At 49.2% G+C, this 57,671-nt stretch carries 50 protein-coding genes and 2 riboswitches (1 of these 52 only partly in view); of the genes, 21 read left to right on the plus strand and 29 right to left on the minus strand.

Translation table 11 applies throughout. The features are described from left to right. A protein-coding gene (gene ggt / locus ACO0K4_RS06460) for a gamma-glutamyltransferase (protein WP_422955795.1) crosses the window boundary here: on the plus strand, positions 1-1,284 show its 3' portion. The gene continues 522 nt to the left of window position 1, outside the view; the window shows 1,284 of its 1,806 coding nt (coding positions 523-1,806); its start codon lies beyond the left edge, outside the window; the stop codon is at positions 1,282-1,284. A gap of 160 nt (positions 1,285-1,444) precedes the next feature. Beyond that, entirely contained in the window at positions 1,445-2,242 is a 798-nt protein-coding gene (locus ACO0K4_RS06465) for an MBL fold metallo-hydrolase (protein WP_422955796.1), read from the plus strand. 306 nt (positions 2,243-2,548) lie between these two features. Here the strand turns inward: ACO0K4_RS06465 and hpf are convergent, their stop codons facing one another. The 7 genes from hpf to ACO0K4_RS06500 form a co-directional block, all read right to left on the minus strand. After that, positions 2,549-2,893: a ribosome hibernation-promoting factor, HPF/YfiA family gene (hpf, locus tag ACO0K4_RS06470; RefSeq protein ID WP_262835086.1), complete on the minus strand. Its 345-nt coding sequence runs from the start codon at positions 2,891-2,893 to the stop codon at positions 2,549-2,551. 133 nt (positions 2,894-3,026) lie between these two features. Beyond that, positions 3,027-4,517, minus strand: coding sequence for an RNA polymerase factor sigma-54 (locus ACO0K4_RS06475; RefSeq protein ID WP_422955872.1), 1,491 nt, complete (start codon positions 4,515-4,517; stop codon positions 3,027-3,029). 17 nt (positions 4,518-4,534) lie between these two features. Then, a complete protein-coding gene (gene lptB / locus ACO0K4_RS06480) occupies positions 4,535-5,275 on the minus strand; it encodes an LPS export ABC transporter ATP-binding protein (protein ID WP_422955797.1) in 741 nt (246 codons plus the stop codon). Position 5,276: 1 nt separating this feature from the next. Next, a complete protein-coding gene (gene lptA, locus ACO0K4_RS06485) occupies positions 5,277-5,855 on the minus strand; it encodes a lipopolysaccharide transport periplasmic protein LptA (RefSeq protein ID WP_422955798.1) in 579 nt (192 codons plus the stop codon). Between the two features lie 19 nt (positions 5,856-5,874). After that, positions 5,875-6,528, minus strand: coding sequence for an LPS export ABC transporter periplasmic protein LptC (lptC, locus tag ACO0K4_RS06490; protein WP_422955799.1), 654 nt, complete (start codon positions 6,526-6,528; stop codon positions 5,875-5,877). Next, a complete protein-coding gene (locus ACO0K4_RS06495) occupies positions 6,525-7,070 on the minus strand; it encodes a KdsC family phosphatase (RefSeq protein ID WP_422955800.1) in 546 nt (181 codons plus the stop codon). The genes lptC and ACO0K4_RS06495 overlap by 4 nt, the downstream gene beginning before the upstream one ends. Further along, positions 7,070-8,095, minus strand: a complete 1,026-nt coding sequence (locus ACO0K4_RS06500; RefSeq protein WP_422955801.1) for a KpsF/GutQ family sugar-phosphate isomerase — start codon at positions 8,093-8,095, stop codon at positions 7,070-7,072. The genes ACO0K4_RS06495 and ACO0K4_RS06500 overlap by 1 nt, the downstream gene beginning before the upstream one ends. 119 nt (positions 8,096-8,214) lie before the next feature. On the opposite strand from ACO0K4_RS06500, the gene ACO0K4_RS06505 reads away from it, so the two are divergent. Continuing rightward, the gene (locus ACO0K4_RS06505) at positions 8,215-10,197 is read left to right on the plus strand and encodes a monovalent cation:proton antiporter-2 (CPA2) family protein (RefSeq protein WP_422955802.1); all 1,983 of its coding nucleotides are present in this window, start codon (positions 8,215-8,217) and stop codon (positions 10,195-10,197) included. Between the two features lie 199 nt (positions 10,198-10,396). Beyond that, positions 10,397-10,939 (plus strand): adenine phosphoribosyltransferase, encoded by a 543-nt coding sequence (locus tag ACO0K4_RS06510; protein ID WP_422955803.1) that lies wholly within the window; start codon positions 10,397-10,399, stop codon positions 10,937-10,939. A gap of 82 nt (positions 10,940-11,021) precedes the next feature. Here ACO0K4_RS06510 and ACO0K4_RS06515 read toward each other — a convergent pair whose 3' ends face one another. Further along, on the minus strand, positions 11,022-12,137 hold the full coding sequence (locus ACO0K4_RS06515; protein ID WP_422955804.1) for an alkane 1-monooxygenase: 1,116 nt from the start codon (positions 12,135-12,137) through the stop codon (positions 11,022-11,024). 183 nt (positions 12,138-12,320) lie between these two features. Then, a riboswitch (S-adenosyl-L-homocysteine riboswitch) is annotated at positions 12,321-12,399 on the plus strand. Positions 12,400-12,440: 41 nt separating this feature from the next. On the opposite strand from ACO0K4_RS06515, the gene ahcY reads away from it, so the two are divergent. The 3 genes from ahcY to metF all read left to right on the plus strand — a co-directional run bounded on the left by ahcY (position 12,441) and on the right by metF (position 15,151). Beyond that, positions 12,441-13,880: an adenosylhomocysteinase gene (gene ahcY, locus ACO0K4_RS06520; RefSeq protein ID WP_422955873.1), complete on the plus strand. Its 1,440-nt coding sequence runs from the start codon at positions 12,441-12,443 to the stop codon at positions 13,878-13,880. Positions 13,881-13,982: 102 nt separating this feature from the next. Continuing rightward, positions 13,983-14,324: a phage holin family protein gene (locus tag ACO0K4_RS06525; RefSeq protein WP_422955805.1), complete on the plus strand. Its 342-nt coding sequence runs from the start codon at positions 13,983-13,985 to the stop codon at positions 14,322-14,324. Then, entirely contained in the window at positions 14,324-15,151 is an 828-nt protein-coding gene (gene metF / locus ACO0K4_RS06530; RefSeq protein ID WP_422955806.1) for a methylenetetrahydrofolate reductase [NAD(P)H], read from the plus strand. The genes ACO0K4_RS06525 and metF overlap by 1 nt, the downstream gene beginning before the upstream one ends. Before the next feature lie 268 nt (positions 15,152-15,419). Here the strand turns inward: metF and ACO0K4_RS06535 are convergent, their stop codons facing one another. Both ACO0K4_RS06535 and ACO0K4_RS06540 read right to left on the minus strand, forming a co-directional pair. Then, a complete protein-coding gene (locus tag ACO0K4_RS06535; RefSeq protein WP_422955807.1) occupies positions 15,420-18,233 on the minus strand; it encodes a M16 family metallopeptidase in 2,814 nt (937 codons plus the stop codon). Between the two features lie 451 nt (positions 18,234-18,684). Further along, positions 18,685-19,296 (minus strand): hypothetical protein, encoded by a 612-nt coding sequence (locus ACO0K4_RS06540; protein ID WP_422955808.1) that lies wholly within the window; start codon positions 19,294-19,296, stop codon positions 18,685-18,687. A gap of 246 nt (positions 19,297-19,542) precedes the next feature. Between ACO0K4_RS06540 and ACO0K4_RS06545 the strand changes: the two genes are divergently transcribed. Then, positions 19,543-20,805: an SEL1-like repeat protein gene (locus ACO0K4_RS06545; RefSeq protein WP_422955809.1), complete on the plus strand. Its 1,263-nt coding sequence runs from the start codon at positions 19,543-19,545 to the stop codon at positions 20,803-20,805. 514 nt (positions 20,806-21,319) lie between these two features. On the opposite strand, the gene ACO0K4_RS06550 is transcribed toward ACO0K4_RS06545, so the two are convergent. Further along, the gene (locus ACO0K4_RS06550; RefSeq protein WP_422955810.1) at positions 21,320-22,672 is read right to left on the minus strand and encodes an NAD(P)/FAD-dependent oxidoreductase; all 1,353 of its coding nucleotides are present in this window, start codon (positions 22,670-22,672) and stop codon (positions 21,320-21,322) included. A 400-nt stretch (positions 22,673-23,072) separates the two neighbouring features. Here ACO0K4_RS06550 and dusB point away from each other — a divergent pair, with 400 nt between their 5' ends. The 9 genes from dusB (at position 23,073) to ACO0K4_RS06595 (ending at position 30,767) form a co-directional block, all read left to right on the plus strand. Next, positions 23,073-24,083 (plus strand): tRNA dihydrouridine synthase DusB, encoded by a 1,011-nt coding sequence (gene dusB / locus ACO0K4_RS06555; RefSeq protein ID WP_422955811.1) that lies wholly within the window; start codon positions 23,073-23,075, stop codon positions 24,081-24,083. Positions 24,084-24,195: 112 nt separating this feature from the next. Next, a complete protein-coding gene (locus ACO0K4_RS06560; RefSeq protein WP_322120168.1) occupies positions 24,196-24,429 on the plus strand; it encodes a helix-turn-helix domain-containing protein in 234 nt (77 codons plus the stop codon). Between the two features lie 126 nt (positions 24,430-24,555). Further along, entirely contained in the window at positions 24,556-26,121 is a 1,566-nt protein-coding gene (purH, locus tag ACO0K4_RS06565; RefSeq protein WP_422955812.1) for a bifunctional phosphoribosylaminoimidazolecarboxamide formyltransferase/IMP cyclohydrolase, read from the plus strand. An 87-nt stretch (positions 26,122-26,208) separates the two neighbouring features. Then, entirely contained in the window at positions 26,209-26,751 is a 543-nt protein-coding gene (gene ruvC / locus ACO0K4_RS06570) for a crossover junction endodeoxyribonuclease RuvC (protein ID WP_422955813.1), read from the plus strand. 103 nt (positions 26,752-26,854) lie between these two features. Beyond that, positions 26,855-27,436 (plus strand): Holliday junction branch migration protein RuvA, encoded by a 582-nt coding sequence (gene ruvA / locus ACO0K4_RS06575; protein ID WP_422955814.1) that lies wholly within the window; start codon positions 26,855-26,857, stop codon positions 27,434-27,436. 6 nt (positions 27,437-27,442) lie between these two features. Beyond that, positions 27,443-28,525: a Holliday junction branch migration DNA helicase RuvB gene (gene ruvB / locus ACO0K4_RS06580; protein WP_422955815.1), complete on the plus strand. Its 1,083-nt coding sequence runs from the start codon at positions 27,443-27,445 to the stop codon at positions 28,523-28,525. Positions 28,526-28,540: 15 nt separating this feature from the next. Beyond that, positions 28,541-28,999: a YaiI/YqxD family protein gene (locus tag ACO0K4_RS06585; protein WP_422955816.1), complete on the plus strand. Its 459-nt coding sequence runs from the start codon at positions 28,541-28,543 to the stop codon at positions 28,997-28,999. A 228-nt stretch (positions 29,000-29,227) separates the two neighbouring features. After that, complete coding sequence (locus tag ACO0K4_RS06590) at positions 29,228-30,058, plus strand: 2-keto-4-pentenoate hydratase (protein WP_422955817.1); 831 nt, start codon at positions 29,228-29,230, stop codon at positions 30,056-30,058. Between the two features lie 37 nt (positions 30,059-30,095). Next, positions 30,096-30,767 (plus strand): glutathione S-transferase, encoded by a 672-nt coding sequence (locus ACO0K4_RS06595; RefSeq protein WP_422955818.1) that lies wholly within the window; start codon positions 30,096-30,098, stop codon positions 30,765-30,767. A gap of 120 nt (positions 30,768-30,887) precedes the next feature. Here ACO0K4_RS06595 and ACO0K4_RS06600 read toward each other — a convergent pair whose 3' ends face one another. Together ACO0K4_RS06600 and ACO0K4_RS06605 are read right to left on the minus strand one after the other, a co-directional pair. After that, complete coding sequence (locus ACO0K4_RS06600; protein WP_422955819.1) at positions 30,888-31,940, minus strand: porin; 1,053 nt, start codon at positions 31,938-31,940, stop codon at positions 30,888-30,890. Positions 31,941-32,315: 375 nt separating this feature from the next. Then, complete coding sequence (locus ACO0K4_RS06605) at positions 32,316-33,377, minus strand: porin (protein WP_422955820.1); 1,062 nt, start codon at positions 33,375-33,377, stop codon at positions 32,316-32,318. A 344-nt stretch (positions 33,378-33,721) separates the two neighbouring features. On the opposite strand from ACO0K4_RS06605, the gene coq7 reads away from it, so the two are divergent. Further along, positions 33,722-34,348 carry a 2-polyprenyl-3-methyl-6-methoxy-1,4-benzoquinone monooxygenase gene (gene coq7 / locus ACO0K4_RS06610; RefSeq protein WP_422955821.1) on the plus strand — a complete coding sequence of 209 codons (627 nt, stop codon included), beginning with the start codon at positions 33,722-33,724 and terminating at the stop codon, positions 34,346-34,348. Between the two features lie 108 nt (positions 34,349-34,456). On the opposite strand, the gene ACO0K4_RS06615 is transcribed toward coq7, so the two are convergent. From ACO0K4_RS06615 to ACO0K4_RS06650, 8 genes are all read right to left on the minus strand, one after another. Beyond that, positions 34,457-35,734, minus strand: coding sequence for a putative Na+/H+ antiporter (locus tag ACO0K4_RS06615; protein ID WP_422955822.1), 1,278 nt, complete (start codon positions 35,732-35,734; stop codon positions 34,457-34,459). A 475-nt stretch (positions 35,735-36,209) separates the two neighbouring features. Continuing rightward, positions 36,210-38,507 (minus strand): UvrD-helicase domain-containing protein, encoded by a 2,298-nt coding sequence (locus ACO0K4_RS06620; protein WP_422955823.1) that lies wholly within the window; start codon positions 38,505-38,507, stop codon positions 36,210-36,212. Positions 38,508-38,740: 233 nt separating this feature from the next. Further along, the gene (thiE, locus tag ACO0K4_RS06625; protein WP_422955824.1) at positions 38,741-39,361 is read right to left on the minus strand and encodes a thiamine phosphate synthase; all 621 of its coding nucleotides are present in this window, start codon (positions 39,359-39,361) and stop codon (positions 38,741-38,743) included. 106 nt (positions 39,362-39,467) lie between these two features. Then, positions 39,468-40,316, minus strand: a complete 849-nt coding sequence (thiD, locus tag ACO0K4_RS06630) for a bifunctional hydroxymethylpyrimidine kinase/phosphomethylpyrimidine kinase (RefSeq protein WP_422955825.1) — start codon at positions 40,314-40,316, stop codon at positions 39,468-39,470. Further along, positions 40,316-41,113: a thiazole synthase gene (locus ACO0K4_RS06635; RefSeq protein ID WP_422955826.1), complete on the minus strand. Its 798-nt coding sequence runs from the start codon at positions 41,111-41,113 to the stop codon at positions 40,316-40,318. The genes thiD and ACO0K4_RS06635 overlap by 1 nt, the downstream gene beginning before the upstream one ends. Positions 41,114-41,191: 78 nt before the next feature. Further along, complete coding sequence (thiS, locus tag ACO0K4_RS06640) at positions 41,192-41,395, minus strand: sulfur carrier protein ThiS (protein ID WP_422955827.1); 204 nt, start codon at positions 41,393-41,395, stop codon at positions 41,192-41,194. Between the two features lie 9 nt (positions 41,396-41,404). Continuing rightward, positions 41,405-43,318, minus strand: coding sequence for a phosphomethylpyrimidine synthase ThiC (gene thiC / locus ACO0K4_RS06645; RefSeq protein WP_422955828.1), 1,914 nt, complete (start codon positions 43,316-43,318; stop codon positions 41,405-41,407). 66 nt (positions 43,319-43,384) lie between these two features. Then, a riboswitch (TPP riboswitch) is annotated at positions 43,385-43,487 on the minus strand. A 288-nt stretch (positions 43,488-43,775) separates the two neighbouring features. Beyond that, a complete protein-coding gene (locus ACO0K4_RS06650; RefSeq protein ID WP_422955829.1) occupies positions 43,776-45,845 on the minus strand; it encodes a diguanylate cyclase in 2,070 nt (689 codons plus the stop codon). A 307-nt stretch (positions 45,846-46,152) separates the two neighbouring features. Between ACO0K4_RS06650 and ACO0K4_RS06655 the strand changes: the two genes are divergently transcribed. From ACO0K4_RS06655 to ACO0K4_RS06665, 3 genes are all read left to right on the plus strand, one after another. Then, positions 46,153-49,167 (plus strand): valine--tRNA ligase, encoded by a 3,015-nt coding sequence (locus ACO0K4_RS06655; RefSeq protein ID WP_422955830.1) that lies wholly within the window; start codon positions 46,153-46,155, stop codon positions 49,165-49,167. Between the two features lie 297 nt (positions 49,168-49,464). Beyond that, positions 49,465-49,908 (plus strand): DUF2147 domain-containing protein, encoded by a 444-nt coding sequence (locus tag ACO0K4_RS06660; RefSeq protein ID WP_422955831.1) that lies wholly within the window; start codon positions 49,465-49,467, stop codon positions 49,906-49,908. A 133-nt stretch (positions 49,909-50,041) separates the two neighbouring features. Further along, entirely contained in the window at positions 50,042-50,290 is a 249-nt protein-coding gene (locus tag ACO0K4_RS06665; protein ID WP_422955832.1) for a YdcH family protein, read from the plus strand. A 72-nt stretch (positions 50,291-50,362) separates the two neighbouring features. Here ACO0K4_RS06665 and ACO0K4_RS06670 read toward each other — a convergent pair whose 3' ends face one another. The 8 genes from ACO0K4_RS06670 to ACO0K4_RS06705 all read right to left on the minus strand — a co-directional run bounded on the left by ACO0K4_RS06670 (position 50,363) and on the right by ACO0K4_RS06705 (position 57,664). Then, complete coding sequence (locus ACO0K4_RS06670) at positions 50,363-50,884, minus strand: hypothetical protein (protein ID WP_422955833.1); 522 nt, start codon at positions 50,882-50,884, stop codon at positions 50,363-50,365. Positions 50,885-50,902: 18 nt separating this feature from the next. After that, on the minus strand, positions 50,903-51,733 hold the full coding sequence (locus ACO0K4_RS06675) for a DUF3025 domain-containing protein (protein ID WP_422955834.1): 831 nt from the start codon (positions 51,731-51,733) through the stop codon (positions 50,903-50,905). A 103-nt stretch (positions 51,734-51,836) separates the two neighbouring features. Beyond that, positions 51,837-52,946: a dihydroorotase gene (pyrC, locus tag ACO0K4_RS06680; protein WP_422955835.1), complete on the minus strand. Its 1,110-nt coding sequence runs from the start codon at positions 52,944-52,946 to the stop codon at positions 51,837-51,839. A gap of 321 nt (positions 52,947-53,267) precedes the next feature. Beyond that, positions 53,268-53,993 carry an amino acid ABC transporter ATP-binding protein gene (locus tag ACO0K4_RS06685; protein ID WP_422955836.1) on the minus strand — a complete coding sequence of 242 codons (726 nt, stop codon included), beginning with the start codon at positions 53,991-53,993 and terminating at the stop codon, positions 53,268-53,270. Between the two features lie 88 nt (positions 53,994-54,081). After that, on the minus strand, positions 54,082-54,774 hold the full coding sequence (locus ACO0K4_RS06690; RefSeq protein WP_422955837.1) for an amino acid ABC transporter permease: 693 nt from the start codon (positions 54,772-54,774) through the stop codon (positions 54,082-54,084). Positions 54,775-54,776: 2 nt separating this feature from the next. Further along, the gene (locus ACO0K4_RS06695; protein WP_422955838.1) at positions 54,777-55,529 is read right to left on the minus strand and encodes an amino acid ABC transporter permease; all 753 of its coding nucleotides are present in this window, start codon (positions 55,527-55,529) and stop codon (positions 54,777-54,779) included. Between the two features lie 120 nt (positions 55,530-55,649). Then, positions 55,650-56,597, minus strand: a complete 948-nt coding sequence (locus ACO0K4_RS06700; protein WP_422955839.1) for an amino acid ABC transporter substrate-binding protein — start codon at positions 56,595-56,597, stop codon at positions 55,650-55,652. A 170-nt stretch (positions 56,598-56,767) separates the two neighbouring features. Further along, positions 56,768-57,664, minus strand: coding sequence for an amino acid ABC transporter substrate-binding protein (locus tag ACO0K4_RS06705; RefSeq protein ID WP_422955840.1), 897 nt, complete (start codon positions 57,662-57,664; stop codon positions 56,768-56,770). Between the last annotated feature and the right edge of the window lie 7 nt (positions 57,665-57,671).

Genomic DNA, 57,671 nt, shown 5'->3' on the forward strand with positions numbered 1-57,671 from the left:
GCAGGCCTCAGTCTCGCACTGAATAAATTCGGCACAATGACACTATCTGACGTCATCGCACCAGCAATCCAGCTAGCGGAGCAAGGCTTTGAAGTCAGTCCTCATCTGGCCAGTATTCTGGACGCAGAGCGTGATCACTTAGGCGCGTGGGAGTCGAGTAAAGCGATTTTTTTCAAAAATGGACGCCCCTTGCGCGTCGGAGAAAAGTTAGTTCAAAAGGATTTAGCCAACTCACTAAAACTCATTGCGAAAGACGGCCCTCAAGCTTTTTACCAGGGCAGTATTGCAAAAAAAATTGCTGCTGAAATGGCAAAACATCAAGGCATCATTGGCATTGACGATCTCAATAACTATAAGGTCATTGAGCGCGAACCGGTCAAAGGCAATTATCGTGGCTATCAGGTCATGTCGATGCCACCACCCAGCTCAGGCGGCATCCACATCATACAGATGCTCAATATGCTGGAGCACTTCCCGATCAAGGAACAAGCGAGTAATAGTGCGCAGAATTTACATCTGATGACCGAGGTCATGAAGCTGGCTTATGCCGACAGATCCGAATATCTCGGCGATCCTGATTTTTTTAAAGTACCCGTAAAAGCACTAACCTCAACGACGTATGCCGACGAGCTCGTTAAAAAAATCAACGCCGATCATGCCACACCATCTGTGCAAATAAAGCCTGGCAATATAGCCCCTTACGAGAGCGATCAGACCACGCATTTTGCGACCGCCGATCAGCATGGCAATGTAGTTGCCACGACTTACACCTTAAATCTGAATTTTGGCAGTGGTATCGTCGCAGCAGGTACCGGCATTACTTTGAACAATGAAATGGATGATTTTTCAGTGAAGGCCGGAACACCGAATGCATTCGGCCTCATCGGTGGCGATGCAAATGCCGTCGCCGCCTATAAGCGTCCGCTTAGCTCAATGTCCCCGACAATTATCCTGAAGGACGGGAAGCCATTCATGACAACCGGCAGTCCTGGAGGCAGCCGTATTATCACGACGACCCTGCAAACTATTTTGAACGTTATTGACCATGGCATGAACGTCGCGCAAGCGACCATTACACCGCGAATTCATCATCAGTGGATGCCCGATCAGATGCGTGCAGAGCGGGGTATCAGCGTGGATACCTTACGTATCTTAGAACTCAAAGGTCACAATCTAAAAATCTCTCCGGCCATGGGCAGGACCCAAATCATACAAATCGGTACCGATGGCTTCGACGGCTACTCCGATCCGCGCAATCCAGACGGCAAAACCTTAGGCTATTAAATTTTCATTGAAGCGTCCTCAGTCACAAGCAGCCAGCCGTCGCCGTCATTTGCAAGCGCTTGATATGAATCAAGCGCTTTACTGATCTAACGCAATTCCAGCGCGCCCTCGCTCACTACAATTGCCCGATGGAAAATATCTATTCCCTCTGGAGATCGCAGTGCCCATAGAATTATATAAAGACGCTCATCACATCTGTCTGATGTTCAATGATCTCGTCAAGGATGCAGGCGATAGCGCGGTACAGGCGAACCAATTTTTGATTGTGTCAGAAGGACAAGGTGCCCTGCTTGATCCGTCTGGCAATATTACTTACAACAGCTTGGTATTAGCGATGCAACGCTATTTACCCAAGAAAAACCTCAAATACCTTTTTGCATCACATCAGGATCCGGACATCATCGGGGCTCTGGATAAGTGGTTATTCAGTACGGAATGCCAGCTCTATGTATCGCAGCTATGGTCGCGTTTTGTACCGCATTTTTGCAATCTGAACCGCTCAGACGGCAGAATTGTCGGCATACCGGACGAAGGTATGCCTGTCTCTATGGGTGTTACGACCATTCATGCTGTTCCCGCACATTTCTTGCATGCCGAAGGTAACTTTCAGTTCTACGATAGCCGTTCCAAAATCCTGTTCTCAGGTGACATGGGCGCGTCGATGGTCGATGCACATGACGTCAGTCAGCCCATCACGACAAAGGAAGTTTTTTTAGATCAGTTGCCAGCCATGCGAGGGTTTCATCAACGCTATATGGTGTCAAATAAAGTCTGCCGTTTGTGGGCAAATATGGTCAGAAACATGGATATTGCGATGATGGTACCTCAGCACGGACGGTATTTTATCGGGCGAGAAGCGATTCATGCTTTTCTGGACTGGATAGAGAACCTGCCATGCGGGATCGATTTATTTACCCAGGAACACTATCGGTTTCACGGGCAAAAGTTAGCTCTATAAACAATCTGTAACTAAGTCAGGACTGACGCAAAAATCAAGATCGCTCACCACAGAGAAGCCAGGACACAAAGGAAAGGCAGGAATAAGCGATTTCATGAAATATCGATTAAAGAGTTTTTAGAAATCCCCAAAACGAATCCGCAAGCAGGCTGCGGCTGTTGGCACGAAAAGCCCCTGGAAGCCGTATCCAGCCTGCGGGTTCGATATCGATGGTAATAAGCCACTGTTCGTTTGGTGTACCCAACGAAAAAGGACGCTTGAAGCGTCCTTTTTTTTGTACCGGCTACGAACACCGGACTTGATGACTTACACCGACGCCGGGTCTGGCAGGTGCTTGATGGCGTCGTGCTGATGATCTTGAATTTTGTCTTTGTGTTTGATGACTTGTCTGTCCAGTTTATCGATGAGGAGGTCGATCGCAGCGTAGAGGTCGTGCGCCAGGCTTTCTACGTGGATATCTTTACCACTGATGTGCAGATTAATGTCTGCTTTATGCCGTTTTTCCTTTTCCCGGAGCTTGTCTACCGTCAGGATGACGGCGATATCAATGACTTGATCGAAGTGTCGCCTGATGCGCTCAAGCTTGTTTTGTACATGTTCACGTATTGCAGGAGTTACTTCGAGGTGATGTCCACTGATGGTGAGATTCATACTACGCTCCTATGGTGATGTTACTTGCTATAAATTTCTTCAGCATTTGCTCTGATGCATCGAGCTAAATTATATATAGCAATACAAAACGTAATTTCAAGGCTTAGTTACAAGACTAAATTACAGGTGTTCATTACAAGGATTTGCGCAGGCTTACTGGAGGAATTTTTAGGGCTTCACGGTATTTGGCAACAGTACGTCGCGCAATGACCATGCCTTGTTCACCCAGCATGTCTGCAATTTTGCTATCAGAGAGTGGGCTTTTCTGGTCTTCTGCTCCTATCAACTGCTTGATGAGTGCACGTATCGCGGTGGAAGATGCTTCCCCCCCCGTTTCCGTCGCGACATGGCTACCGAAGAAATATTTCAACTCAAACATACCATGCGGGGTAAGCATGTATTTCTGGGTCGTTACACGAGAAATAGTACTCTCGTGTAAACCTAGTGTATCAGCAATTTCGCGCAAAACAAGAGGGCGCATCGCAACCGCACCGTGAGTGAAAAAATTACGTTGTCTTTCAACTATCGCTTGTGCAACGCGCAAGATGGTGTCGAAGCGTTGCCGCATGTTTTTGATCAGCCAGCGCGCTTCCTGCAACTGCGATCCCATCGTTCCGTCACCGCGATTTTGCTTCATGATGTTGGCATACATACTATTAACGCGGAGCTTGGGCATGACATCCTGATTCAGCAAAACCTGCCAGCCATTTGCTGACTTTCTGACGATCACATCGGGGACCACATAGTCTGATGACGCCGCTGCAAAATCCGCACCTGGCTTAGGATTACACTGGCGAATCACTACCTGCGCCTCGCGCAAATCTTCATCATCGCAGTTGAGAATTTTTTTCAGTTTGTTGAAATCTCGCTGCGCAAACAAGATGATGTGTTCTTCAACAATCTTCAGCGCCAGACGACGTGTCACGAATGGAATCTTAGGTAAGCGTTTGATCTGCAAGGCTAGACATTCCGACGGCGTACGCGCACCAACCCCGGCGGGATCAAAGCTTTGCAGCATCGTTAATGCGAAAGATAATTCCTCTGGTTCTACACACAATTCAAGCGGCAAACTCGCATGGATTTCATCCAAGGTCTCCATCAGATAACCACTGAGATCCAGCGCATCAATCATCAGCTCAATTAAGGCACGATCACGCGGCTCACGAATATTCAGGCGCATCTGTTCCAGCAAATGATCGCGCAAACTGGTTTGCGCAGCTTCTAATTGCGGACGTCCATCCTCTTCCTCTGAAGACTTACTGCCTAGCGGTACATCATCAAAACTCCACTCTTCTTCGTTGGCGCTGGTGCTGTCCGCGGATGAAGCAACTTCCGCATTGTCACCGCTATCAGCAACCGGAGCGGCGGTCTCGGCACCGACTTCCTGTACTGCAAATTCAGATTCTGAATTATTGCTGGTGGTGCTAATCGCGCCATCGGCCAGCAATCGCACTGCATTATCCATGGGGTCATCAACCCGCTCCAGCATGGGATTATCAGTCAACAGGTTTTCCAGTTCCTGATGTAGTTCCAGCGTGGATAACTGCAAAAGACGAATTGATTGCTGCAATTGCGGCGTCAGCGCCAGGTGTTGTGAGGTACGTAGTTGCAGGCTTTGTTTCATCATCATCTCGCTTCCCGCTACATGCGGAAATGCTCTCCCAGATAAACCCTGCGTACGGATTCGTTCGTGATGATGTCTTCCGGTTTGCCACTCGCCAGCACTGCACCTTGATTGATGATGTAGGCGTGATCGCAAATACCTAGAGTTTCGCGCACATTATGATCGGTGATCAGCACACCGATACCGCGCTCTTTCAGGAAGCGTACGATACGCTGAATCTCGATCACAGCAATCGGATCAACACCTGCAAAGGGTTCATCCAGCAACACAAAGCGCGGATTCGTTGCCAGTGCCCGGGCAATTTCTACCCGGCGACGTTCACCGCCAGATAAAGAAAGCGCCTGATTTTCACGTATGCCCTCGATCTGCAAATCGGCCAGCAAGGTATCCAGGCGTTTCTCAATTTCGGCTGAATTCAGAAACTTGCCATGTTCATCCTTTTGCAACTCCAGCACGGCACGGATATTGTCCTCGACTGTCAGCTTACGAAATACCGATGCCTCTTGTGGCAAATACGATAAGCCGAGAACGGCACGTTGATGAATCGGCAAATGGGAGATGTCTACACCGTCCACATTGATTTCACCGGCATCAGAGGGAACCAGTCCAACGATCATATAAAACGATGTCGTTTTGCCCGCACCGTTCGGCCCCAGCAGACCGACAACGTCACCACTCTTTACTTCAAGCGACACATCGCGCACTACCTGGCGCGCACCGTAACGCTTTTGCAAACCCTTGATCAATAAAGTGCTCATCTTATTCTTTGGTTTGCTTATCGGCTTTAGGTTCTAAAATCAAAGTAACACGACCGCCACCGGGAACTTGTTTTCCAGACGTGCTGTTGGTCGCAACAAAGACATCATTAATACTGTCGTAGGAAAGATATTCCCCCTCCTGCTCCTGGGTTACATTTTTACCGTCAAGATAGCGGATCTTCGCCTTGGAAATGAATTTCACCAGCTCAGACCTGTCGTCGTATTCAACTCTGTCGGCATAGCCGTCGACCCATAAATCAGGGCCACCGTCGCGCTTTTGACGGAACGACACACGACCGCCAGCATTGGCATACAGAACCGATGTCTGGTGTCCGTCAGCCGCCTCTGTCACAACGGCACGATCAGCCTTTACCAGCAAAGTGCCGCGGACCAGAATGACTTCGCCAAGCAGTGTTGAGGTACTCTTTTTTCCGTCTGAAGTCAGGTGTTCTGCGCTGATTGCTGTCTTCTTCAAGCTGTCAGCCTTTTCCGCAAATGCCGCAGGCGACACAGTGAAGATGCCGATCGCCAGCATGAAACAATGACTCAGACATTTCATTTCTTTATATTGAAAGCGCATTATTTGCTCTCCGTCGTAATTAGTTAGTAGATGTCCGCTTGGGATGTGGACGATCGATGAGCATGTGAACTTTGCTGAGCAACTGCACTTCCTGTGTCGCATTGTTCGCAATCATGCCTATCGCATGCGTCTCTGATCTTTCTGTGTACAAGGCGACGGCTTTATCGGTCTTCATCGTATTCACATCCGGCAGCAGTAACAGATATTCGGTTTGCAAGCGCATGAATTTTGCCGTCGCACTATCGGGGCGTTCCATATTCACGTTGCCGTACAAATGAATTTCATCACTCTCTCTCGGCGGCTGTTGTGATGCTTGCCCTTGTGCGTTTTTTTGTTCAACAACTGCCTTATCTGCCCGGATTGTGACCGGGGTTTTGTCTTCATCAAAACTGTTGATACGCGGCTGTTGAATTTCAAAATTATCGTAACGAGGATGATGCGTCAACCGGTCACCTGCGACGTGGAAATTTGCCTGCCCATTGTTCGATAATTTAATGAAATTAAATTTCTCTACATAGTAGTCAGGCTCACTCCGGGCCGAGGAACGCGAATTGCCCTCATCATCATTTCGCCGCAACACCTCTAATACCCAAAAACTGCCAAGCGCAATCATTGCCAGCACAGCAACCGCCAGCCAGATACGAAAACGGTCTAAGGAAAATGCATATTTCATGTGAGATAAGTCGCCAGTGCTGAATCGTATTTATCTTGTGCGCGTAAAATGAAATCGCAAATTTCACGCGCCGCGCCGGCACCGCCAGTCGCTTTTGTCACATGGTGAACCCTGGTTCTGACCTCGTCATGCCCGTTCGGCACACTGGCAGCGAAGCCAACTCTCGTCAGCACGGGCAAATCGATGACATCGTCACCAATAAAACCACAGTGCTCCGGTGACAAATTCAATTCAGAAATCAACTCCAGAAACGCCGTCTTTTTGTCGTGTATGCCTTGCTTAACATGCGTGATCCCCAGATCAGCAGCACGCCTCGCGACGATGGCGGACTGTCGTGCACTGATGATCGCGGTGTGGATTCCCGCCTGTTGCAATAACTTGATGCCCTGCCCATCAAGGACATTAAAGGTCTTCATGACTTCACCTTCAGGGCTAAAATGCAGGCTACCATCAGTCAAAATACCGTCGACATCAAAAATCATCAGCTTTACTACCGACGCTCTGGCAACCGCATTTTCTGTGGAATGTCGTGCGTGATTCATCAAATCACCTTGGCCCGGGTCAGATCGTGGATATGCAAGGCGCCAACCAATTTGCCACTCTCATCGGCAACCAATAATTGATTAATTCTATGTGTTTCCATGACTTCGACCGCTTCGACGGCCAGTTGTTCGGCGCGAATACTGCGCGGATTTTTATGCATGACATCAGCAATGCTGATTTTTGAAAAATCCTGCACAGTCTCCATCAAACGACGCAAGTCACCGTCGGTAAACACGCCGACAACCCGCTGATCCTGATCGACCACAGCCGTCATCGCCATGCCTTTTTTTGTAATCTCCAGCAATGCTGTTGTTAATCTGGTATCCGGTGCTACTTGAGGAATGGCATCTCCTGTACGCATCACATCACGCACATGTGTCAGTAGTCGCCGGCCTAAAGCACCGCCGGGATGAGAGCGGGCAAAATCCTCTTCTCGGAAACCGCGCGCATCCAGTACCGCGACCGCCAGAGCATCGCCAAGCGCCAGAGTGACCGTCGTACTGGCTGTCGGCGCCAGGTTCAGGGGACAGGCTTCTTTCGCGACCCAGACATTCAGGTGCACATCAGCGAGATTCGCCAGACTGGAGGCCGGATTACCCGTCATCGTGATCAGTTTAACGCCCAGGCGCTTGATGATGGGCAAAATCGACATCAATTCAGACGCCTCGCCCGAATACGAAATACCGATAAAAACATCTTGTGGCGTGATCATACCCAGATCGCCGTGAGCAGCTTCTGCCGGATGCACGAACAAGGCGGGCGTACCGGTAGACGCAAAAGTGGCGGCGATCTTACGCGCAATATGGCCAGATTTACCGATACCAGAGACCACCACACGCCCCTGACAATGCAGCAGCAGTTGTGTTGCCATAGCGAAAGCAGCACCATGATCATCAGACAGTCTGGCCTGCATTGCCTGTATCGCATCGGCTTCAATTTGCAGGGTTTCGCAGGCCAGTTGCAATGCCCGGCTTGTTGCCGCTTCTGGAGCGACGGGGGAGGAAATAAGCTTAGAAGTACTCATTCCCAAAGTATAAACGAAATTGAGTAAGCAAAAACTCTGCCAGTTAATTGAGTCCAGATAAAGTTGCTGGAAGGTGAATATTGTTCGTTTTTTTGAACAACTAAGCAATAATAGTCACTATGAATGCACTAGATATCACACTACTTTTGCTGGCAGCGTCCGTTCTCGGCGTCGTTGCTTTCCGCATGTTGCAATTACCACCCATGTTGGGTTATCTGGTGGTCGGCATCCTCATCGGTCCGTTTGGACTGGGTCTGGCACAAAATAGCAAAACCACAGAAGAACTGGCTGAGTTCGGCGTAGTGTTTTTGATGTTTTCTATCGGATTGGAATTTTCTCTGTCCAAACTGATGTCGATGCGCAATACCGTATTTGGACTGGGTCTGGCGCAGGTCGTTCTCACTATCGCAGCAAGTATCGGTTTTGGTCTGGCAGCGAGCTACTGGTTACCGCATTATTTTCACATTGGCTGGGAAGCGGCATTTGCGCTGGGTGGCGCCCTGGCGATGTCATCGACCGCCATTGTGTCCAAAATGCTCACAGAAAAACTGGAGCTGGAAAGCCCTCATGGCAGAAAAATCATCAGCGTCCTTCTATTTCAAGATCTGGCTGTTGTTCCGCTGTTAATTCTGGTACCGGCTCTGGCATCGAAATCAGGCGACCTGATCGAAACCCTTGCATGGGCCAGTGGCAAAGCCGCACTGATCCTGTTTCTACTACTGTATCTGGGTCAAAAAATCATCCGTAGCTGGTTCAGTGTCGTGGTGAAGCGCCGTTCGCAAGAGTTATTCATGCTGAATCTCTTGCTGATTACACTGGGTGCGGCCTGGCTGACTGAGCACGCAGGACTCTCAATGGCGCTCGGTGCCTTCGTCGCCGGGATGCTGATCTCGGAGACAGAATACAAACATCAGGTCGAGGAAGATATCAAACCTTTCCGCGATGTTTTACTTGGCCTGTTTTTTATTACCATCGGCATGTTGCTGAACCTGCGCCTGGTATCAGAGCATCTGGGGCTGGTCAGCGTGCTTCTCATCGGTCCGGTGCTACTTAAATTTGCCTTAATCGCCGGGCTGGCGAGGTTATTTGGCGGCACGACCAGTGTGGCACTCCGGACCGGCCTGGGTCTTGCACAAGCGGGCGAGTTTGGTTTCGTCCTGTTAAATCAGGCGGGTGGTCTGCATATGATTGATCCGCTGCTGGTTCAGCTGATCCTCGCCTCCATGGTGCTGTCAATGCTGGCCTCGCCCTTCATTCTGGCGAAATCTGATGCCATCGTCATGAAACTCTCTGCCAATGAATGGATGATGCAGTCACTGGCACTGACCCAGATCGCCTCACGCAGCATGAGCACAAAAAAACATGTGATCATTGCCGGCTTCGGCCGTAGCGGTCAGAGTCTGGCGCGCTTATTGGCAGAAGAAAAATTTGATTACCATGCACTCGATCTTGATCCTGATCGCATCCGCGAAGCGCAGGCCGCAGGTGCCAACGTGTCTTATGGTGATGCCGGGCGACGCGAGAGTCTGGTCGCCGCAGGTATCAAGCGGGCAGCGGCCTTAGTGGTGACCTATACCGATACACAGTCCGCATTAAAAATCCTGCACCTGGTACAAGAACTCAACCCTAGCCTGCCAGTGATCGTTCGTAGCCATGATGATACGGATCTGAATAAATTACGCGATGCTGGCGCGACGGAAGTCGTACCCGAATTAATGGAAGGCAGTCTGATGCTGGCATCCCATGCTCTGGTGCAGCTTGGCGTGCCGCTACGCCGTGTAGTGCATCGAGTTCAGGCCGCCAGGGATGAGCGCTACGAATCCCTGCGCGGATTTTTCCACGGTGCCAGCGATCTGGCGGATGGTCCGGAAAACATGCAAATCCGTTTGCATACCGTGTTCCTGACTGAACGCGCCAAGGCCATCGGCAAAACCCTCAACGAATTAGAGCTGGCGAATCTGGATGTGGACGTCTCTGCCGTCAGACGCGGCACCAATCGCCTAGATCAAAGCAGGGAAATCATCCTGCAGGAAGCCGATGTCGTTGTCGTAAGGGGTACGGCAGAAGCAGTCGCAAGAGCCGAGCTGAGGCTGTTAAAATAGCGAGTTATTTTTTAGAAGCCCCGACCCGGAGCTTCTTATGACTAACTACAACTGACAGAATTGATGCAAAACTGTCCGCGAGCAGAAGTAAGGCCAACGGATAGTTTTATAAAAATTCCGTCTAAACGATTGACACCCTGATCAACCATATCAGGGTGAATCAATTCAATATGATCAATACCTTCAAGGACAAGCTGTAATGTTCAATCCATCCGACTACATTAAAGAACATATCCGCACTGTGGAGAACTGGCCGCAACAAGGCGTTATGTTCCGTGACATCACGCCATTGCTACAAAATCCCAAAGTGTTCCGTGTCCTGATCGATATGTTTGTCCATCGCTATATGGATGCCAAACTCGATGTCGTCGCAGGCCTCGATGCGCGCGGATTCATCATTGGTTCCGTGGTCGCTTACGAACTCAATCTCGGTTTTGTCCCCATCCGAAAAAAGGGCAAGTTACCGTTTCATACGGTCTCTGAACAATATGAACTGGAATATGGCAGTGCAACGGTAGAGCTGCACTCTGACGCCTGCAAAGCAGGTGATCGCGTCGTCCTCATTGACGATCTGATCGCCACAGGTGGCACCATGATGGCCGGCAGAAAATTGCTGGAGCGCTTGGGCGCAACAGTCGTCGAAGGCGCCGTTATCGTCGACTTGCCAGAGCTGGGTGGCTCAAAATTGATTAAAGAAAGTGGCTTGCCGGTTTATACGGTTTGCGATTTTGACGGTCATTAGACGTTATCGCTAAGATGATATTGAGATAAGTAAGAGCAAATAAAAAGAGCAAATTCCTTCAGGAACTTGCTCTTTTTTTCTACTACTCGACCACAGGCTCTTGTGCCTGCCGCACATGAACAGGAATACGCGGATGAATAATCCGAAACCACAACGGCGGGCAAAAAGACAGCATCACCATTGCGGCATAGCCACCGGGCAATTGCGGCGCATCTTCAAAATGCCGCAATTCTTGGTAACACCGGGACGCATACGCATGATGATCAGAATGCCGTGCCAGATTCATCAAAAACCAATTCATCAGCCGGTAGCTCGAATTCCATGAGTGCTCTGGCCGGACGCGTTCATAACCGCTCCCGGTGCGCTGCCTGGTCAGTCCATAATGCTCAACATAATTAATTGCCTCCAGCTCGCAAAAAGCTACTATCGACTGGCCGATAAAAAATACCACGCCCATCCAGCCAAAGAAGACAAAAGCAACCAGCGCAAACAACACCGAGATCATCGACCATAACAATACCTCGTTACGCCACCAAGGCAATTCGCGCTTCCTGAGCCGTTTTGCCTCCAGCAGCCAGGCATTACGCGTGTTGTGCCACACTGCCTGAGGGATAAACGCGTAGACGGTCTGGCCCAGTTTCGCAGAGGATGCATCCAGCGGGGTCGAGACATTAACATGATGTCCATACACGTGTTCGATCTTAAAACCGCCATAGCACACTGAAGATAGCAAGACACCGCCCACCCATTGCTCTAGCCGGGTCGGCTTGTGTATCAACTCATGCGCCACCGTAATCGCCAGCGTGCCAGAGACAGCACCGACAGACAGAATCCAGCCCGCCTGCCCTATCCAGTTAAAATTCGCCGTCGTAAATACATGCAACCCCCACCACAGCGACAAAAGCTGCACAGGCAAAGCCGCGAGTGCAATCCAACGGTAAAGGCGAATCGTCCGCACATTCTCAGCGGGTTGGGAAGTATCTTTACCGACCAGATAGTCAATTGCCGTCACAATGCCATACATCACAAAGACAGGCCAAAACGCGAACAAATTCGGCATTTGACTTGCCTGACCGAAACGCAGGGCATCAAACAGGGACAGCGGAATGGTCAGAATTAAAAGAAAACGTAAAGGCCATAACCAGCGCGCAACAAATGTGGCGCCAGGCGGATTCAGCATAGGACTAGTGTGGGACATCGACGTACCTTCACATTCGGAAATAGAAATGACACGTATCAATATAGCACCAAAACTTCGTTGATTTTTGCTGATTCATTTGCTTACCTGCTTGACACCAAGTCGCCAGGATGACCCGCTAACAACGCATGTGCCATGAATTAAAGTGCTGAGTTTCAGCCTGCTTTTGCGCTATAATCGCACCAATCCGAGGAGCGTTGCGACGAAATCAAGCTATTTCGCCAGGCTCGGATGATCAACACTGCAACTGCGCTCACGTTACTTTTTTCACTGAGAAAGGAGGGCGTGATGAGCGCCACTGCCATGACTACCGCTACTACCACAGCATCAACCACAACTGCCGCAACAACTTCCCAGGATTTTTTCGTCGCCGATATCAGCTTGGCCAGCTGGGGTCGTAAAGAAATCCAGATCGCAGAAACAGAAATGCCAGGTCTGATGGCAATTCGTGAAGAATTCGCTGCCAGTCAACCATTAAAAGGCGCCCGCATTACTGGCTCCTTGCACATGACAATCCAGACTGCGGTACTGATCGAAACGCTGAACGCACTCGGCGCACAAGTACGCTGGGCTTCTTGCAATATCTACTCCACGCAAGATCATGCTGCCGCGGCAATCGCTGCGGGCGGCACGCCGGTATTCGCATTTAAAGGCGAAAATCTGGATGAATACTGGGATTTCACACACCGTATTTTTGAATGGACCGACGGTGGCTATTCCAACATGATTTTGGATGACGGTGGCGACGCAACATTGTTGCTGCACCTCGGCACACGTGCAGAGAAAGATCTTTCTGTTCTGGCAAACCCAGGCTCAGAAGAAGAAATCTGCCTCTTCAACGCGATCAAATCTCACCTCAAGACTGACCCGACCTGGTACTCCAAACGTCTGGCTTCGATCAAAGGCGTGACCGAAGAAACAACGACAGGCGTGCATCGTTTGTACCAGATGCACAAAGAAGGCAAACTCGCCTTCCCAGCCATCAACGTCAACGATTCCGTCACCAAATCCAAGTTCGACAATCTATATGGCTGCCGTGAATCTTTAGTCGATGGCATCAAGCGCGCAACCGACGTCATGATCGCCGGCAAAGTGGCGGTCATCGCCGGCTATGGTGACGTAGGTAAAGGTTCAGCACAAGCAATGCGCGCCCTGTCTGCACAAGTCTGGGTAACCGAGATCGATCCTATCTGCGCACTGCAGGCAGCAATGGAAGGCTATCGCGTTGTGACCATGGAATATGCCGCGGAACACGGCGACATTTTCGTGACGACAACAGGCAATTACCACGTCATCAGCCATGCCCACATGCTGAAGATGAAAGACCAGGCAATCGTCTGCAACATCGGTCACTTCGATAATGAAATCGATGTCGCTGCATTGAAGCAATACACCTGGGAAAACATCAAGCCACAAGTCGATCATGTGATCTTCCCTGACGGCAAACGCATCATCCTGCTGGCAGAAGGTCGCCTGGTCAATCTGGGTTGCGGTACCGGTCACCCATCCTATGTGATGAGCTCGTCTTTCGCGAATCAGACCATCGCGCAAATCGAACTATTCATCAACAATGACAAGTACCCGGTCGGCGTCTACACCTTGCCAAAACATCTGGACGAAAAAGTCGCTCGCCTGCAATTGAAAAAACTCAATGCACAGTTAAGCGTACTGACAGATGAGCAAGCAGCGTATATCGGCGTCAGCAAAAATGGCCCTTACAAGCCAGAGCAATATCGTTATTAATCTCTAGTATTACGTTGGACGCAGCCCCTCCCTCAATTTGTTGAGGAGGGGTTTTACACTGCGGTATTATGTGCATCTCACATCATCTCAACTGGAGAATTCATGCGTCTGCTAGCCACCTGGATCATTAACGGCCTTGCCTTACTCGCCCTGCCCTACCTCATGCATTCTGTGTCCATCGACAGCTTCGCGACCGCTCTGGTTGTCGCGTTGGTGCTGGGTTTTGTGAATACCATCATCCGCCCTATCCTCGTGATTCTGACACTCCCGGTCACAGTTATTTCGATGGGACTCTTCATCTTCGTGATCAACGGCCTGATGTTTTGGGCAGTCGCTAACATGGTCAACGGATTTCATGTCGCCGGATTCTGGGCCGCCGTCGGTGGTGCTTTGCTGTATAGCGTGATCTCCTGGACGCTCTCAACTTTACTTCTGCAAAAATAATGTCTTCCCATAATTTCAGTATTGAATTTTTCCCGCCAAAAACTGCGGAAGGCGCAGAAAAATTGCGCGTCACCCGTGCCAAACTCGCCGAACTGCAACCAAAGTATTTCTCAGTCACCTTCGGTGCTGGTGGTACCACACAGCAAGGAACGCTGGACACCGTCGTCGAGATCCGCAAAGAAGGTTATGCCGCGGCACCGCACCTGTCCTGCGTCGGCGGCACACGTGAATCGATCCGTGACATCCTCAAGCAATATCAGGCGCACGACATACACCGCCTGGTCGCCTTGCGCGGGGACCTGCCCAGCGGTTACGGCGCAGCGGGCGAATTTCGCTATGCAAATGAACTGGTCGAATTTATCCGCGCCGAAACCGGTGACTGGTTCCATATCGAAGTCGCCGCCTATCCGGAAATGCATCCGCAAGCACGCTCACCACAAGACGACTTGCACAGCTTCGTACGTAAAATGAATGCCGGTGCCAATGCGGCTATCACCCAATATTTTTATAACGCTGACGCCTATTTTCAGTTCGTCGAACTTGCTCAAAAAGCAGGCGTCACCGCCCCTATCGTGGCTGGCATCATGCCCATCACCAACAGCAGTCAATTAATGCGTTTCTCAGAAATGTGCGGCGCAGAGATTCCGCGTTGGGTTCGCTTAAAACTAGCTAGCTTCGGTGACGACACCGCGTCCATCAAAGCCTTTGGTTTGGATGTCGTCACACAGCTCTGCGAACGACTACTGGCAGGTGGCGCACCGGGGCTGCATTTCTACTCACTGAACCAAGCTGCGGCGACCACGGCCATCTGGCAAAGACTGGTGTAATTTGTTGACTTAGTTTGCTCAGGTTTTTAAGCTCCAAAACAGAATCCGCAATCAGGATGCGGCTTTTCAAGCACTTTCGTGCCAGAACCCGCATGTACATTGCGTGACTGCTTTTGAAACTGACGTCAATCTGACGTCAAACTGATATAAGATCGATGAGAATAAAAAAGGCAGAACCCATTGCTGAGTTCTGCCTTTTTATCGTTCTGCTTGCAACAAGAATGGGGCATGCATCGACATCTGCCCGCCCCCACTCGCTAGCACATAATTACTTCGCTGCAGCGTCCTTCGCCACTTTCGCAAAATCACCGGCACTGATGACGGAGACATTCGCTGGCTTCAGATTCTGACGCAAAGCGTCATTGACTTGCGCCAGTGTCAGCGCGGCGACTTTGGCTTCCAGGTCTTTATCGAACGCCATAGTGCGGTCAATCGTCAGATAACTCGCCAGACGACGTGCCAGTGACGGATCCTGAGTGCGCACGACTTCTGCCGATTGCTTCCAGCCTTTTTTGGCTTCGGCTAATTCATCTTCGGTGAAGCCATCGCTGATCGCTTTTTGAATCTCTTCACGCAGTGCTGCTTCGACTTTGGCCGTGTTTTGCGGCGCGCTGATCGCGTAGGCTAACCACAGTGCTGCCGGATCAAGTGCCGGTGCGCTGAATTGGGAACCGACGCCGTAGGAGAGGCCTTCTTTCTGACGGATGCGGTCAGCCAGACGGCTGCGCAATGCGCCACCACCCAGCATATGATTCGCGATCAACAAAGCAGGATACACATCAGCACTATCTTTCATCACCAATGGATGGATCGCCAGCATGAAGCTATTCGCTTTGTCCGGAGTCTCCAGCGCGACCTTGGCACCGGCAACCGGTTTCATCACACCTGGAATACGGACATAGGCTTGCTGTGATTTCCATGCGTCAAACAATTTACCTAACTGCGCCTTTAATGCGGCCGGATCAAAATCCCCCACTGCGGACAAGGTCGCATTATTCGCGCCGTAGAATGCGGCGTGAAAGGCTTTGACGTCCTCTACCTTAACGGCTTTGGTCTCGGCCAGCTGCTCTTGCAAGGTACCTACATGGCGCACATGACCAACCGGTGTCGCATCGATCAGGCGTGACATGCTGTTAGAGGCTTGTGGTTGTGGCTCAGGAATATTTTGCTCGGCACGATTGATGGCTTCCAATTGCTTCTCCTGGAATTCTTTCGCAGGGAAGGAAGGTTTCTTCAAGACCTCGCCCAGCAAATCCAGCGTCGCAGGCAAGTTCTCACGCGTGGTCGTGATGGAGGCACTGAGTCCTTCTGCGTTGCCATTGATGCTGACCTGTGCTTTGAGCTTATCAAATGCGTCTTTGATTTCTTCGCGCGTCATGCGATCCGTACCGCTCATCAACATACTGGCGGCAAACTGACCTGTCTGCGCTTTACCACGCAAACTTTCATCCGCACCAAAACGTAATTGCATGACGACACTGACGGTGGCACCTTTGGTTTTTTTCGACAGCAATGCTGCCTTCATACCGCCAGGCAGAGTGAAGCGTTGTGTACGGGCTTCAATATTTGCCGGACTTGGATCGAAGGCCTCACCTTGGGCGACGACAGCGCGGCCAGCATAATCTTTGACCATCGCCAGCACATCAGGTTTGCCCGGAACTTCCGTGCGATCTGCCGTATCTGTCGGGATAAAACGGCCCAGGGTACGGTTTGTCGGTTTCAGATATTTGATTGCGGCGGCTTGTACGGCAGCGGCATCTACTTTTTCCATCTGGTCACGTTGTAAGAAGAACAGACGCCAGTCGCCTGCTGCCATGGATTCTGTCAACGCGATTGTCAGGCGCGCCGTATCTGCGGTAGCGAGTTCGATGGTCTTATTGATCTGCTGTTTTGCACGTGCGACTTCGGCGTCGGTGATCGGTTGTGATTTCAGATCTTCCAGCACTTTCAGCATGGCGTCCTGGGTCTGATCCAGGTTGCCGTCTTTAGCGACAACGGCACCGAAGATACGAAAGCCCGGCTCCAGATTGCTGACAGCTTCGTAATCCACTTTCGTTGCGAGCTTAGTTTCGACCAAGGCTTTATGCAGGCGGCCACTTGGTGCATCGACCAAAATGCGCCCCAGAATATTCAGCGCGACGGCATCAGGATGACCTGACGGTGCAACGTGATAACCGGCACCGACGAATTGCGTACCACCGCTGCGACGTACCGTCACTGAGCGCTCACCATCTTGCGTCGGCTCTGCGGTGTAGGTCGGTTGAATCACGCGATTTGGTTTTGGAATACGGCCAAATAATTCGTTCACTTGCTTCAGAATTTTCGCTTCGTCAAAACGACCGGCAACCATCAATACAGCATTGTCCGGCTGATAGTAATTTTTGTAGAATGCACGCAGACGAGGAATGTTGACCTGCTCGATATCCGAACGCGCACCAATCGTCGATTTGCCATAGTTGTGCCAGTCGTAGGCAACAGCTTGAATACGCTCGGTCGTGACGCCAATAGGGTCGCTCTCGCCCATCTCGAATTCATTACGTACAACCGTCATTTCGCCTTTATTGGTCTTCGGATTCCACAGATCGTTTTGATCAATGGCCGCGTTCACCATGCGGTCAGCTTCCATCGCCAGCATCTGACGCAGATTGTCTTCGTTCGCCGGGAAAGTTGCGTAGTAGTTAGTGCGGTCATACCAGGTCGTACCGTTGAATTGGGCGCCGGTAGAATTCAAAATCTCGACAGGTGTACGTGTGCCTTTTTTCACGCCAAAATTCGCACTTGGCTTGAACAGCAAATGTTCCAGCAAATGCGCCATCCCGGTTTCGCCATAATTTTCGTGACGCGAGCCAACCATATAAATAATATTGGTCGTCAGGGTCGGCTTACTCGCATCGGGAAATAGCAATACGCGCATGCCATTGGCAAGGCGATACTCAGTCAGACCTTCGACTGAAGTGACTTTCACGGCAGCGGCCACGGGGCCTGTCTTCATTTGTGGAGCAGCTTCAACAGGTGTCGCGGCATACCCTAAACCAGGGGACAAGATGCCAGCGCTAAGCATGAGTACAGTAAGCAATTTCACGAAATATTTTCCTTTAAAAAGAACTGAAGTTGCAAAATAGGCTATAACGCTTTTTTTTGCAATCAAGATTGTTGCTGAAGATAAATTGCGATGAATAATTTTGTTTTCAACCAGATTCAGCAAATAAAGTTGGCGTTCTTCATGGGTAGTCAATTGATTGAAGCAAATGATCTTTGCTTTTTCGCTGGCAGTTACCGCCTCTTTTTAGAGTAAATTTTCTGCTGAAGACGACCTTGCTTGGAAAGGGTCTAAGACAGAAAGTTCCGTCGCTCGCGGATGGGATAATTAATTCGTGGCATAGGCTGACTGATGAAGCCGGACTAAATAAAAACGACCACCGGAATAAAGTAGTCGTTATTGGGTAGTCATTGCCTTGTAATCGGACACAACAATGAGCAGATAAGCGAACAGACGAGTAAGTCAACACACACGTCTACTCACCAGCAACCACTTATTCTGTAAAACTCAGATTCCTTGGACCGTAGACTGGAAGCCCTGAGCGGAAGGATGGCATATCTAATGTTCTTTTCGGATCTGACGGAGGTACTGGCTTCGCCGTCAGTTTAATGTCTTTGACCCAGATTTTTCCGGGGGACCCTAAACCTATGCCGATTTCAAAATGATTGTCGTAATGTGAATCGACTTTATCAGGGAAATAACTCGTTAAAGTCATCTCTTGCCAGCCTTTTCCGTCAGGGATGGTCTTGTCTGTCATCTGTAAATAACGGGACATTCCCATATGCCGTATCCAGATTTTATTTTTCTCTGCACCGACGGCGCGCACCATCATTTTGAATTCGATGAGCTTACCTTGCCACTCCGTTGCATCAATATCCTGAGTAATTGCCAGCGACTCGTCAGTGGGCTGTGTTTTGCTGGCGATGAGCAGAACGGGATGATCCGTACTGCCCTCGGCGGTATCTATACCAATCTCGTATTGATCACCCTGCGGCCCCCATAACTGCCAGCCAGCGGGCGCACCTGCTTTAACCGCCCCGGCAAAAGAAACATTCACCGCAAGTGCTACCACCAGGGCTCCCACTACTATTTTCCAATGCCGCATGATCATGCTCCGAATATGATTGATAACGTGGCGAAGTGTAAAAGGAATCACTTGTTTGAGCATATGGTTTGCGATAAGTGAAGCAGATTCTTTGATGGACAGAGGTTTTGATGCGATGAGATACTGAAAAGTATAGTACTTGTAAAACCTTATACAGGCTGCCCTTATTGTAGTTCCTGTATTCTTGATTTAATTTAGTTAGCCTATCTTTTTGATGAGCCGATGATTGAAATGATGATACTTTTTATGACCTATACGAAAAATTTATTTAAGCACATCATATTACTCTTGGTATTCACCTGTTACTCAGGATGGAATCATGCTGAAGAATTTCGTGATTCAACAGAAAGCGAGATCAGAGAAGCGCAGACGTTGATAGAAAATCAGGCATTTGACAAAGCTTTTAGGATATTTAAAAAACTTGCTCAACGTGGTGACTCACATGCTGAATATAACTTGGGAGTCATGTATTTCAAGGGATTAGGTATACCCCAAAATTATGAGCAAGCATTAATCTGGTATCAGAAGGCGGCATTCAGAAAAATAACGGAAGCAAAAGTTCAACTGGCCTGGATGTATGCCAAAGGGCTAGGAGTTCGCCAGGATAATCAACAAGCAATGTCTTATTACCGGGAAGCTGCGATTGATGGAAATATAATTGCACAAAGTGCTCTTGCCGAAATGTATGCCAGCGTGCAAGACGACACAAAAAATGCTCAACAAGCATTTTATTGGCATCAGTCAGCGGCTCAAAAAGGGAACGCATTTTCGCAATATAAGCTCGGACAAATATACCGCACCGGGGACGGTACAGAAATCAACTTATTACAAGCAGCTTATTGGTTTGAGCGTGCCGCAAATCAAAGTAATGCTGATGCCCAATTTCATTTAGGAATGCAATATGCGAGTGGAAAAGGTGTCATTCAGAATCATCAAACAGCTGCATTTTGGTTAAAAAAGGCTGCAGATCAAGGGAGTGAGGCTGCTAAAATTCAGCTAGGCATGATGGCCTATGCAGGTATTGGTATGGAGAAAAATCTGACTGAAGCCTTTCTGGTTAATCAAGGCGAAGCTCAGCAAGGCAATCCTGTGGCGCAATACAATCTCGGCTTGATGTATGCAAATGGTGAAGGAATTCAAAAGAATTTAGAGAGCGCCATATATTGGTATGAACAATCTGCGAAACAAGGTAATACCGGTGCTCAATACAATCTAGCACTCCTGTTAATGCGGGAGGACACTATAAACCGCAGTCCTGCAAGAGGTATCTACTGGTTAGAACAAGCGGCAAGTAGCGGAAATCAGTTGGCGCAATTTAACCTCGGAGCCATCTATGCGAACGGTGAGGACACAGCACAGAATTATCTATTAGCGTATCAATGGTTTGCATTAGCTGAGAAGAATGGTCATCCGACGGCAGGTAAATTCAAAGAAAAAATCGCAAAAAAACTTTCAAAAAAAGAATTAGCTATAGTGTCTTCAACGGATCACTCACCCCAAAAAATGTAGTTTAAAGGTATCTGTGTAATCGTATTTTATCTTGTACATGCAAGATTTCTTGAGATGCTCTGCTAAAAAAACAAACTGACTTTGGTGAAGATAACGCTCCAATATTCTATTTTTTTTGATGGAATTTTTTAAAAAATTTGGGCTAAAACTAATGCTAGAGAGCAGTCCGTTAACATTGCAGCATAAGCCGGTATGAAACAATCAACTGCAATGATATGGCTCGGGTGCTGTTTTTTTAAAAGTTCCAAAAGGGAATTTCTAAAAAACCCTTAATCCATATTTCGTAACCCTGCTTACTCCTGCCTTTTCTCTTTGTCTCCTTATCTCTGTGGTGAGAGGTCTTGTTTTTTTTCGTCATTCCTAATGATGTGGTTTTTTAATTTAGAGTTTTTTAGGAGTCAAAAAAGAATCCGCAGCATTCATGCGCCTTAACAAGCATTTTCATGCCAGCAGGCGCATAAATAGTGCGGATTCTATGTTTGATTTCTAAAATCAGATCTTCACTACTACCAGACTAATGTAATTTAATCCGCGGATTGCGAACGCGGTCGATGGTCTCTGCCCAGGTTGACAACCATGTATGGAACAAACCATTCACCGCTACCTGATGGTGCTTGTGTAGTGACCAGTACATCCATTTGGCGATGGTGCCTTCGATGAATACTGAGCCACTGGCAAGCGCACCCATCAGGCTGCCTACTGTACTGTAATTGCCGAGTGACACCAGCGATCCATGATCTTTGTAAGTAAATTCTTTCAAAGATTTGCCCTGCAACATCCGCGCCAGAGAATCTGCCAGCATGCTGGCCTGCTGATGGGCCGATTGTGCACGCGGCGGCACTGCTGGCTGCCCCTCTCCTTGCGGGCAGGCGCAACAATCGCCTAAAGCAAAAATCGATGCGTCATGCGTGGTTTGCAAATGCCGGTTCACTACTAGCTGGTTGATACGATTACTTTCTAATCCATCGAGATCTTTTAAAAATTCTGGCGCTTTGATTCCGGCCGCCCAGACAACGATGCCACTGGGAATGAATTTACCACTAGACATACTGACGCCTTCTTTGCTGACTTCGACGACTTTTTCATTCGTATGAATTTCGACAGCAATACTACGCAATTCTTTCGCGACAGCGGCGGATAAACGCTCGGGTAACATTTGCAGCAGGCGTGGTGCGGCATCCACGATCACGATCTTGAGATCTTTTTCAGGATGGAAATTGACCAGGCCATAACTAGACAGAATTTTGGTGGTCATATGCAACTCAGCCGCCAGCTCAACACCAGTTGCGCCACCGCCAATAATTGTCACCGTGAAGCGCCCTTCACCGACAGCTTGCGCTTGGGTCTGGGCACGCAGGCAGCAGTTGATCAGCTTCTGATGGAAGCGCTCGGCGGCCGCGAGCGAATCAAGCATGATGCAATTCTCACGCGCTCCTGGCGTGCCAAAATCATTCGTCTGGCTACCGAGTGCAATCACCAGCGTGTCATAAGCAATCGCCTGGCGCGGCAATAATTCGCTGCCGTCTTCATCATGGGTTGCCGTCAGATAAATTTCTTTTTTATCGCGAGACAAAGCATCCATGCGTCCCAACCGGAATTCAAAATAATTCGAGCGTGCCAGAGCGAAATATTCACGCTCATCCGCATGGCTATCCAGGGTTCCGGCAGCGACCTGATGCAGCAGAGGCTTCCACAAATGCGTGCGACTGGCATCAACCAGTGTGATCACAGCTTTCTTTTTCTTACCAAGTTTTTTCCCCAGTCTGACAGCGAGCTCTAAACCACCGGCGCCACCGCCAACGATGGTAATTCTGTGTAGGCTCTCTTCCTTTTCATGTTGCTGACTACTTTGCAAACGATTACTCACGATCACTCCTTCAAGTTTAAAACGCATTTTTCCCTTGACCAGTCAGGAGCGCCATGACGAAGCATATGGCGCGGAGAAACTGATCAGTGGAGAGATACGCTCTAGGACCCATGGGCAAACGTCGTCTGCGAACAGACTCTAAATGCGGGATCAGAGAGAAGCAACGACAATATACACAAACTCGGATCGAGATTGGTTTCCCGGCAACACAAGCCGCCGAATTTGAATGCCATGTCGAAAAATAAGCTATTGGTGAATGCGTGTAAATAGATAAAAATATTCTGCTCGACAGACCATTAAATTGCTAATTATTTAGGCACAATTCAGGTAAAATACGCATCCTTGTCGTCTCCAACGCCGACTGCCTTGTCTAACCCATCCGTCATTTTCAGTTCACGCTATGCAAATCGGTCCTTACCAATTGCGGAATAATCTTTTTGTCGCGCCGATGGCAGGTGTGACAGACAGACCATTTCGTCAATTATGCAAAGAGTTGGGGGCAGGTTATGCCGTGTCAGAAATGGCCGCGTCAAATCCCAAACTATGGGATACCGAAAAATCCTCGCGACGCACCAATCACGAAGGCGAAATGGAACCGAAAGCAGTCCAGATCGCCGGAGCAGATCCGAAGATGCTCGCAGATTGCGCCAGACATAATGTGGACCGAGGTGCGCAGATCATCGACATCAACATGGGTTGTCCGGTAAAAAAGGTGTGTAACGCCTGGTGCGGCTCGGCCCTGTTACAGAACGAAAAACTCGTCGCAGAGATTCTTGACGCGGTAGTCAAAGCAGTGGACGTGCCTGTAACGCTGAAATTCCGCACAGGCTGGGATCGTGCCAACAAAAATGCTTTAAATATCGCCCGTATCGCCGAATCGGCAGGGATAGCAATGCTGACCTTGCACGGACGCACGCGCGCCGATGGTTACAAGGGGGATGCTGAGTACGAGACGATTACCGCCGTCAAAGCAGCGGTAAGTATTCCAGTCGTCGCGAATGGCGATATCACGACACCTGAAAAAGCTAAATACGTTTTACAAGTCACCGGTGCTGACGCGATCATGATCGGGCGTGCTGCGCAAGGTCGCCCCTGGATCTTTCGCGAAATAGAGCACTTCCTCAAAACAGGGACTTATTTGCCGTCACCGCTGGTATCCGAGGTCAGCCGTTTGATGGATGAACATTTGCGTGCTCATTACGCTTTCTACGGTGAATTCATGGGAGTGCGAACGGCGCGCAAGCATATAGGTTGGTATGTACAAGATTTAGTTGGCGGAGAAGAATTTCGTCAAGAAATGAATGTGCTGACCTCATGCGAAGACCAGTTAGATGCAGTAAAAATGTTTTTTGATCGTCAGACCAGCGAGCGGTTACAATACCGCCCCTCCGAAGAAAAGTTGGCAGCGTAGTTAATTTTTACGGTTTTCATCTTCGTCAAAAGCGAAAGAGACACCGTAAAAATTTAGGAAAAACGTATTCAACAAGAATAAGTCAAACAAGCACTGATAGAAAATTAAAAGCATGAGCAAAGATAGCATCCAAGAAGCCGTTCACAAAAATCTGGAAAAATACTTCCGTGATCTGGGCGAACAACCTGCCTCCAATATATACGACATGGTCGTATTGGCAGTAGAAAAACCCATGTTAGAAATGGTCATGACCCGAGCGGAAAGCAATCAGTCGCAAGCAGCAGATATGCTGGGCATCAACCGCAATACTTTACGTAAAAAATTACAGCAACATGGTTTGCTGTAATCTGCTGTAACGCTTCAATATGGGGCGCAGTCACGACTTGCGCCCCATCTGAGTAGTCTGGTGCAATACCTGATCTGTTATTCGATACCAAATTCTTTCACTTCACAAGCTCCTAAGCTTCTTATCATGATCAAACAAGCTCTCATCTCCGTCTCCGACAAGACCGGCATTCTTGAGTTCGCACGTGCGCTGTCCGGCATGGGTGTCAAGTTATTGTCCACGGGTGGCACGGCAAAACTATTGGCTGACAACGGTTTGTCAGTGACCGAGGTTGCTGACTACACCGGTTTCCCTGAAATGCTGGATGGTCGTGTAAAGACTTTACATCCGAAAGTCCATGGTGGCATTCTGGCGCGCCGTGATTTTCCTGAGCATGTAGCGGCGTTAGAGAAGCATGGTATTCCGACCATCGATATGGTCGTCGTGAATCTGTACCCGTTCCAGCAAACCGTTGCCAAAGGCGAATGCTCGTTGGAAGACGCGATTGAAAATATTGATATCGGCGGCCCGACGATGTTGCGCTCATCTGCCAAGAATCATAAAGACGTTGTGGTGATCGTTGATCCTAGCGACTACCAGGTTGTACTGGATGAAATGACCGCAAATCAAAACGTCGTCAGCTACGATACTAAATTCACATTAGCGAAAAAAGTGTTTGCTCATACAGCACAATACGATGGTGCGATCACCAATTATCTGACTAGCCTCGGCGAAGATAAAGCGCATGCGACTCGCAGCAGCTATCCACAAACGCTGAACTTGCATTTCGAAAAAGTACAAGAAATGCGTTACGGCGAAAACCCGCATCAGTCCGCTGCGTTTTACCGTGATCTGATTAGCTTGGATGGGTCACTGGCGAATTACACGCAATTGCAAGGCAAAGAACTGTCGTACAACAACATCGCCGATGCTGATGCCGCTTGGGAATGCGTCAAATCCTTCGCAGAATCTGCCTGTGTGATCGTCAAACATGCAAACCCGTGTGGTGTTGCCTTAGGTGCGACTCCATTTGAAGCCTATAGCAAAGCTCTGCAAACAGACCCGACTTCGGCATTCGGCGGCATTATCGCCTTCAACCGCGAACTCGATGGCAAAGCTGCTGAGATCGTTGCAAAACAATTTGTTGAAGTACTGATCGCACCGTCATTCACTGCCGAAGCCAAACAAATTTTTGCGGCCAAACAAAACGTGCGTTTGCTGGAAATTTCTTTGGGCAAGGGCATCAATACTTACGATCTGAAACGTGTTGGCGGTGGCTTGCTGGTGCAAGCACCGGATTCTAAAAACGTTAGCCCTGAAGAATTACGGGTAGTCTCAAAACTGCAACCCACACCACAACAAATGGCCGACATGATGTTTGCATGGCGCGTTGCCAAATTTGTGAAATCGAATGCGATCGTCTTCTGTGGCAATGGCATGACACTCGGTGTTGGCGCGGGCCAGATGAGCCGCATTGATTCTGCCCGTATCGCATCGATCAAAGCACAAAACGCTGGCTTGACGCTGACAGGATCAGCCGTCGCATCAGACGCGTTTTTCCCATTCCGTGATGGCCTTGATGTGGTGGTTGATGCAGGCGCCACCTGCGTAATTCATCCGGGTGGCTCTATGCGCGATCAGGAAGTCATTGATGCTGCGGACGAACGCGGTGTTGTCATGATTTATACCGGGACGCGTCATTTCCGTCATTAATACTGCATTCATGCATCCCTTCAAAAATCATCCCGTGCATGTCGTCACCACGGCGTTGTCAAGCGATCGATTTTTGGAGGTGCGGCAATGAAAATTCTCGGCATTGACCCAGGCCTGCGCACCACTGGCTTTGGCGTCATCGATAAACAAGGCAGCAAATTAACTTACATCGCCTCCGGTACAATTAAAACGGCAGACGAGTCCTTGCCAGAACGCCTCAAAACAATTTTGCTCGGCGTTTCTGAAATCATTCAAACCTACCAGCCAGATTGTGCGGCGGTGGAAAAAGTCTTCGTCAATGTCAATCCGCAATCAACGCTATTACTAGGACAAGCACGTGGTGCAGCGATCTGTGCCTTAGTGAGTGCTGACCTAGCCGTAGCGGAATATACGGCACTACAGGTCAAACAAGGCGTCGTCGGTCACGGCAAAGCAAAAAAAGAACAGGTACAGGACATGGTGCAGCGACTGCTGAGCCTGTCTGGCATGCCAAGTACAGATGCGGCGGATGCGCTGGGTGTTGCGATTTGTCATGCGCACAGTGGCGATACTTTAGCGATGCTGGGCAAGCTTGCTCCTGCTTTAGCAAAAAAAGGCCTACGAGTACGTGCCGGACGTCTGATAGGATAGGTTATCATTACTGCTTATTTATACAGTAAAGCGTGTTGTGATTGCGCGCTGCAATTCTGTGCTGTCATTTTTCCTGTAAGTAAAGCTAGCTAAAAGGGCTGCCATGATAGGTCGTATCGCAGGTATTCTGCTCGAAAAAAATCCCCCTCAGTTATTGGTTGATTGCCAGGGTGTCGGCTATGAAGTCGATGTACCAATGAGTACGTTTTATAACTTGCCGGCACTAGGCGACAAGGTCGTTTTACTGACACATCTGGCCATACGTGAAGATGCTCATGTCCTGTTCGGCTTTGGCAGCGCAGAGGAGCGCAGCACCTTTCGCCAGTTAATTAAAATCAGCGGCGTTGGCGCGCGCACAGCTCTTTCCATTTTATCGGGCATGTCCGTCAGCGATCTGGCACAGGCTATTACCTTGCAAGAAGCGGGCAGACTGACACGAGTGCCAGGGATAGGCAAAAAAACGGCTGAGCGTCTCTTACTGGAATTAAAAGGCAAGCTCGGTGCCGATATCGGCGCTGTTACTGGCGGTACGCATGTGCCGGATCATCAGTCCGATATCCTGAATGCCTTGCTCGCGCTGGGATATTCAGACAAAGAAGCACTAATGGCCTTAAAAGCCTTGCCAGCTGGCACAGGCGTCTCTGACGGCATCAAATTAGCCCTGAAATCCCTGTCGAAAAGTTAATCGATCATGAGCATACAAACCGACAATTTCAGCAGCAATCCGGGCGGCAATTTAAGTGATGCAAGGATTATTGCAGCGACACCGGTATCGCCAAACGAAGAAGCAATAGAGCGTGCGCTACGCCCCAAACAGTTAGATGAGTATGTCGGTCAGGAAAAAATTCGCGGTCAACTAGAGATTTTCATCACCGCTGCCAGACAACGCAAAGAAGCACTGGATCACACGTTATTATTTGGTCCGCCGGGTCTGGGCAAAACCACGCTGGCCCACATCATCGCACGCGAAATGGGTGTAAATCTGCGACAGACCTCAGGTCCGGTCTTGGAGCGAGCGGGTGACCTTGCGGCATTGCTGACCAACCTGGAAGCCAATGATGTCCTGTTTATCGACGAAATTCATCGCCTGTCACCGGTCGTCGAAGAAATACTATATCCCGCGCTGGAAGACTATCAAATTGACATCATGATCGGCGAAGGGCCTGCTGCCCGCTCGGTCAAACTGGATTTGCAGCCCTTTACCTTAGTCGGCGCAACCACGCGTGCCGGTATGCTGACGAACCCTTTACGCGACCGCTTCGGTATCGTGGCTCGACTGGAGTTTTATACACCGGAAGAACTAACCCGCATTGTCACGCGTTCAGCCTCATTACTGAATGCCCCGATCAACACTGACGGCGCGCATGAAATTGCCAAACGCGCCCGTGGCACACCACGGATTGCGAATCGCCTGCTACGTCGCGTCAGGGACTACGCCGAGGTGAAGGGTAATGGCGACATTACTAAAGCGATGGCAGATGCGGCACTTAAAATGCTGGATGTGGATAGTGTCGGCTTCGATCTGATGGACAGAAAATTACTGGAAGCTATTTTGTTCAAATTTGGTGGCGGCCCCGTTGGCCTGGATAATGTGGCAGCCGCCATTGGCGAGGAACGTGACACGATTGAGGATGTGCTGGAGCCTTATCTGATCCAGCAAGGTTACCTGCAACGCACACCGCGCGGGCGGATCACAACCCCGTCTGCTTACGAGCATTTTGGCGTAACCGCACCAAGGACAAATCCTAATGGCGATCTGTGGGGAAGTAATTAAGATGGATGCGTGCAAATGAAAATTTGGGTCGATGCTGACGCCTGTCCTAATCCGATCAAGGATATTCTATTCAGGGTAGCTGACCGTTTAGGTATCACGACAACCCTGGTCGCGAATCGCCTTCTTTCTGTACCGCCGTCGCGTTTTATCAAGGCGATGCAAGTTCCTTCTGGTTTTGACGTGGCGGATCAAGAAATTGTGCGCCTGCTGGAAGCTGGCGATCTGGTGATTACCGGTGATATTCCCCTCGCATCCGATGTGCTGGACAAAGGGGGGCATGCGCTCAATCCACGCGGCTCGTTTTACACCAAGGACAATATCCGCGAATATCTGACCATGCGACAATTAATGGACGAACTCCGGAGCAGCGGTGTAGAAACAGGTGGCCCAAATTCCTTCAGTCAGGCTGACAGACAAGCGTTCGCCAACCAACTGGATCGTTTTATGGCAAAAGCGATACGCGTTGAACCGTAACATCAGAAGAGCTTTTGGTCAGATTTATACAAAAGTCCCCGACTGGCTGCGAATCTAATGCAGGTTAAGGATGTAATGTTGCGAAATAAGGTTACTCAGGGTTAATAGAGATGCAATGCAGCCAAAATGTTAGCCGCATTGACTTTTTAAATGTTTTTTATCTTCATGCTTGCACATTCAACATAGCTCGCCGACAATAAGTGTCCCCTCAAACCTAGTGGCACGATCATGCTAATGTCCTCACAAGCCGACCGTTATGCACGTCAGTTCCTCGAGGCGCGCGCATCCGCGCAGACCCTTGCGCCTATCTCCTCTCACAGTGAATTAAGTATCGCTGATGCTTACGACATTTCCAAAAGTCTGGACAACATCAGGATTGCCGAGGGCGAGACTCCCGTTGGCAGGAAATTAGGATTTACCAACCGGACACTATGGCCAAAGTACGGCGAAAAAGAGGCTATACATGCTCCGATCTGGACTACCTTGTTCGATACGACCGTGCGCTATCTGGACGGTGCTCACGTGAATCAAAGTCTGACTGGCGCAGTCCAACCGCGGGTTGAACCTGAGGTGGTATTCAAGCTAGGGCGAACACCGGCAATAGATGCCAGCTTAGACGAACTCGCGGATTGCCTGGAATGGATGGCGCACGGACTAGAGATTGTTGTTAGCCCGTATCCGGATTGGAAATTCGAAGCTGCTGACGCGATTGCCGCACTTGGTTTGCATGGCACCCTACTGATCGGTGAGCCACGTATGCTATCCAGCGCAAGCCGCCATCACCTCGGCGATATGCTGGCGAACGCCAGTGTATCTCTATCATGCGACGGATCGCTATTAGGCGCAGGCTTTGGGAGCAACGTTCTGGATAGTCCTTTGCACGCGATTTGGCATCTGCATCAATTACTGAAAACCCAGCCGCAATTCTCGCCTTTACGCGCTGGAGAAATCATTACGACCGGCACCTGGACAGACGCTTATCCCGTTTCTCCAGGGCAAACCTGGTTCACAGCATTCTCGGGAATTACCCTGGCGGGACTTTCCGTTTCTTTCGCTTAACTATCACTTAACTATCACTTAACTATCACCAATCTACATGATCATCGTTCATCACCTTAATAATTCACGCTCTCAACGCGTGCTCTGGTTGCTCGAAGAACTTGGACTAGAATACCAGATCAAGTTTTATGAACGCGATCCCAACACCATGCTCGCACCGCCATCCCTAATGCAAGTCCACCCTTTGGGTAAATCTCCCGTCATTACCGATGGTGATCTGACAATTGCGGAATCCGGTGCCATTGTTGACTACTTAGTTACCCGTTATGGAAATGGGCAGTTGATGCCAACTCGTGAGTCGGGGGATTATTTGCGCTACAACTATTGGCTGCACTATGCCGAGGGCTCAGCGATGTCGCCTTTGTTAATGAAACTGGTATTCGATAAAATCGAAAGAAGTCCCATGCCTTTTTTTGTAAAACCTATTGCACTTGGAATTGTACAAAAAGTGAAAACAAGCTTCATCTCACCACAGATCACTCGACATCTCGACTACTTAGAAGCAGAAGTCAGTAAAACGGGCTGGTTTGTCGGTGAAGACTTCAGTGCGGCAGATATTCAAATGAGCTTCCCACTGGAAGCGGCCGCATCACGCGGCGGCCTGAATGGTAGTCGTCCGAACTTAATGGCGTGGCTGGCAAAAATACACTCTCGCCAAGCCTATGTCGCCGCCTTGAAAAAAGGTGGTAAGTACGACTTATTAACCTGAACAACAGTCATTTCTAACTACTGAGTGACATCAATTTTACTTTTCTTTCGATAACAAAAAAGCACCCGAAGGTGCTTTTTTTACGAGCCTGAAACTAAGCAAGCCGGAGCTTGCCTAATATTAGAACTTGTGACGGATACCAACGTTAACCAGACGAACGTTTGCACCTGGAGTTACTGGGTGGAAAGTTGCGCTAGAATCATCGCTACCCAATGCACTGAATGTGTCATTAGCAGTACGGGAAATCGATGTGTACAGGTTAGTACGCTTAGACAAGGAGTATGTATAGCCCAAAGCTAAGTGGTTTGCGTTAGCATCACCAACATTTTTAACAGTGGAACGGATGTAATCCGCTACGATAGTACCAGCAGCACTAACTGGAACAGTCGCACCCAACAACCATACGCGACGATCGATTGGAGTAGGAACGCCGTCATCTTTGATTGTAGAGTAAGCAGCGTGGGCTTTTGCTACGCCGAAATCATATGTACCTGCCAGCAAAATACTTTTCTTTGCATTTGTGCCAGTAACATTTTGTGCACTAGTATAAGCCAGAGTTGCAAACAAAGGACCTGCATTGTAAGCACCTGACAGACCAATGTAACGATTGCCTGACGTGTTACCTGCAACTTCACCTACACCGTAAAACAAGTTGCCAGTGAAACCGTCGATGCTAACTGTGTTGTAGTTGATCGCATTATTAACACGGCTAGGACCACCAAAGAAGTGGGCTGCACCGAAAGAAGATGTACCAGAACCAGCTGTACCAGTAGTCATACCTGTGCCAAATGGATCGAAGCTGTCGATAGCGATAAACGCTGGAGTGTATTGACGACCCAGGTTCAAAGAACCGAAATCACCTGACAAACCAACCCATGCTTGACGACCAAAAGCCAGACCACCTTGAGCAGCAGAACCTGTATCAGCATTAACACCCATTTCCAATTGGAAATTTGCTTTCAAACCGCCACCCAGATCTTCACTACCTTTAAAGCCCAGACGTGAACCAGATTGAATACCGCTATCCAGACCCAGAGTTGCGCCTGCTTTTTCACCCGTGTTTTGGTGTTGCAAAGCCATATCTACGATACCGTAGATTGTGACATTAGATTGTGCTTGTGCTGCGCCTGAAATTGCTGCTAATGCTGCCAGAGCTAAGAGTGATTTTTTCATTGATATTTCTCCAAAGGTTTCCATGTTGACATGAACTACATTGAGCCAGATTTGTGCAATTACGTTAACTAATGCATTACACAAAAACAGCTAATTCTTCAAAACTTACAAGACCGCTAAAAAGAAGTTAACGTATTTGACCAAAATTAAACGCGGACAGCCAAGCTAAATCGGCTTTGGAAGAGATGCAAAACGTAGAATGTCGTTAATAAGCAACGGAAAATTACTTAAATGACATCAATTTGATGCAATTAATTGCACGAAAGAAATTATTTGAAATGCAAAATATCTGTCTAAAACAAGAAAGAAGCTCCGTATTTAACGGAGCTTCTTTTTAGTTCGTAGAAAACACCACCAGGCAATTTTCTATAAAGATTAGAACAGGTGTGTAATACCTACAGAAACTCCATTTTGCGTACCGTTATTAATAGTACCCAACAATGGAGTAGCGCCAACAAATGCATTTGTCAGTTTCTTGTTATCGAATTCCGCGTAGAAATTAGTGCGCTTAGACAAAGCATAAGTCGCAGCAACTACCAAGTTCTTACGCTTACCATCAACTTTGGTTGCAGCTGAAGTTGCAACTGTAGAATCAGTTACGTAGTAAGCGCCAGTCAATTCAATTTGTGGTGTCAATGTGTAGTTAACGCCGCCCCAGTAGGATTTTTGCTCAGAATCAATCTTTAATAAAGATTCTTGATTTTCTTTTACAAACCCGCCCGAAATACGGAATCCACCATCCTTAAATGCGCCACCGATCGTGTAGTACTTATTACGCAAGCCGCCGATATCAGTCGACATAAAAGTGCCACCAAAATTTACTGGGCCAGTTGTATATGTAGCAGCAACAGATTTAACTGCATTACGACCAACATCACCGGCAACTTCACCAGCAACATATTCTGCACTAACTTTTACACCACTAAAAATCGCTGTGTACTGAATATCGTTGTTGAAACGAGTTGCGCCACCACCGCTGAACGTCGCTGGGAAGAATAAGGCAACACCAGCAACTGGGGAAGTAATTGAAGGGAATTTGTAGCTAAATGGCTCGTAAGTGCCAATTGTCTTAAAAGCCAATGAATATTGACGGCCCAGATCCAGATTACCGAACTCACCAGTTACGCCGACAAAAGCGGAGCGGTTGAATGCCACCGCTGAGTTATCATAAGAACCAGTTGCAGTATTGAAGCCAGACTCCAATACGAAGTGAGCATTCATACCACCACCGAGATCTTCAACGCCTTTAAAACCGATACGGTTAGAGTTGTATGTGCCGTTAGAGCCCATAGACAACTTGCTGTTACCTGCTGCATCAATATTGGTCACATTACGCAAACCAGCATCAATGGAGCCATAGATTGTTACGGACGATTGTGCGGATGCAGTAGCTGCAAATGCGCTGAGAACAGCAAATGCGATAAGCGTTTTTTTCATTGAGAATATCTCCAGGAATATCATTTTTTAAAAAGTACTGATATGTATCAGTTCATTTACTCGTAGTGCAAAGGGTGTTCGGTCTTGCCAAGACTTCGAAACCTGCTGATTAAGAAGTTATATTCAATTGAAACAAATAACCGGAAATAGGGCAAAGAGAATTTGCGAACGATCGTATTTAAGCAAATTTTATGTGGTGTCTCCACAACAATTAAGGTTTTTCACAATGCAACTATTGCAACTATTCTATTGGTATCGCGTCGCCTCATGCCAATACAGGCGAGGTGCTTTATTGAGGATTACAATATGCAAATTGAATCAAAAGCGAAGGAAAGCAACGGATTATGATAAATATGAATAACTTAATCATCAATTTTGACCGCGCCTTGCGCGTGATCAGCGGACAAGCCCATGCATCGCGACCGAATCCCGGCAATTTGCAAGCAGACGCTGAACTTGACGATTCTGAGCGCCAGCACAGTGCGGGTCTGATGCGCGTCAATCATGTTGGTGAAATATGCGCTCAGGCACTTTACGATTCTCAACGGCAATTTACTCAAACAAAGGCGCTTCAAGAACAATTCCTGCAGTCCGGCATTGAGGAAGAAGATCATCTGGCCTGGACCGCGGACCGGTTGCGCGAACTAAATTCAAGTATCAGTCTGCTCAGCCCGCTCTGGTATGCCGGCGCCTATGCTTGTGGCGCCATCGCGGCCAAATGTGGTGACGCGGCCAGTCTGGGTTTTGTCGTTGAAACAGAGAAACAGGTTGAAGCTCATCTGGCTAGTCACTTACAGCAACTACCCGCACAAGATGCAAAATCCCGAGCTATCGTCGAACAAATGCGTGTCGATGAAATCGCTCATGGCGCAGCGGCAGATGCACTTGGTGCAAGCCAGCTACCGATGCCAGTGCAATTTGCGATGAAAGGCTTGGCCAAGGTCATGACCACTACCGCTTACTATATATAAACAAAACCAGACTAGAGTCGCGATGCTGACCGGTACAAAACCGTTCATATCAACAATAAAAACCGCTCCCTGCCACTGAGCGGTTTTTTAACGCACTGAGAATTAGTCCTAAAGCAACAAGAAACATGCAGCGGCAATAGTCGTCGGCAATGACGCTGCCAGCAACAAACCCAATGGACTGATTGCCTGCTCATCAAACGAGTCTTTCAAAATTGCAAAGCCCGCTGGGTTAGGCGCATTCGCGATCACCGTTAATCCGCCGCCTGTGACCGCCCCTGCTACCAGCGCGTATTTGGCACTATCAGACAGTCCTGCCACTAAAGAGCCAAGATAAGTCAATGCAGCATTGTCCGTAATCGCCGTCAGCCCCATCGCGCCAAAGAATAAGAGCGTCGAATTCATTCCGGCTAATATAGGCTGTAGCCACCATTGTTGTTTGCCACCCAACACGACTAGCCCTGCCAGAAAAAAAGCAACCAGCAAACCCTCACGCAACATCAGCTTGTCCTGGTAGCGTTGATATGCGTCAGTAAAGCCAAGAAAAAACAAAAATAATCCCATGAATACGACAGGGTAATGCGCAAACACAACGGTCGCTGCCAGAAACACATAATGAATACCGATCACCGTCATTGGTATTGCCGCTGTATGAGCGGTCGCCACGCCACCAGGCTCGTCAGCCACATCAAGTATCTTAATTTGCGAGCGAAACAGCACCGTCGCAAGCAACGCGTTGATAGCTACGGCGATCGCTGCTTTCCAGCCGAATACGCCCGACATGAATGCAATATCCCATTGCCATTTTTCGGCCACCATCAGTACCGGCGGCGCGGCAAACGGCGTCAGCACGCCACCGATTGAAATATTCACAAACAAGACCCCGAGGGTTGCATATTTCAGTTGCTGAGAAATGCATTTGCTATAAAACCGATCTCTCAACATCAATGCCGCCAGCGTCATGGCAGCCGGCTCGGTAATAAAAGAACCGAGCAAAGGAATCAAAAACAAACATAAGAAATACGCACTCAGGGCCGGGCTGACTGGCAGTAACGCAGCCAGCCGATGCACCAGACTTTGTACAGAATGTAGAATCGGTTTAGTACCTGCGATCACCAGGATCACGAAGACGAACAAGGGCTCAGTAAAGTTCTGACTCTCAAGATAGGCGATCGCGGCTTTCTGTTTTTCCATCAGCGCGATACAGGTCACCAGCACCAGCGCCCAGAATCCAAACACGACCTCCACTTCACCAAGAAGATGCCACAAACCCGCGTGATGCTGGCTGGTATGAGCCAGGTGTAAAAAATATTTGGTTGAAAACGTATGCAATACCGCCAGACCAAAAATAACGGCTCCGACATAATTAATTATTTGCGACCCATCCATAGTGACTTGGCCTTATTCGTAGTAGAAAAGTTCATGCGTTCATTGTCGATCTGCAGAGAATTAACAGAACAGCAGACAGTCCTCTCTAGCAGGAAACTTACAAAAAACTTTTAATCGACATTTCATGGAAGCACTTACTCCGGCCACTCCCGCCTTTTCTCTGTGTCTGTGGTGAGAGGTCTTGGCTTTTGTGTCAGTCCTGTCGATGTGATTTTTCAATTTAGAAGGTTTTAGAAATTCCCGGCAGTAAATCCGCAACAGGGACGAGGCTTTCAGAGGAATTTCAGGCCAGAAGGCGCAGCTACATTGCGGATTCATTTTTGAAATTTTTCAAACACACTTCAAGCGAGATACGACGCTGCACTCACGACATAGCGATATGTCGCCATACGAAACCCTAACAAAGAGGAGCGCACTTGTACCATCACCGTAGCGCTAGTTTTTTTGCGTCAATCTCGTTTCAAAAATCTCTGCCTTACATTTTTTCCAGCTTCGCAATACTCAAATCCAGCAACTTCATGCCCTCGCGACCGAAATTAATATGTGCCCGGCTATTGGCACCGCTGCCTTCGATATTCACAATCACCCCCTCACCAAACTTCGCGTGCTTCACTGATTCACCTATACGCCAACCGGGCTTACCAGAAGATGCCTGTGCACCCTGAAAACTTTGTGCAATACGGTTGGCCTGATCGGTCGGATCCTCATCCCATGCCGATTTTTTATTACCAAACCAGGATGGCTGAATTTTTGGCGACAGCCATTTCAGGGACTCTTCCGGCATTTCATCAAAAAAACGTGAGCGCATGTTGTAGCGTGTCTGGCCATGTAGCATGCGTGTTTGCGAGAAGGTCACATACAAGCGTTTCCGCGCACGCGTGATCGCTACGTACATTAAACGACGCTCTTCCTCTACGCCACTTTCTTCCTTCGCACTATTCTCATGCGGGAATAAACCTTCTTCCAAACCTGTGATAAACACATTATCGAATTCGAGCCCTTTGGCAGAGTGCACCGTCATCAATTGCATCGCATCCTGTCCTGCTTGCGCCTGATTGTCACCAGCCTCAAGCGATGCGTGGGACAAGAACGCGGACAGCGGCGACATCACCGTTGCCATCGCGGCATCTGCATCGATAATCTCGACACCGTTTGCCAGCGTAATCACGTTCGCTGCCGCCTGTGATTGTGGACCAAGCAGCGCTGGCGCATCGTGGCCGAAACCTTCTTCCGAAATAAACAAGGTCGCTGCACTGACTAGCTGCTCCAGATTTTCGATACGATCTGCGCCTTCTTTTTCGTTCTGATAATGCGTGATGAGCGTACTCAGATCGAGCACAATCTGTACCATTTCCGGCAAAGGCTGGCGCTGTGTTTCAAAGCGCGCCGACTCAATCATTTTCACAAAATTACCAAGCGAAGTACCCGCCTTTCCCGAAACATAAGGCACGGCGGCATAGAGCGAAATCCCGTACTGTTTAGCCGCATCCTGCAATTGCTCCAGTGAGCGTGCCCCGATGCCCCGGGCAGGAAAATTCACGACGCGCAAAAATGCGGAATCGTTATGCGGATTGTCCATCAACTGCAAATAAGCAATCGCATGCTTGATCTCTGCTCGCTCAAAAAAACGCTGACCACCATACACACGGTAAGGCAAACCCGCACTGAACAGAGCATGTTCGACCACACGTGACTGAGCATTCGAGCGGTACAGAATCGCGATTTCGCTACGCATCGCGCCATCGCGTATCAGGTTTTTTGCCTCTTCAATGATCCACTGTGCCTCCTGAATATCACTGCTCGCTTCAAAAATCCGCACAGGCTCACCATGTCCGGCATCGGTACGGAGATTCTTACCGAGACGCTTGCTATTGTTGGCGATCAGGGTATTTGCCGTATCCAGAATATGACCATGCGAGCGGTAATTCTGTTCAAGTTTAATCAGATTTTGCACTTTAAATTCTTGCTCAAACGCCGACATATTGCCGACATTCGCTCCGCGAAATGCATAAATACTCTGATCATCGTCACCCACGGCGAAGACCGCACTGGTATTGACGGTGCCCTGACCGGACATCAGCTTCAGCCATTTGTATTGCAGGTCATTGGTGTCCTGAAACTCGTCAACCAGAATATGGCGGAAGCGCGCCTGATAATGTTCGCGTAGCGGCTGGTTGCGGCTCAGCAGCTCAAACGTGCGCAACAACAATTCGGCAAAATCCACAACGCCCTCGCGCTGGCATTGCGCGTCATATAGGGAATACAACTCAACCATGCGACGATTAAAATCATCATAGGCGTCGACCTCATGCGCGCGCAGCCCCTGATCCTTTGCACTATTGATGAAGTACATCAAAGTGCGCGGCGGGAATTTTTCGTCATCGACATTATTCGCTTTGAGCAAGCGTTTAACGAACGAAAGCTGATCTGAGGAATCAAGAATCTGAAACGTCTGCGGCAAACCTGCATCGCGATAATGCGCACGCAGCAAGCGGTTACACAGGCCATGGAAGGTACCGATCCACAAACCGCGCGTATTGATCGGCATCATGGACGACAGGCGCGTCAGCATTTCTTTCGCAGCTTTATTCGTGAATGTCACAGCCAGGATGCCATGCGGCGACACTTGACCGGTCTGGATCAGCCAGGCAATACGCGTCGTCAAGACACGGGTTTTACCGGAACCGGCGCCAGCCAGAATCAAGGCAGACTGAGAGGGTAAGGTGACAGCGGCGAGCTGCTCGGGATTCAAATTATGGAGGAGATTTTGCATCCCACGATTATACGGGAGTGCGGCGTCTGATTCCTTTTCTAAATCATGGCCACATCGCTACAGATGAGCATCAGATTCAGCGAAAAGGAGAGCGCTCAGCCGTCTTTATACCGTCAATAGCAGATCATGAAGAAGTCGCATAATAGTGATACTCCCCCATTAATTTACAAAAACAATGATTTCCCGTACGATTTAATTAGCACATAAAAACATACTCTGGGTGAGTATATGATTTATTCTGAAAACAAACGGACAAACTCTTGTGCCGCAAGACGTGGATTATCCGCCAGATAAATGCTGCTAATGACTGCCACCATATTCGCGCCGGCCCTGACTAAGGGACGCGCATACTCGACCGTCATGCCGCCGATCACGACATTGGGCAAATCGATCTGCACTTTGGCATGATGGATAATGTCGTGCGGTGTAGTGACCGCATATTTCTTTACCCTTGATGGATAAAATCCGCCAAACGCAACATAGCTCGCCCCCTCTTGCCGCGCGCACTGTGCCAGACTCAGATCACCGTAACAAGAAGCACCGACGATCATGTCCTCGCCCAATGCAGCGCGAATCTCAGCAATCGACGCGTCAGTGCCGCCAACATGAATACCATCTGCGTCCAAAGCCACGCATAAGTCCACATGATCATTGATAATCAGCGGCTTATCATGAACGCGGCACAGATCGAGCAAGGCACGCGCTTGCTGTCTGCGCAAACCAGGACTGGCCGTTTTATGCCGGTATTGCACGATATTCGCGCCGCCAAATAAAGCCTGTTCCGTCACATCGAGCAAACGATCCGTATCATCCCAATCGGGCGTCACAATATATAAACCAGCTAAAGCACGCATTATTTTTCTCACAAAATTGGTGTTGAATCGTTTCGAATCCAGATTTTTTATTTGAGCGACGATGGAAAGAACCGCAAGTACACAGCACTCTCACGGCCTTTATGCCTCACGTTGCAACCCTTTGCGGTATCCGCTGCCCTGTCGCGATGGCATAGGCATTTTCCAGGCTACGCTGAGTAAATTCCTGAGCGCGCTGCAAACTTTCAGACATCGTCTTGCCAGAGGCAAGCTGCCCAGCAATCGCTGCCGCCAGCGTGCAGCCGCTGCCGTGAAATTCACCAGCCAATGTCGGCCATTGCCACTCATGCAGAGATTGCCGGGTGAACCAGCTATTGCGGATATAGCCCACATCTTGCTCGCCATCCGCATGCCCACCCTTAATCAACACATCCGTACAACGATGCTGGAGCAAGGTCTGCGCCCAGCGATGGCGATCTTGCTGATACTGATTAGCCTGAACATCCCGATGGTCACGAGGACCCTGATGAGCTAAAAACAGCCGCTGCGCCTCGGGCAGATTTGGAGTAATCAGCGTCGCAAGTGTTAATAAAGGACGCAGCGATGCCACCGCATCGTCACGCCCGAGCGCATCACCGTGGCCGCTGCCCAGCACGGTATCGAGCACCACGGGCATTGCCGGATTAATCGCCAGAGATTGCTGCACACAATGCGCAATCGCCTCTGCATTGTCATGGCTCCCGACGATACCGATTTTGATTGCGGCAATTGCCATCTTGCTCATCAGCGCTTCTGCTTGCCGGACAATCAGTCCGGCATCAACCGGATGTACGGCATAGACACGATCATTGTCTTGTATCGTGAGTGCCGTAATGATCACCAGAGGATGAGCACCCTGTCGGGCGATCGCCTCAATATCCGCCTGAATCCCGGCACCACCGCTAGGGTCGTGCCCGGCAAATACCAGCACACAAGGGCGTTGCGCTACCTGGCTCATCAGGCGATCCGCCCTGCCATCGGGGATGAAGGTGAGGCAGCGAATTTCCGGGCGATACGTCCGGCTAAAAAAGCTTCGCGCCCCGCCTCTACTGCCAGACCCATCGCTCTCGCCATCCGCACCGGATCATGCGCACCGGCGATGGCGGTATTCATCAGCACGCCGTCGCAACCAAGCTCCATCGCAATCGCTGCATCGGACGCCGTACCTACCCCGGCATCAACCAGTACCGGCACCGTCGATTGCTCGATAATCAGCGACAAATTCCAAGGATTCAGTATGCCCATGCCAGAACCGATCAGTGAGGCCAGTGGCATGATTGCAACACAACCGATGTCTTCCAGCATGCGCGCCTGAATCGGATCATCGCTGCAATACACCATGACATCAAAACCGTCATTCACCAACGTTTTCGCTGCCTTTAAGGTTTCTGGCATATTCGGGAATAAGGTCTTCTCATCGCCCAGCACTTCGAGTTTACAAAGCTGATGGCCGCCCAATAATTCGCGCCCCAATTGAAGCGTGTAGACCGCATCTTCAGCGTTATAGCATCCCGCAGAATTCGGCAGAATGGTGTATCGACTCGGCGGCACTGCATCCAGCAAACTCGGCGCATTGGGATCCTGTCCGATGTTCACCCGGCGAATAGCAACCGTAATAATCTCGGCACCACTGGCCTCGGTAGCCAAGCGTGTCTGTTCCAGATCCTTGTATTTACCGCTGCCAACCAGCAAGCGCGAGCGATAGGTTTTACCAGCGATAGTTAGACTTAGACCGGCTGTGTGTTCTGTTTGCATAAAAATCCTTTTATATAGGGCGCGCCATGCGCACCAATGCAGGTGAATACGATGGTACGCAAGACGTACTCTACCGCTTCATCCGCCACCGATCGCGCGCACGATATCGATCCTGTCTTGCGCCTGCAAACAATAGTCAATCCATTGTGCGCGAGCGACAATCTGGCGATTCACGGCAACGGCAATTGTCTGCCCTGACAAGTTCAGTGTAGTGATCAGCTCAGCCAGGGTTCTCTCCTGGCCTAGTTGATAGTTTTCACCATTCAATATGATTTCAGTCATGGCAACGGCTTATTGCTTGCGATAGATCTCGGCACCGGATTTGACAAACTCAATCGCCTTTACCTCCATGCCCTGCTTCAGTGCCTGTATTTCACTGATTCCCTGATTCGCTGCATAGTCGCGCACCTCCTGCGTGATTTTCATCGAACAAAAATGTGGTCCGCACATCGAGCAAAAATGGGCGACTTTAGCGGAATCTTTGGGTAGTGTTTCGTCGTGAAATTCACGTGCTTTATCCGGATCCAGACCGATATTGAATTGGTCTTCCCAACGGAATTCAAAACGCGCTTTCGACAAGGCGTTGTCACGGATTTGCGCACCCGGATGCCCCTTTGCCAGATCAGCAGCGTGCGCGGCAATTTTGTACGTAATGATGCCGTCTTTAACGTCGACTTTATTTGGCAAACCCAGATGTTCTTTCGGCGTGACATAACACAGCATCGCCGTGCCATACCAGCCAATTTGCGCAGCACCGATGCCAGAGGTAATGTGGTCGTAACCCGGAGCGATATCGGTCGTCAACGGTCCGAGTGTATAGAACGGCGCCTCATGACATTGCTCCAGTTGCAGATCCATGTTTTCCTTGATCAGGTGCATAGGCACATGACCCGGGCCTTCGATCATGACCTGCACATCATGCTTCCAGGCGATTTGCGTGAGTTCGCCTAAGGTTTTTAATTCACCTAATTGTGCCTCGTCATTGGCGTCGTAAATCGATCCGGGACGCAAGCCGTCACCGAGGCTAAACGAGACATCATAGGCTTTCATGATCTCGCAGATATCTTCAAAATGCTCGTACAGGAAACTTTCTTTGTGATGTGCGAGGCACCATTTCGCCATGATGGAACCACCGCGTGACACGATGCCTGTCATACGTTTTGCCGTCATCGGCACATATTGCAAACGCACGCCTGCATGGATGGTGAAATAATCGACACCCTGCTCCGCCTGCTCGATCAGCGTGTCGCGGAAAATCTCCCAGGTCAGGTCTTCGGCCTTGCCGTTGACTTTTTCCAGCGCCTGATAAATCGGCACAGTACCGATCGGCACCGGTGAGTTACGGATGATCCATTCACGGGTTTCGTGGATGTGTTTTCCCGTCGACAGATCCATGACGTTATCGCCGCCCCAGCGGATTGCCCAAGTCATTTTTTCGACTTCTTCACCGATGCTGGATGTCACGGCAGAATTGCCGATATTCGCATTAATCTTGACCAGAAAATTACGACCGATAATCATCGGCTCGACTTCGGGATGATTGATATTGGCAGGAATAATCGCACGGCCACGAGCAATCTCTGAGCGCACGAATTCTGCGGTAATTTCGTCGGGAATCGATGCCCCAAAAGACTGGCCCGGATGCTGACGTCCCATCAGGTCAGCCAACTTATTGCCCATGGGTCCGGAGGCTTTCAGCCTGGCCAGATACTCTTTGCGTTGCAGGTTTTCACGGATCGCGATGTACTCCATCTCAGGCGTGATCATGCCCTGTCTTGCGTAATGCATCTGGCTGACATTTTTGCCTGCCAGAGCACGCCGTGGCTTACGTTTGAGATTAAAGCGCAACTCCGCCAGCTTGGGATCATTCAGTCTTTCGATACCATACTCTGACGATGGCCCGGACAATTCTTCGGTGTCCTTACGCTCAGCAATCCAGGCGCCACGTACCGATGCCAACCCTGAACGAATATCAATATTGACAGCAGGATCGGTGTAAGGACCGGATGTATCGTAGACATAAATCGGGGGATTTTTTTCCGAGCCGAACATGGCTGGCGTATCGGATTGACTGATTTCACGCATCGGCACACGGATGTCTGGACGACTTCCCTGAACATAGATTTTGCGTGAGTTAGGCAAAGGCTGTATTGCAGCCTGGTCGACTGTCGCAGTAGCGGACAGAAATTGTGGATTGGCGTTCATTTTGCTCCCATTAACGTGCACATTATTGATGGCAGCTTGGGAGGCTTGAGGTACGCGCAAGGGTACTGCGGTACGATTTTGCTTCCCTTCGCTGGCATTATCCAGATCAGGTTCGAGGGTATTTCTCACCCGACAGCGACTATTGCTGTCAGGACCCCTAGCAGTTCTTACTTACGTTCTTACTTACGTTCTTACTTACGTTATTACTTACGTTATTACTTAGTTTTTACTTCATCGATCGCTTATTACAATCAGTTTTGCGATCACTACATTCTTTATGTGGGCCATTCATTCACAGCCCAAAGCGGATGCAGCATTGGCTATGTTGAGCTAGCCTGGATCATTCCTTACTTCTGACCAGCTATGAATAAGTTCACAATGGGCTGCATTATATAGCGGGTCCGCGCTAAAAGTCCGCATGTTTTTGATGCGGCTGATTGAGCGGCCTTTTAGTGACTTACTCAGCTACCTTTTCCGTTTCTGCGTTTTCTTTAGCCTTACCGGGGCCAACAACTTCAATCAGTTCAACCATGCCCTCTGTTAACGCGGCGGATAAATCATGATCCAGCACTTTCATTGCCTGCTCTTGCGGCACCAGCAATTTCGCTAACCCATAGGCGCGATTGCGGCCATGTGCCTTGCCGAGATATAAGGCCATGTCGGCCATCTGCATAGCTTTTTCCCAATTACATACCTCCTCCGGAATACCAGAAAACGGCAGCGAGATAAACCCGGCAGTGACCGTGACCGGCACCGATATGTCCCCGACTTGAATATTCTGTTCACCGATCGCAAACAACACGCGCTCCACCAGTCGCGTGAGTTGATTGGGGTGCGATTTCGGTGAATAAATTAAAAATTCCTCGCCGCCCCAGCGCAACACCATATCAGTATCACGCACGGCTTTTTTCAGCCGGTGCGCCACTTCCATTAAGACGCTGTCACCAACCGCATGACCCCAGGTATCGTTAATTTGCTTGAAGTGATCGATATCCATCAATATCAGGCAGTCGGGATTGCTGCTGTCATCGCCACGCCGGTCTTTTTCTGCACTGATCATGCGGGTTCGCATCAGATCGACAAATGAGCGGCGATTGTATAGGCCGGTCAGTGGATCGCGTACAGCATGAAACTCAAGCTGCTGATTCGCTTCGAGTAATTTTTCATTCGCTCTCCGTACACGCCGGTATAAGAGAAAAATAAATATACCTGCCATAACGGTCACCACTGCACCGAGCAAAGTAATAATTTGCTGCAGGCGGCGATTTTTAATATCCGCGTCCTTTAACTGGTTTTCGCGAGCGAGTAATTCAATTTGTTTTTGCCGCTGATCCGCGTTGAAGGTTTCTTGCAACGTGGCGACTGCCTTAGCACCATCCGAGCGAAATAACTCATTACTCAATACCTGTTGTCTGCGGACGACGCTGAGCGCCTCTTTATACATGCCCGCTTTTTCATACATGCGCCCAAGCTCATCCAGTACGCCTTCGAGATCGGCTCTTGCCTCGATCTTCTCAAAATACGCGATAACCGTATTGACCTTCTCAGCTCCTTGCGCGATTTTCCCCTGGCCGCCCAAGGCGAATCCCCAGTTGACCGTCGCAAATGCTTTGGAGTAGTCATCATCCATCTCCACCGCTTTGGCATAGGCGAGCCTGGAGGTGCGCTCAGCCTCGACAAAATTTTGCATGACCAGATATTGATCTGCGATATTTCCTAGCGCCGTCACCTCAACACTGGCGAGCGAAGCTTCGCGACCGATCGCCAGAGCGCGCTCATACGCATTCAAGGCATCTTTGTTGCGCCCTAGCTGGGCAAATGCTACGCCTTGCGCGACCCTTAATGAGGACAGTGTTTTGGGTTCACTCGCCACCGGAGATAACTTCAAGGCCTCATCCACAGTGGCTAACGCTTTCTCGGGATTTTTCATCGAGTTATACAGATTCGCGATGGAATTGAGTCGATATAATTTAGATTGAATCTGCCGCCGCGGTTGTTGCTCGGTCAGTTTCAGCGCCTCCAGATAATGTGACAGCGCGAGTTCAAAACGCGCGGTAGACGCATACACTGCGGCGAACGCATTTTGTATGCGCATCCTCAGCTCAGGGTCGCTACTGTTCTTTGTTCTGGCTTGAATTTCAGTCAGCGTTGCAATACTTTGCTCAGGATGTCCGGCATCCAGTGCCTGCAAGGCTTCGCCGATTTGAGCAAAGGCGATCGAATCTTTATCCCCTTGCCTGGTTGCCAGCGCCAGCAAGGCGGCGTTCTCTTTCTCTGCCTGCTTGGCTTTACCGGCATCGTATAAGAGGCCGATCATGGTCTTTAATGTGCGCAACTTGACCTGATAAGTCGCCTCTGGCGGCAAATTTGCTTCGAATTCCTGGAATTGCTTTAGCGCCGCAGCATTATCGATATCGCCGAAGGCCTGCATCTTATCGATTTGCTCCATGTCCTCCTTTTCACCGGCGTGACTAAGCCCGGCCAGAGAGAGGCCAAGCACCAAAGCGGTCAAGCAGATACGGATCATTGCATTTCCGACCATGTCTATTCGTTCAGAAGGCTTGTGGCATTGAATGGAGACGCGACAGAAACAAACCAAGGGGCAAAATCCCCGTTATGTTTCATTCGGGCTATATCCTAGCATTTTAACTACACGCAATTGATGCTTTTTTACGCTATTTTTCATAATAACGACATCTCATTGCGGACACACGAAGCACGATAGAGACACTTTAGGGGCACGTAATCTATGCAGCAATTTTCAGCGTGAAACTCGAGCTGAGTGCGCTCGTCATTTATAATCATTGTTTAAGCAAACCAACTAGATACCAATCATGGAATTAGCCAAGTCATTTGAGCCCGCCGAAATCGAAGCATTCTGGCGTACGGAGTGGGAAAAACGTGGATATTTCACGGCCAGTACCGATGCCAGCAAGCCATCGTTCAGCATACAACTGCCGCCGCCGAATGTGACTGGCACCCTGCATATGGGACATGCGTTCAACCAGACGATTATGGATGGATTAACCCGCTACTACCGTATGCGCGGCCACAATACAGCCTGGATCCCGGGCACCGATCACGCCGGTATTGCTACCCAAATTGTGGTGGAACGCCAGCTCGATGCACAAAAAATCTCGCGTCATGATTTGGGCCGTGAAAAGTTCTTAGAAAAAGTCTGGGAATGGAAAGAAAAATCCGGCTCGACAATTACTGGTCAAATGCGCCGCATGGGTGCATCGGCTGACTGGGATCGTGAATACTTTACGATGGATGCACCACGCTCTAAAGTCGTAACCGAAGTGTTTGTACGTCTGGTAGAGCAAGGTCTGATCTATCGCGGTAAGCGTCTGGTGAACTGGGATCCAGTCCTCGGCACCGCCGTGTCTGATTTGGAAGTGGTGTCGGAAGAAGAAGACGGCTCCATGTGGTACATCCGCTATTTTTTGGCGGATGGATCAAGCTACCAATTCCCTATTACGTTTGACGAAGCGGGCAATGCGACTGAGTGGGAGGATCGCAATTTTTTGGTCGTAGCCACTACACGACCAGAAACCCTGCTTGGCGACGTTGCAGTTGCAGTTGACCCGACTGATGCACGTTACAAAGCACTAGTCGGAAAACAGCTCAAATTGCCGCTGACCGAACGTGAAATTCCAGTGATTGTCGACGAGTATGTAGATAAAAATTTCGGCACTGGCTGCGTGAAAATCACTCCCGCACACGACTTCAACGATTACGCGGTTTGGCAACGACACAAGGATGAGATTGAATTACCCCTGTTTAGCATATTAACCTTGGATGGAAAAATTATATCTGGCGATTTAATTGATGAGGAAAATAACTTCGGCTTTACGGGAGGTGGCACTTCTAACTCAATCATTCAAAATGCATCTATTAACCATCAAATTTCGCAATTACAAATTGAAGGACGAGTCATACCAGAAAAATACGTAGGTCTTGACCGTTTTGTCGCCCGCAAACAAATCGTGGCCGACCTGGACAAAGATGGCTTACTCGAATCCGTCAAACCGCACAAACTCATGGTACCGCGCGGTGACCGCACGAACGTCGTGATTGAGCCGATGCTGACGGATCAGTGGTTCATGGCAATGAGCAAACCCGCACCGGAAGGCACTCACTTTCCAGGCAAATCCATCGCTGAAGTCGCGCTGGAAAAAGTCGCCAGCGGCGAAATCAAATTCGTACCGGAAAACTGGAATACGACTTACAACCAATGGCTGAACAATATCCAGGACTGGTGCATCTCACGCCAGCTCTGGTGGGGTCATCAGATCCCGGCATGGTATGGTGACCATGGTGAAATTTTTGTCGCCCGCAATGAGGACGAGGCAAAAGCAAAAGCCACTGCAGCAAACTACACCGGCGCACTAAGACGTGATGACGATGTACTCGACACCTGGTTCTCATCCGCCCTGGTTCCGTTTTCGACGATGGGCTGGCCGGAAGAAACCAAGGACATGCAAATGTTCTTGCCATCATCCGTCTTAGTCACAGGCTTCGACATCATTTTCTTCTGGGTGGCGCGCATGGTCATGATGACCGCGCATTTCACTGGTAAGGTGCCGTTCCATACCGTCTATGTACATGGACTGGTACGCGATTCCAGTGGTCAGAAAATGTCGAAATCCAAAGGAAATACGCTGGATCCTATCGATCTGATCGATGGCATCAGTGTTGACGACCTGGTCGCCAAACGCACCATCGGCTTGATGAATCCCAAGCAAGCCAGCGCGATTGAAAAAGCTACCCGTAAAGAATTTGCCGATGGCGTCCCCGCCTATGGTACTGATGCCTTGCGCTTCACAATGGCGAGCTACGCATCTCTCGGCCGCAATATCAATTTCGATCTGGGTCGCTGCGAAGGCTATCGTAATTTCTGCAATAAATTGTGGAACGCCACCCGCTTCGTGCTGATGAACACCGAAGGCAAGGACTGTGGTTTTGGTGCCGGAGTGACGGATGCCGATCTCGATTATTCACAAGCTGACAAATGGATTATCTCGATGCTGCAGCATGCAGAAGCCGATATCGAAAAGGGGTTCAGTGACTATCGCTTCGACAACATTGCGTCATCCATTTATAAATTTGTCTGGGACGAATATTGCGACTGGTATCTGGAAGTCGCGAAGGTACAAGTCCAACACGGCAGCGAGGCGCAGCAACGCGCAACCCGCCGTACCTTATTGCGCGTGCTCGAAGCGATTTTACGCCTGGCACATCCGGTAATTCCCTTCGTGACTGAAGCGTTGTGGCAGACGGTAGCGCCGCTGGCAGGTAAACATCTGGATCCGGCGGGCGATTCCATCATGCGTCAGCCATATCCTTTGGTGAATGCGGCGAATATCCACACCGGCGCAGAAGAATGGATGAACGCACTCAAATCGCTGACCGATGCATGCCGTAACCTGCGCGGTGAAATGCAGCTATCACCCGCCCTGCGCGTCCCGCTCCTCTTGCAGGCAGGTAGTGCAGAAGAGAAATTGCAGTTGCAATCCTTTGCGCCATATCTGCAAGCGCTGGCAAAACTCTCGGAAGTTCAGGTCCTTGATGTACTGCCAGAATCACCTGCACCAGTGTCTATCATCGGCACGGCCAAACTGATGTTAAAAGTTGAGATCGATGTGGCGGCAGAACGCGAACGCCTGGGTAAAGAGATCGCGAAACTCGATGCCGAAATCAGCAAGGCACAAGCCAAACTCAGCAATGAGAGCTTCGTCGCACGTGCACCTGCACAAGTCGTCGCACAAGAGAAGGAACGTGTCGCCGGCTTCAGTGCAACACTGGAAAAAATGCGTGAGCAATTTGCCAAATTACCGGCAGCATAATGACGCTCACCCCATGTGACACTCTGAGGATCTGACGACCTGACGATCTGACACTCGCTCCATCAAAAGCAGCCTACTGGCTGCTTTTTTTTCGCCCCGGATAATAGAAGATGTTGTGTTTTACCTTCATTAAAGTAGACACTCTAATTATTTAGTACATGACAAAAAAACTGCCACGTACAATCAGTCGCAGAAATTTACCGCTTCTTCCCATGTCGGCTTCATGAGTGTCGTTACGGTCATCAATCAACACTCAGAATGCTGAAATGGAATTGGTCAAACTAAAACGGAGACAATATGAACAAAAAAACAGGCATCGCCGCACTGCTACTACTATGCATCACCTCAATGGCATTCGCTCAGGATACGCCCGTCGGTTTGTGGAAAAATATCGATGACAAGTCCGGCAAACCCAAGGCACTGATCCGTATTTCAGAAAATAGCGGCGAACTGATAGGGAAAATCGAAAAGCTATTTCCCGAAGGTGAAGAAGATCAAAATCCCAAATGCGATAAATGCGATGGCGTGAATAAAAATCAGCCTATCATCGGCATGACGATTTTGTTTGGCTTAAAAAAAGACGGTGACGAATATAACGGCGGTCGCATTCTCGATCCCGCTAATGGCAAACTTTATCGCAGCAAACTTTCGGTCACCGACAACAATAAAAAACTCAATGTCCGTGGCTATATCGGCACACCGTTATTCGGTCGCTCACAAGTCTGGGTACGGGAACAATAGTCGCTATGTTGACGTCAGCGAACCGTGCTGACGTCTTTGTTGGATCTGTTTGATCTCTATCAGCACTGATAACGCTACTCACTTTACGCTGGAGATGTGAAGTACTTTCATCTCACCCAATGGAGGAGTAGTTATGCGAATAGAGCACCATCCGCTATCGGCTGAATTTCCCGAATTCAAAGATACGATCCATGCATTTAAACTCAGCAACGCACATTTTAGTAAATTGTTTGATGAGTATGCAGAAACAGACAAGGCCGTGAATCGTGCAGAAAACGGCATCGATCATTTGAATGATGCGGCATTAGAAGAATTGAAAAAAGTACGCGTTGTGCTGAAGGATCATTTGTTCCAGCTCTTACAAACTGCACGCGACGCCTAACTCGTTTTAGCCGTGATCAGCACTACTGATCAAAGAAAAAGGATAGCAGTGTCGCTATCCTTTTTTATGGAGCTAAGATCCTGACATCCGCTTCAGCCATTGCCATATCTTGCGCCAGAATGCCGCCTCCCAACTGATCAGGCGTGCCAGCCAGAGAGGCATATCGTTACCTGATACGATCGTTGCAGCGATCTGTTCTGCGGATTCATCCGACTTGAAAACACTACGATAAAGCGAGATCATTAATCGCAACTCAAACAAGATCACTGCGGCCATCCCCAAATAACGCAACCAGGACAAGCTCGTCAACAAGTGATGATGCGTCTGCGGAATAATGTAGCCACAAATCCATATGGCGCTGCAACTCAAGGCGAGTGCACGAACAATAGCAGCCTTCCCTTTTTGCCGGTAACAGAAAAAATAAAGTATCGGCAATATAATCGCCAGATCTCCGACAACCCCAGCTTCAATCAATAAAGGCATGCGCCAGCTATCTGTACGCACCAACATCCACTCACCTGCAACCATCACAACCGCGACCAGATAAAACCAATGCTGGTTTATTTTTTCCAAGACTCGTTGATGACTTAACATATGCCCTCCTTTATTTGTTTAATGCCCCTTTGATGTAGGACTTTTCTTCGCACGAAACACCTGTGTATCTGCATAAAACACATGACTCTGATCCTGCCACCATCCAGGGATACCGAGTACAGGTAATGGCGTGTAATCCGCGGTGCTTAAACTGATTTCACTTAAACGTGTTGCGACCTCTTGGTCTAACCAATGCCGCTTTTCTTCATCGCTGGCCATAAAAAATTGCGCATCAGCCCGGACTACAAAGGTATGTGCCGTAATTGCCTTATATGGATTCACCAGCTTTTCCATCAGCGCATGCCCAAATGTCCAGACCTCGGCCTGCCGACCGAACAGGGCGCGTTGCAGGACAAAAGCCTGTTGCCATTCATGCCCGCGCAATGCGGCGATCAGAGCGTCGCCTTGCGCGGTGTTGTCTACTACCAGCAACGCGGCATTTTCATCAAAAATCGTTGCAGCATCACGAGCCGGGCCGCGTGACTTGCCGATGCCATGCAGGGTTATTTGAGCAGCCTGCATGGCATTTAATCGCCGTTTAATTTTTGGAAAAGTCAGCCACACCAAAGCGTTAAAAAAGTCGTGCAAATTTTCACGTGTCGGTACTTGTCCGGTGTCACTGATGAAGGTCTCATAAGCGACGCCCTCAGGCAGACATTCTTGTGCGACAAAAGAAATGGGTTGCTGGCTGTGATTCTGCACAAGCTTAGTCTGTGCGCTCTCGTTCAGATAGCGGCGCCAGTCACCTGACGCTCGCAAAGCAAGCGCTGTTGCACGTACCGGCGCATACCAGGCATGCGCCCAGTCAATCGCGGAATAAAATAAGACCGGCTCTGGAGCTTCGGGCATTACATCGCCGGGCAGCTGACTCACACTCACCATACAAATACAATCGGATTCAGGAATATCAGGTTTAGAAATTTCAAACTTGAGGGTTTCAAACTTGAAGGTTTTAAACTTGAAATTCGGCAGTGGCCTGCATTTTCCAATGAATGGTTTCACCGCCATTCAGTGGCACAATCGTCGTATCAACGAAAGGCAATTCAGCAGGTAAAGTCCAGTCCTCGCGTGTCAATGTAATGGTGCCGGTATTACGCGGTAACTGATAAAAATCAGGGCCATTGAAACTGGCGAAGGCTTCGAGTTGATCCAGTGCACCAGCCTGATCGAACGCCTCCGTATAAAGCTCCATCGCATGCAGCGCCGTGTAGCAACCGGCACAACCGCAGGCATGCTCTTTCAACCCTTTGGCATGCGGTGCCGAATCCGTACCCAGGAAAAAACGGGCGCTGCCTGAGGTTGCTGCCTGTAGCAAAGACAGGCGGTGCGTCTCGCGCTTCAGCACAGGCAGACAATAGTAATGCGGGCGAATACCGCCTTTAAAAATCTCGTTCCGGTTATACAGCAAATGATGCGCTGTAATCGTGGCAGCAATCGGGCCGGAGGCACTGGCAACGTATTGCGCGGCTTCCGTCGTCGTGATGTGCTCGAAAACCACTTTCAGTTCAGGCATATCGCGACGCAAGGGTTGCAATACGCGATCGATGAACACGGCTTCGCGATCAAATAAATCGATCTCAGGGTTCGTTACCTCGCCATGAACCAGAAACGGCATGCCAACTTCCTGCATCGTTTCCAAGGTCTTGTAGCACTTGGTCAGGTCCGTCACCCCGGCATCGGAATTCGTCGTCGCACCGGCCGGATACAATTTCACGGCATGTACAAAACCACTGTCCTTGGCACGACGGATTTCATCCGGCGGCGTATTGTCGGTCAGATATAAAGTCATCAGCGGTTCGAACTGCATCCCTGCAGGCAAAGCTGCCAGAATGCGCTGACGATAAGCCGCCGCCTGCTCCGTCGTGGTCACAGGCGGCTTCAGATTCGGCATCACAATCGCACGGGCAAATTGACGCGCAGTGTCAGGCAAGACGCTGGCAAGTGCGGCGCCATCGCGCAAATGCAGATGCCAGTCGTCTGGACGAGTGAGGGTAATCTGCTGGGGATGTTGTCCGGTGTTACGGGAGGTCGGTGATGTTTGCTGAGTAATCTGAGAGGTCATGGCGGCTCGCTTTTTCAAGTAAGCATCATTTTACCTTTTTTGCCCCAGCACCTATAGGATGACAGATACTCCACTCCAGTATATTTTTAATACCGACATAAAACCTGCGGAATAGTGCCTGTTTTATATAAAATTAGGGGGAGTATATTAGCTTTCAGCGCCAGCAGTGACCTAGTGGCGACGTCCGGCATGGAAGGAACAGACCTGGTCATCGCAATCCTCAGCCTTGCGATAGCTCGCAAAGCTGAGATTACGGTACGTGATATCGAACTGAATGACCGGACTTGATGACGAACTTGATAATACTGACAGTGACCGAGTTTAATGAATGATCTTGGCAAGGAAATCGCGTGCACGCTCAGAACGCGCCGCATTAAAGAACTCATCCTTGGCACAATCTTCGACAATCAAGCCCTTGTCCATGAACACAATCCGGTTCGCCACTTTTTTCGCGAAACCCATTTCATGCGTCACCACCATCATGGTCATGCCTTCTTGCGCAAGACCTACCATTACGTCCAGTACTTCATTGATCATTTCCGGATCCAGAGCCGATGTTGGTTCATCAAACAACATGGCAATCGGATCCATGGACAATGCGCGGGCAATCGCCACACGCTGTTGCTGCCCACCAGAAAGCTGACCTGGAAATTTATCTTTGTGCGCAAGCAGGCCGACGCGGTCGAGGTATTTCAAACCTTTTTCAGTCGCTTCTTCTTCGCTGCGACCAAGGACTTTTACCTGACCGATCGTCAGATTCTGGCGGATCGACAGATGCGGAAACAATTCAAAATTCTGAAACACCATACCAATGCGGGCGCGCAATTTGGATAAGTTAGTTTTTGGATCGCCGACAGAAATACCGTCTACAGTGATATCCCCTTTTTGAAAAGGTTCAAGGCCGTTGACCGTTTTAATCAGGGTAGATTTACCAGAACCGGACGGTCCGCAAACCACCACAACTTCGCCTTTGGACACTTCGGTGGTGCAGTCCGTCAGAACCTGAAACTGACCATACCATTTGCTGACATTATTTAATTTAATCATTCTATTCTCCGGTGCATCCACGATGCGGATCGCGGATGCCTTTCTCAAATGTGTTAACTAGTAGCGGATGAACTATGCCGTCATCTCTTTATCGGATAATCGCAAATTTGGTCTGCAGTTTCTTCACCAGAGAAGATAAGGCAAAACACAAAATAAAATATACGACAGCGACAAAAGAATACATTTCAACCAGACGACCATCGCGCTGTGCAACTTTGGATGCAGCACCGACAAAATCGGTAATCGACAGCACATAGACCAGCGACACGTCCTGAAACAAGACGATGGTTTGTGTCAGCAATACTGGGATCATGTTACGGAAAGCCTGAGGCAAGACAATATTGCCCATGGTTTGCCAGTAGTTCATCCCAATCGCATAACCCGCCCAGATTTGACCGCGTGGAATCGATTGAATACCCGAGCGCATGATTTCGCAATAGTAAGCGGCTTCAAACATCACAAAAGTAATCAGACAGGAAGAGAATGCGCCGACTTGCACAGGCTCGTTCGCACCGATAATCCATGCGCCAATATAAGGTACCAGAAAGTAGAACCAGAAAATCACCAGTACCAGCGGAATAGAACGCATGATATTGACATAGGTGGTCGCAAATACCTTGACCGCTTTAATGCTGGATAAACGCATCATCGCCAGCAAAGTGCCGAGAACAATTCCGCCTGTCATCGCAAGAAAAGTCAGCTCCAGAGTGAAGGACATACCTGTCTTGAACAGGTACAACCAGGAACGCTGAATGACATCAAAATCAAAATTACTGAACATGATTAGTGCCCCCCCGCATTCGCCGAACCAGACGTAATAAATCCTGGCACAGTCAGTTTTTTCTCAAGCACATTCGACAAGACAATCGCAATCACAGAGACCATCAGATAAATCAGGGTTGCGGCCGTAAATGCCTCGAACACCTGAAAAGAAAACTCCTGCATAGACCGTGCGCTCGCCGTCAGCTCCATCAAACCGATGGTCAATGCAACGGAACTGTTTTTGATAATCGCCGCCAGTTCGTTGGTCAATGCAGGAATAATAATGCGGAAGGCCATCGGCAATAAAACATAACGATAGGTTTGTGGCAAAGTGAGCCCCAATGCTGTGCCTGCCATTTTTTGACCGCGTGGCAACGCATTAATGCCTGCAGATACCTGGACAGCTACGCGTGCCGAGGTAAAGAATCCCAGACTTAAAACAGCGGTAATAAAAGGTGCATTCGGCAAAGACTTTAACCAGTTACCCATGCTTGCAGGTACCAGTTCCGGCATCACGAAATACCACAGGAACATTTGTACCAGCAAAGGAATGTTCCTGAATAATTCGACATAGCCATTGGCAAAACGTGCTGCCCATTTATTCGGTGCGGTACGAATGGTACCAATCACCGCGCCCAATACCAGGGCTATAACCCACGCTAATCCGGCAGTTGCTAAGGTCCATAGCAAGCCAGAAATCAGCGCATCCAGATAGGTGCCGCCGCCATCCGGCGCAGCCTCCCAAAAGATATTCCAATTCCAGTTGTAATTCATCTCCGTCCCTTTACTCGAAATCCATGCGCATTGCCTGCCTGCAGCATATCGCTGTCACTTTAAACAAAACGGGAGGCGTGCCTCCCGTTGTGCGCTGGCTTATTTCAATTTTTTAATGACTTATTTTTTCTTTTTCAATACAGCTTTTTGCGCTTCTGGTACTGCGGCATAGGCAGACGGCTCACCAGAATCGGTTGGCTTGGCAACGACCGCTTTAAATTGATCCGACATAGGCCAGTTCAACGCAATACCTTTTGGCGGGATGGGTTGCAAGAACCATTTGTGGTAAATGCGGTTGATATCGCCGGAAGTCAGTACGTTTGAAATCGCTTTATCAACAGCGGCCTTGAAAGGAGCGTCGTCCTTACGCAGCATGATGCCGTATGGCTCAACGGATAAAGCTTCTTTACTGATTTCGTAATCAGCTGGAGATTTAGAATTGGCGGCCAGTGATGCCAGCAAAATATCATCCATCACGAAGGCAACTGCACGACCGGTTTCTACCATCAGGAAAGCTTCTGCATGATCTTTCGCTGGCAAAATGTTGATGCCCAGATTTTGATCGGCGTTCAGTGTCGTCAATTGTTTCAGATTCGATGTACCTGAAGTAGAGACGACGGATTTGCCTTTCAGATCCGCCAGAGTTTTTACGTTTGAGGATTTTTTGGACAACATACGATTGGCAGTCACAAATGTCGTCGGTGCAAACGATACTTGCTTTTGACGTTCCATATTATTCGTTGTGGAACCGCACTCCAGATCAACGGTGCCGTTCGCCATCAGCGGGATACGGGTTGCCGATGTCACTGGATTTAATTTCACATTCAGGCTGGATAAGCCTAATTGTTTTTGCACCGCTGTGACAATTTTCATGCACAGATCGATGGAGTAACCTTGATACGACTGCTTGTCGTCAAGGTAAGAAAATGGAATGGAGGAATCACGTACACCAAGTGTGATCGTGCCAGTATCTTTAATCTTTTTCAGTGTGCCAGTTTCTTGCGCCTGTGCTGCACCAGCAATCACGCCAGCAGCGATCAGGAAAGCGAACATATTCGTTAATTTCATACCATCTCCAAAAGTTACGTCAAAAGATTTACGACAAAAAGTCACCTGCTGAGTTTACCAAAATCGACCAAATGGCACTGTCTTTTTTTGGCTTAAGCGATACGTATAACTACGTAAATACATCGATAAAATCGAGAAATTAACTCTTATTTCTCGATAACAGCGTCTAACTAATCCGCGACCTTGTCTGAGGGAAAGCGTATCGTGTCACGCAATAAAAAACCCATTGGCATATTCAGGTTAGCACCCTTGGGCGGAACCGGTTGCTGAAACCATTTGGTGTAGAGTTTATTGATTTCACCATCACCCATCATGCGTGAAATTTCACGATCGACAAAGGATTTAAACGCGGGATCATCTTTACGCAACATGATGGCGTAAGGCTCCGTCGATAATGAGTCTCCGACGACGGCGAACTTCACTGGTTCTTTGGAATTAGCGCGCAAGCCATATAGCAGCACATCATCCATCGTGAAGGCATCTGCCTGGAAAGATTCAACCATGGCAAAGGAATTATTATGATCATTGCCTTCAACCAGTTTTAATCCCAGCGAGCGCACTTTATCGCGGTCATTCAAGAGCTTGACTGAGGTTGTTCCTTTGGTGGTGACGACTTTTTTGTCTTTCAGATCAGTCCAGTTGGTGATCCCCGAATCGGCGCGAACCAGCATTCGCGCAGTCGCGAAAAAATGTGGAATCGTGAACGCAACCTGTTTGCGACGCTCAGCATTGTTGGTCGTAGAGCCGCACTCAAGATCCGCCTTACCTTCTGCAATACTTGAGATGCGTGTACTTGGTGTGACCAGAACGTAATTCACGGTTAGTTGCGGGCTCTTTAATTCCTTCTTGAGCGCATCGACAATTTTTTGACAAATGTCGACGGAATAACCGATCGGTTTTTTGCTTTCAGATAAATACGAAAACGGGAAAGATGCTTCTCTGTGGGCAATGGTGATGATCTGCGTTTCTTTGATGCGGGCCAGTGTATCAATCGCCTGGGCAGGAGACATGAAACTCGCCAAGCCGCTCAGCGCAGCTATTTGTACGATCCAGAACTTAGCTTTCATAATCATT

Source organism: Undibacterium sp. RuTC16W (assembly GCF_049339445.1).
GTDB lineage: Bacteria > Pseudomonadota > Gammaproteobacteria > Burkholderiales > Burkholderiaceae_D > Undibacterium.

What these genes read in the sequence shown, in the direction of transcription:
- ACO0K4_RS06600 (WP_422955819.1), bottom strand. Translation starts at nt 31,940, where the DNA reads ATGAAAAAATCACTCTTAGCTCTGGCAGCATTAGCAGCAATTTCAGGC.
- ACO0K4_RS06475 (WP_422955872.1), bottom strand. Translation starts at nt 4,517, where the DNA reads ATGAAACAAAGCCTGCAACTACGTACCTCACAACACCTGGCGCTGACG.
- lptB (WP_422955797.1), bottom strand. Translation starts at nt 5,275, where the DNA reads ATGAGCACTTTATTGATCAAGGGTTTGCAAAAGCGTTACGGTGCGCGC.
- ACO0K4_RS06605 (WP_422955820.1), bottom strand. Translation starts at nt 33,377, where the DNA reads ATGAAAAAAACGCTTATCGCATTTGCTGTTCTCAGCGCATTTGCAGCT.
- ACO0K4_RS06670 (WP_422955833.1), bottom strand. Translation starts at nt 50,884, where the DNA reads ATGTTAAGTCATCAACGAGTCTTGGAAAAAATAAACCAGCATTGGTTT.
- thiE (WP_422955824.1), bottom strand. Translation starts at nt 39,361, where the DNA reads ATGCGTGCTTTAGCTGGTTTATATATTGTGACGCCCGATTGGGATGAT.
- ACO0K4_RS06510 (WP_422955803.1), top strand. Translation starts at nt 10,397, where the DNA reads ATGTTCAATCCATCCGACTACATTAAAGAACATATCCGCACTGTGGAG.
- ahcY (WP_422955873.1), top strand. Translation starts at nt 12,441, where the DNA reads ATGACTACCGCTACTACCACAGCATCAACCACAACTGCCGCAACAACT.
- hpf (WP_262835086.1), bottom strand. Translation starts at nt 2,893, where the DNA reads ATGAATCTCACCATCAGTGGACATCACCTCGAAGTAACTCCTGCAATA.
- ACO0K4_RS06695 (WP_422955838.1), bottom strand. Translation starts at nt 55,529, where the DNA reads ATGAATTACAACTGGAATTGGAATATCTTTTGGGAGGCTGCGCCGGAT.
- lptA (WP_422955798.1), bottom strand. Translation starts at nt 5,855, where the DNA reads ATGCGCTTTCAATATAAAGAAATGAAATGTCTGAGTCATTGTTTCATG.
- ACO0K4_RS06665 (WP_422955832.1), top strand. Translation starts at nt 50,042, where the DNA reads ATGCGAATAGAGCACCATCCGCTATCGGCTGAATTTCCCGAATTCAAA.
- ACO0K4_RS06650 (WP_422955829.1), bottom strand. Translation starts at nt 45,845, where the DNA reads ATGATCCGTATCTGCTTGACCGCTTTGGTGCTTGGCCTCTCTCTGGCC.
- lptC (WP_422955799.1), bottom strand. Translation starts at nt 6,528, where the DNA reads ATGAAATATGCATTTTCCTTAGACCGTTTTCGTATCTGGCTGGCGGTT.
- ACO0K4_RS06505 (WP_422955802.1), top strand. Translation starts at nt 8,215, where the DNA reads ATGAATGCACTAGATATCACACTACTTTTGCTGGCAGCGTCCGTTCTC.
- ruvB (WP_422955815.1), top strand. Translation starts at nt 27,443, where the DNA reads ATGAGCATACAAACCGACAATTTCAGCAGCAATCCGGGCGGCAATTTA.
- ACO0K4_RS06685 (WP_422955836.1), bottom strand. Translation starts at nt 53,993, where the DNA reads ATGATTAAATTAAATAATGTCAGCAAATGGTATGGTCAGTTTCAGGTT.
- ACO0K4_RS06585 (WP_422955816.1), top strand. Translation starts at nt 28,541, where the DNA reads ATGAAAATTTGGGTCGATGCTGACGCCTGTCCTAATCCGATCAAGGAT.
- dusB (WP_422955811.1), top strand. Translation starts at nt 23,073, where the DNA reads ATGCAAATCGGTCCTTACCAATTGCGGAATAATCTTTTTGTCGCGCCG.
- metF (WP_422955806.1), top strand. Translation starts at nt 14,324, where the DNA reads ATGTCTTCCCATAATTTCAGTATTGAATTTTTCCCGCCAAAAACTGCG.
- ACO0K4_RS06635 (WP_422955826.1), bottom strand. Translation starts at nt 41,113, where the DNA reads ATGCAAACAGAACACACAGCCGGTCTAAGTCTAACTATCGCTGGTAAA.
- ACO0K4_RS06515 (WP_422955804.1), bottom strand. Translation starts at nt 12,137, where the DNA reads ATGTCCCACACTAGTCCTATGCTGAATCCGCCTGGCGCCACATTTGTT.
- ACO0K4_RS06545 (WP_422955809.1), top strand. Translation starts at nt 19,543, where the DNA reads ATGACCTATACGAAAAATTTATTTAAGCACATCATATTACTCTTGGTA.
- thiS (WP_422955827.1), bottom strand. Translation starts at nt 41,395, where the DNA reads ATGACTGAAATCATATTGAATGGTGAAAACTATCAACTAGGCCAGGAG.
- pyrC (WP_422955835.1), bottom strand. Translation starts at nt 52,946, where the DNA reads ATGACCTCTCAGATTACTCAGCAAACATCACCGACCTCCCGTAACACC.
- ACO0K4_RS06540 (WP_422955808.1), bottom strand. Translation starts at nt 19,296, where the DNA reads ATGCGGCATTGGAAAATAGTAGTGGGAGCCCTGGTGGTAGCACTTGCG.
- ACO0K4_RS06705 (WP_422955840.1), bottom strand. Translation starts at nt 57,664, where the DNA reads ATGAAAGCTAAGTTCTGGATCGTACAAATAGCTGCGCTGAGCGGCTTG.
- ACO0K4_RS06675 (WP_422955834.1), bottom strand. Translation starts at nt 51,733, where the DNA reads ATGCCCGAAGCTCCAGAGCCGGTCTTATTTTATTCCGCGATTGACTGG.
- thiD (WP_422955825.1), bottom strand. Translation starts at nt 40,316, where the DNA reads ATGAGCCAGGTAGCGCAACGCCCTTGTGTGCTGGTATTTGCCGGGCAC.
- coq7 (WP_422955821.1), top strand. Translation starts at nt 33,722, where the DNA reads ATGATAAATATGAATAACTTAATCATCAATTTTGACCGCGCCTTGCGC.
- purH (WP_422955812.1), top strand. Translation starts at nt 24,556, where the DNA reads ATGATCAAACAAGCTCTCATCTCCGTCTCCGACAAGACCGGCATTCTT.
- thiC (WP_422955828.1), bottom strand. Translation starts at nt 43,318, where the DNA reads ATGAACGCCAATCCACAATTTCTGTCCGCTACTGCGACAGTCGACCAG.
- ACO0K4_RS06690 (WP_422955837.1), bottom strand. Translation starts at nt 54,774, where the DNA reads ATGTTCAGTAATTTTGATTTTGATGTCATTCAGCGTTCCTGGTTGTAC.
- ACO0K4_RS06500 (WP_422955801.1), bottom strand. Translation starts at nt 8,095, where the DNA reads ATGAGTACTTCTAAGCTTATTTCCTCCCCCGTCGCTCCAGAAGCGGCA.
- ACO0K4_RS06700 (WP_422955839.1), bottom strand. Translation starts at nt 56,597, where the DNA reads ATGAAATTAACGAATATGTTCGCTTTCCTGATCGCTGCTGGCGTGATT.
- ACO0K4_RS06660 (WP_422955831.1), top strand. Translation starts at nt 49,465, where the DNA reads ATGAACAAAAAAACAGGCATCGCCGCACTGCTACTACTATGCATCACC.
- ACO0K4_RS06590 (WP_422955817.1), top strand. Translation starts at nt 29,228, where the DNA reads ATGCTAATGTCCTCACAAGCCGACCGTTATGCACGTCAGTTCCTCGAG.
- ACO0K4_RS06560 (WP_322120168.1), top strand. Translation starts at nt 24,196, where the DNA reads ATGAGCAAAGATAGCATCCAAGAAGCCGTTCACAAAAATCTGGAAAAA.
- ACO0K4_RS06525 (WP_422955805.1), top strand. Translation starts at nt 13,983, where the DNA reads ATGCGTCTGCTAGCCACCTGGATCATTAACGGCCTTGCCTTACTCGCC.
- ruvA (WP_422955814.1), top strand. Translation starts at nt 26,855, where the DNA reads ATGATAGGTCGTATCGCAGGTATTCTGCTCGAAAAAAATCCCCCTCAG.
- ACO0K4_RS06495 (WP_422955800.1), bottom strand. Translation starts at nt 7,070, where the DNA reads ATGAATCACGCACGACATTCCACAGAAAATGCGGTTGCCAGAGCGTCG.
- ACO0K4_RS06655 (WP_422955830.1), top strand. Translation starts at nt 46,153, where the DNA reads ATGGAATTAGCCAAGTCATTTGAGCCCGCCGAAATCGAAGCATTCTGG.
- ACO0K4_RS06595 (WP_422955818.1), top strand. Translation starts at nt 30,096, where the DNA reads ATGATCATCGTTCATCACCTTAATAATTCACGCTCTCAACGCGTGCTC.
- ACO0K4_RS06620 (WP_422955823.1), bottom strand. Translation starts at nt 38,507, where the DNA reads ATGCAAAATCTCCTCCATAATTTGAATCCCGAGCAGCTCGCCGCTGTC.
- ruvC (WP_422955813.1), top strand. Translation starts at nt 26,209, where the DNA reads ATGAAAATTCTCGGCATTGACCCAGGCCTGCGCACCACTGGCTTTGGC.
- ACO0K4_RS06615 (WP_422955822.1), bottom strand. Translation starts at nt 35,734, where the DNA reads ATGGATGGGTCGCAAATAATTAATTATGTCGGAGCCGTTATTTTTGGT.